This is a genomic window from Sphingobacterium sp. UBA2610 (assembly GCF_002339225.1).
Lineage (GTDB): Bacteria > Bacteroidota > Bacteroidia > Sphingobacteriales > Sphingobacteriaceae > Sphingobacterium > Sphingobacterium multivorum.
This window is the reverse complement of the sequence record NZ_DDKA01000002.1, coordinates 35,242-84,781: the sequence shown is the minus strand read 5'-3', so window position 1 is coordinate 84,781 and position 49,540 is coordinate 35,242. Positions and strand designations below refer to the sequence as shown.

The following is a 49,540-nucleotide window of genomic DNA, read 5'->3' as shown; positions in this document are numbered from 1 at the left end:
TAAACGTTTAGGACGCAAGTGTGTGTCATAAACAATTTTTAATTTCAACAATGGAAAAACGCCGTTTTTAGCGATTCAATTTCGCAGAAGGAAACGCGCTTTTAACCTTTGCTTAATGAACGGCTGTGGTAACGACTTGGTTGGATGGACTAATACCCAATTGTATGTTGGAAGTACTTCGCCGAACGTATTAAGCTCATTAATTCATTTTAAGGGAACTAACATCCTGGAGCAGCTGTTACATGAGAAAAGGCTATGGATCTCAGACCGGTACATCATCTCGAAACACAAGATATTGACAAAAGCCTCCGAATGGTCATCATAGACGGTGTATGTTCAGAGGTTGTTGTCTGTTTGAGCAGCGGTGTTATTTTGGTCGGAGCAGGTTTGTTGATGGGAGCAAGTAACTTTCAGCTGGGACTGTTGGCGGCCTTTCCAACCTTATGTAATCTTGCCCAGCTGTTGACCATTCTCGTCATGCAGATTTACCCGAATCGGAAAGTAATAACCGTATTCGCTGTATTTCTTGCAAAAATGCCTTTGGTCCTGGTTGGGCTTTTAATGTGGCGGGAAGTCGATTTCTCTTTTACGACCTTGCTCAGTTTTATGTTCATCCATTACCTTCTCAGCGCGATAGGTGGCGCAGGCTGGAATTCCTGGATTAAAGACCTCGTTCCTGAGGAACGTTTGGGTACTTATTTTTCCAAGCGCACGGGCATCATGCAATTGACGAATATTACAGTTAGCATCATTGTCGCAGCGTTAGTTGACTATTATACCAATCATGCCGTTATGCAACTACCAAAGCTCTACGGCATATACTTTTTAATCGCAGGGGCTATAGGAGCAGTTGGTGCCTTTTTTTTGGTACAGGCCAAAGAGCCCAAACAACAGATGTCTGGGGGACATTTGGGAAGTTTGTTGCTACAGCCGCTTAAAAATAAAAATTTTAAAAATTTATTGATCTTCAATGCGGCTTGGTTGTTGGCGATTAATTTAGCGATACCCTTTTTTACGGTCTTTATGTTAAAAACATTGGGGCTTTCGATGAAAATAGTCATCCTGCTTACTGTTTTCAGTCAGATAGCTAGTGTCCTGGGCCTACGCTTATGGGGAAACCTTTCGGATCGTTATAGTAACAAAAGTATTATCTACCTCACAGCACCCATTTACATTTGTTGCATTTTATTATGGATATTTGTCGGAATCTATTCGCGTGCATTGCCCAATTTACTTTTACTCCTATTTCTGCATATCATGACGGGAATCTCCACTGGAGGCATTAATCTCGCCCTCACAAACATTGGCCTGAAACTCGCTCCCAAGACAGATGCAATTGTCTATATCACTGTAAAAAATATGGTCGCTTCGTTTTTTACAGCCTTGGGACCTATTTTAGGAGGATTGTTAGTTGATTATTTTGCAACTCGCGAGCTTCAGATTAGCATCTCCTGGAAAAGTCCCAACCTCCAGACTATCGCCAAACTGATCTATCTGCATGAATGGAATTTTCTATTCCTTATTGCCGCACTTCTGGCATTTATATCGCTTCGTTGGCTTGGAAAGGTACAGGAAAATGGCGAAGTAAGTCCACAGCTTATCAAACGTATTATGAAAAAACGTTTTCGTGCCGGATTGAAAGAAAGCCTACTTGTGGGGAATATTATCACGCTTCATACCCAACTCAAGCAGATTGTTAAACGAAAAACCAATGCATCAGATAACGCAATTTCGGACGAGTAAAAAATAATGCTAAATATCAATGAATGCAAAGCCGGCTTCACTTCCATGCTGGGCCATTAAAACGGGCACTGCCACATTGTAAATCGGTATTCCAGAAGGGGACAGGGCCTTGAATTTTCCGGCATGCGCATGCCCGTGGAAGGCAGCACTTACTTTACGCCGTTGCAAAGGTTCCATTAAATGCGTTGACCCTAAAAAAGGATAAATTTGCTCGGGCTCACCTAAAACGGTTTCAGCAATGGGCGCGTAATGCATTAAGGCAACTTTTTTTATGTCTGCATGTTCTTGTTCGAGGCGCGCCAAAGCTCGATCTAAAAGCAACGATTCGTTTACAGCTTCCTGCACAAAACTTTTCATGGCATCTTCACCAAACATGGATAACATATAACGGTCAAAACCACCGCCAAAGCCCTTTACGCCAGCAAAACCAATATTTTCGATCACGATAGCTTCACCATCCAAGACCGTAATTTTACTGTCTGTCAAAATTTGGCGGATCTGCTTTTGTCGTCCTTTCTCATAGTCGTGATTTCCCAGTACGGCGATGACTGGAACCTTAATGGATTGGAGTTCAGCAACAAGTAATTCTGCTTCTTCTTCATCCCCCGTATCCGTTAGATCACCGCAAAGTAAAAGGACTTTAGCCTTTTCCGAAATCTCCTCAAATTTGGTTTTCCATTTTCCGTGCTGGTTTGCATTCATATGTATATCGCCCAATGCGGCTATGGTTGTCTTCTTGTTCATATTAAACAGTTTTTATTGTGTATGACTTATAATCCCATTCTTTAATATCAATTTCATATTGCGTTTGATCTATCAAGGGTCCCAGACAAACTTTCTCCAAACAAGGAGGCAATTCATATTGATCCGCTGCGCGTTTAATGAGCTCATCAAATAAGTCTTTTGGGAGAATATCGCGATAGTCATGCGGATAAGTAAACTGAAAGATGAGCATTTGAGCCAACAAGAGGTGCCAATGTTGATCCATTCGCATTAGTAAATGGTTCCAGTCCAAACTTTTTCCATATTTTAGCCAAATATGGTTAATATCAGCGCTGTCATGCCGCTCTCTGTTTTGTACATATAGCTTACACCATACTAGCTCTTCTGCTGGTACATAACGTACATCAGCATCAAAAAGAGTACCTTCAGGTGCTCTGTCAAACCAATCCTGCTCAACAGTGCAATTGTGATTAACACTATCGAAAATAATATCAATGAAATAGGGGTCTTTGTAAATCTTGGCGAGCCATCGCACATCTGTCAATTCGGTCTCATAACCATTAGCGGCAAGATGTTTAAGAATTTTTGGGTATTCGCTGCTTTTGCAAAAGATATCCATATCCTTAATAGGCCGTATGATCCCCGTGTAGTGAAACATGGCTAAACCACCGCCCACCATAAATTGAGCTCCGCTATCCTGGAGCAGCCGCAATGTATCCTGAAAGAAGGCGAGACAATCTTCAGGTGGATTATCTAAATGAATCATATCGTTTGCTTTTCTTAAAGACAGTCAATTAAATGCAGTAGTTTGTTGACTGTCGATGAAAACGTATTATCCGCCTGTTGAATAGGTAAAAGTACTCAATTTGAAAAATGAGGGAACAGGGAAGGCTCCTACCGATGTTCTGAGATAAAGTAGGCTATTTTGAAATAAAGAGCACATTGCTTCATGATGAAGATGGGCGTATAACAACGATCTAAACGGTATAAAAATATGGACAGTTTTTTTGGCTCTGGTGAAGACCTGACGATGATACAAATGGGGGCGCGTGCGTTTATGATGTTTATCATCGCACTTTTTTTGGTTCGATTGGGCGGAATTCGAATTCTCGGCCGAAAGTCTGGAGTAGATTTCGTCATCATTATTATGCTAGGTGCGGTATTAGCGCGGGGAATAGTTGGCGCTTCGCCATTCCTGTCAACCGTGTTTGCCGGCTTCGTGATGATTATTGTCAATAAAATCCTAGCCCAGGTATCGGCCAGGCTTCCCTATTTGGGTAATATGGTAAAAGGTAAGCCCGCTGTTTTATACAAGAACGGTAAAATCCAATGGGATCAAATGGACCGGTTGGGGGTAAGCCGTACTGATCTACTGACGAGCTTGCGGTTAGAGACAAATAGTAAGCACCTCGATGAAGTGGATATGGCTTTGATGGAGCCGAATGGGCGAATAAGTTTTATACTCAAGGAAAAGGCATGAATACTTAATAGTTAAGTTTTTATTGGAGTTATATGTACTTAATAATAAAATAAATCTTGCTATGGAAAACAAGAAAAATTATTCTTTTTTTTATCGTAATGGCCTAAGCCTGGTGTTTGCAGCGCTTTTTGTCTTTTCCCTAGGCATGCAATGTTTTACGGGTTGGAAAATACATAATGAAGAGTTGCTGGAGGCCAATCAGGCACCGCTGGATATCGTTAATTATTTGGGCACAGGACATTTTACATCCGCAACTTTTGAAAATTTTGAGAGTGAATTTCTGCAGATGGCGATGTATGTGATTCTGACGGTGGGATTACGCCAATTGGGCTCTGCTGAATCAAAAAAAATAGGGGAAAAAGTAGAGGTAGACCGTGAACCGCAGCCCGGCCCGAATACCCCTTATCCTGTTAGAAAAGGTGGCTGGCTGTTGAAATTATATAGTTCATCGCTATTCATTTGCTTTGCGCTACTTTTTTTTGGGAGTTGGGTTATGCACTTTTATGGAAGCTGGAGACAGCACAACACCGAACAGCGGCTTGAAGGTTTACCGGTAGATGACGCATGGACGTACCTCATTATGCCTCAATTTTGGTTTGAAACTTTCCAGAACTGGCAAAGTGAATTTTTGTCTGTTTTGGCCATTGTTGTATTCACCATTTTCCTACGTCAAAAAGGATCACCTGAATCAAAGCCCGTTGATGCTCCACATAGCGAAACGGGGAAGGGGTAACGAATAATAATAAAAGGTAAAAACTATGATTAAATATTTGTATTTGGCCATCGCATTCGCAGCTGTGGCAGCAACATCTTGCGATAATAGAACCAAAAGTAGCGAAAAGGAACAGAAAGTAGATACAACAGTCAACCAGAATGGTCTACCATTAGACAATATTCACCGAAGCCGTGGAAAAGATACGACTAAAAATAAGGCTGGGACCGCACAGGAAGCTGTACCATTGGACAATTTGGATCGAACTAAAGCTGAGGATTGAACAGGCAGCATTGAGTAACATGAACACGTGTTTGTCGACGTTTGACCTGTTGCGTACTTCTACGATAGGGAGATATTTTTACTTAAATGCGAACTAAAGAGAACCATTGTTTTTTTTGCACTGTTCACTTTTCGAATAATTTCATACTTAAACTCAAAACATATGAAAAAGATTAGTTTATTGATATTGGCAATCCTTGGACTATGGGGATGCGGCAATAGCAGCAATAAAGGCAATCAGGCAAACGGTAGCTATGATTCCTCCAATACACCCGATGATGGGCAGGTTGGTGTTGGTATAAATGACTCGCTTGGCCGGGACAGCACCGATTCTTTGCAGCGGCAGCCTTCTCCGGCTAAACCCGATTAAACATAAAGACAAATTTAAAACGTAAAAGATTATGGGCCCAATAATTTGCGCCATGCTAAGGCTAAGCTTGGTCATCCAGCTTAGCCTATTTTTTTATACGGTGCACGCACAAAAGGCCGATTCCGTTGAGCGATCGAAGGATTCGGTCAGTATTCTTGATTCGTTGCCGAGTAATCCACTGGCCTCGGCTAGAAACTTTTTGGAACAATGGCGTGAGCAGGTTGATCGTTATTATACTGGATTGGACAGTGTAAAGCGAGGAGTCGCCTGGCAGCGGCCGGATGATGGTCGGCTCGTGCCCAGTCAAGTACAGCAGTATATCAGCCTGGTTAAACCCGCTGTGCATGATCTACAGGGAAAAGTTACGGTGTTGCGCAAGCAAACGGTGCCCCAGGACTCCACGGCCAACTCATGGCGGGCGGTGCAAGATAGTGCCGCAACACTAGAACGTGATATTGAATCGCTCCTGTTGGACATGCAAGACCTTGGCGACAAGGCCGAGCAGCAGCAGAATGTGACTCAGGCAGCGCAAGAAGGAACCTTTTGGTATCACTGGAAAAGTATAATACAAAAGAACCTGGAGCAGGATGGACTATCGCAGCGTTACTACGATAGTGCCTGGGATGGTCGTTTCCTCCTTATCCTACTGAGCCTTATTTATTTTTATTGGCTTTATCAGATGCGCAGACGTGCCATAGGGGCCGAAGAGACATTGCCCTTACATCGCAATCAACCGTGGTGGATTCCTGTCCTCAAGTTTGCGGTCTTTTTCCTTATTCTCCTGCCACTGACTTCCCTTAGAATCCCCGTGATCGTGCTCGAATTGAGCTATCTGCTTATTTTCGGCTTTCTATATCTTTTGATTCGCTCGGAGTTATCCAATCAGCATCTGAAGATGATGCAGTATGTATTTTTTTATTATCTATTGGTACTTGCCAGCAATCTAGTGCTGGATACAGGTTGGATGTCGCGAATTATTGTCATGTTGATCAATTTATCGGGTATTTGCCTGCTTTGGCACCTCGGGCGGAAGGTCGACGGAAAAATACCTTTTGATTATCTGCGCCCCTTTTCACGATGGTTACTGCTAATTATCAGTATGGCCGCCATTATATTTAATCTGTTTGGTTTTCTAAATCTGGCCCGTACATGCAGTATCGCTGGAGCTGTAGGGCTATTGCAAGCATTCTCCCTGCATGCATTCCGCGACATGCTGTCTCATGATTTACTCAACTCTTATGAAAATTCGAAAGAAGACCGTTTTATAAATCGCTTTGATAAGCAGAAGATACTTGCCGCACTCCGTCGTATTATTGGCCTATTTGCGGGTATATTGGTCATTATTATCTGGGCCAACACCTTGCATATCACAAGTGAAATTCGTCGACTTGGGGATCGCTTGTTAAATAATACCCACACCATTGGTGGTGTTAATTATACGTATGGCGATGTGCTTTTAGCATTTGCAGTCATATGGACAGCAAATTGGATACAAAAAAATTTAAAAGACCTTCTTGATCAGCCCGACGCGAAAAAAAATCAGCGCCGAACAGCCTTATTACCACTCGTACGTGTTGTCATTTTTATTGTTGGCTTCCTCATAGGAATACGTATTCTGGGGTTGGGAGTTGACAAGCTGACCGTCATTGTCGGTGCATTAAGTGTGGGGATAGGTTTAGGCCTGCAGAATATTATCAACAATTTTGTTTCAGGTGTGATTTTGGTATTTGAACGTCCGTTTAAAGTGGGGGATTATGTGGAACTTGCTGATAAAAAAGGGCAGGTCATGCAGGTGGGTATCCGATCGAGCACCTTATTAACAGACCAAGGGGCCCAAGTTATTATACCAAATGGAGATCTCCTTTCCGGTCGCCTGGTCAACTGGACGTTTGAAGAATCGGATATCCGTCTGAATCTTCAGTTGACCATCGTTACGGCACGCAGCATCGAAGAGTGGAAAAAGTGGTTGGAAGATACCATTACTAGCTTTAAGGAGATCGACAGAAGCCTGCCCATGAAAATTTTAACAAAGGATATTACGGCGGATGCCTATGTTGTATCAATTCAGGTAGGTTTACAGAACGTGCAACAGATTGAATGGTTTAGGAGTAAGTTTCTTGAGCAAGTTAAAGCCGAAGCCGTATTTCATGATTCAAAAGTTACCTCGGCTTAAACAAAATTAGTTACTTCCCGAACGATAATAGATCCAACCTTGCAACTGTTCTAATTGATTTGATATTTTCAGATCTACGATGGTATTCATTCCGAGTTCTTGGGATAATTTTCCGAATGCATCTAGTTCATGGACTGGGTAGAATATCGCGTGTTCATTGGGCATGTCTACATTTCCCTGTAAAAAACGGTAGCCCTCGGCATGTAGATTATCGATAAAGGTGTCGGTAACAACCGCTAGGTAATGCATCATTTTATTAATCCAGGTAAGTTCATCTTTAACCCGCATTGGATAGTGTTCATGCACAAAATCGAGGATCAGTTGTTCGCCCTCCATATCCCAGCCGTCGCGAATCATCGCTAGCCCCGTGGAGCGCACTTCTTCCTGATAAAAATCCCGTCCATAGCTCATTTTTATTTCGCCTGCAATAGGGCTTTCTTCAATTTTGGCACGTAGCGCCATTTGTCTATTAAGGAGTTCGTGTATGTAGTCGAATGTCTGTTCCATGTGATGTAAGAAATAGCGAAGGACAGAGCCGTAATGGCTTTGTCCTCCGGAGTGAATGATTGGAAAAAATATGTTGTTATTTTAATGTCGGTTTTGGTACCTTATTCTTGATTGCTGGGGATGGCGCATTTGGTGTAATGGGCATGTCACTTATCGAAGGATCTGAAGGTTGCCAATTTTTAAGCTGATCAAGGTGCTTTTCGAACGCCGGAATTTTATCGGTGGCAAATTTCTTCAGGTCAGCATCTGTAATTGCTGTGCCTGCGCTTGCATCTTTGAAAAGTGAAATTGCATCTCGATGGCTCTTAACCATCAGATCAGTGTAAACGCGGTCAAAATTGGCTGTGTCGGCCTTATTGAGTTGGTCGATCATGGCTTTATAATTTTGATCGTCACTCGTACGCAGCTGCCAATTTTTATTTTTTACAATGGTCGATAGTTCATTTCCTGCAGCGGTATGGTCATCAGTGATCATCTGTGCATATTGTTTGATCGTTGGGTTTTGCGATTTAGCAAGAGCAATGCTTGCCGCCTGCAGTTCGAAATTGTTGCTGGCCGTGGCTTTGCTGGCAAAGTCCAGATCTCCAGACTGTGGCTGAGCGGGATTACTGTCTTGCGCCTGAACGACAACTATACAGGCGAGGGTGGCTAGTAATATTCCCAGGGTTTTTAAAATGATTTTCATGATACTATTATTTAAATGTTAACGATTTTTTCTGTTTCGCGTATTATTTCCCTTTCTTCTATAATTGATGACGATATAGGATGCTAAGAAAATAAAGACGATGCCAATAATGATGGATGTAAACATATGTTCTTCTTTCGTTGTGTTTTCAAGTGAACAGCGGCGAGGAAGGTAGCGTTTGAAAAGAGCCTATTTTGCGTATTTAAAGCAAAAATTGTGGTGCTTACGCAAACATATCGTACTAATTCCCTCGTGGAGGAATAGCGCGACTTCAATTATTTATATGCTCTAGCAGAGACATCTCTCACGCCTTTCCAGAAAAAAGAATGCGGCGGCGGTCAAAATCTTTCCGTTGATGTTATGTATGCATTTGCCAAGAGCTATTTTTTTAAAACATTTTTGGCTTGAAAGCTGTTTCGTTCAAAAATCAATCACTAAACGAAAGAAAGAAAACAGATAGCTATGACACAGTTGCTTTTGGTAGATGACCATACGTTAGTACGATCCGGTTTCCAATTAATATTAGAGGCGCAAGAAGATATAACTGTAATTGCGGGGATGGAGAATGGTCAAAAAGCCCTGGAATTTCTCAAGGGAGCCAAACCGGACATCATCCTGACTGATATCCATATGGAGGTAATGGATGGCATTCAGTTTATACAAGAAGTAAAAAAACATTATCCAGCCATAAAAATCATTGTTTTATCTATGGAAGACAATATCCAGATTGTTCAGGAGGTTTTAAATCTTGGCGCTGATGGCTATTTATCGAAAGATTCCAATGTAGAAGAGATTTTATTCGGAATTCAGCAGGTAAAACGTGGGCAACAATATATCAGTGCAGCATTAAGTATTGATTGGATCCGAAACTTATCAAAGTATGCACAGTTGGATATTGATCGTACAGCAATAATGGCACGATACGACATCTCTGAACGCGAACTGTCTGTATTGGAATTGATTGCGGAAGGACATACAAATGCGGAAATAGCTGATCAAATTTTTTTGAGCAAAAGGACCGTGGAGGGCCATCGGCAGCAATTAATTGAAAAAACCGGTTCGAAGAATACGGCGGGACTTGTCCGTTTTGGTTTTCAGAAAAAGTTATTGAGATAGGATAGGGTGCAATGAACCCCGACACTGGAAAAAGAGCGGGGTTCTTCTGTTTTTTTGTCCACGTTATAGGGGTGTTGCATCTAAATCAGAAGGTGTTGTCACCGGTTGCGTAGGCAGCCCTTCCGCATCATTAGCACCCTCGTTTTCATCTCTTTCATCTTCTTCTGGAAATTCATCTTCACCTGCTGAACCAATTTCCTCATCGAAACCGAAATCATCCTGTCGGGGTATTTCAGGTTCTTCTGCATCAACTGCGAAGTCTAATTCTTCATCCGTTTCCAAATCTTCCTGATCAATTTCGGGTTCCTGATCCGGTGTATTTTCCGGTAGTTCTTCTTCATGCTCTTCCGGAATATCGTTCGGTAGATTTTGGGGGCCTGATTGCGCTACAATCGCTAAAGCGAGGATGGCCATACCTGGACGGACATCCTGAACTGTACATTTTTTATTCATACTGCGTTTAATTTATAATCGTTTGTTGATGAACCACTGTTGTTGCCAGATCGTTAACTGTGTTAGTACGCATTGTCATATGATTTGTACGTTAATTATAGCGTTGTTGTTCGCTATCATTTAAATTTTTGAAAAACGTGTTTTTACTTATAAAATGTGGTATATGCGTGATTTGCAGGATTTACACAGTTCTGGCGAACGAAAAGAGTTTGAGAGCTGTTTATTTGACGAACCGCTCGTTTGAGCATAAAAACTTAGTATTATGGCAACAACAACAGCAACAGCAGAAAAAAGTAAAACAAACACAAAATCAGGTAACACAGCAACTTCAAACGCTAATTCAGAAGGAAAAAAAGTACCTGCCGAAGCGGGGGCAGCGAAGGATCTAGCCGAATTATTTGAGGATGGATTAAAGGATATTTATTGGGCAGAAAAAGCGCTGACGAAAGCACTTCCTAAGATGGAGAAAAATGCAAGTTCAGAACAATTAAAATCTGCTATTTCTAAACATCTGGCAGAAACGGAAACACATGTGGATCGCCTAGAGCAATGTTTTGAGCTTATCGGAGTGAAAGCAAAAGCCGAAAAATGCGAAGCTATGGCGGGGCTACTTGAAGAGGCGAAAAGCCTTATGAAAGAAACAGAAGCTGGATCTGTCCGCGATGCAGCAATTATTGCTGCCGCCCAAAAGGTGGAGCATTACGAAATTGCCACGTATGGCACATTGGCGGCTTTTGCGAAAGTGTTAACACATAAGGATGCCTTAAAATTACTACTTGAAACACTGGGTGAAGAAAAGAAATGTGATGAAGATCTTAGCGCGCTGGCCGATACAAATCTCAATTCAAAAGCTGAATAAGTGTACAATAGACCTAGCGTGAACACTATTAAAAAATCAAAAATTTAAGTTATGGCATTAAATACAGGAAACGAAGGTGAAATCACCAAAAAGATAGAAGATCAAACTTCTAAACTACCATCCACCGTATTTTTAGGCGCAGCATTGCTGGCGATGGGTGTATCTGCCGCATTAAAATGCATGTCGAACGATAAAAACGCCCTATTTGTAGGCCAATGGGCTGCACCGTTCCTTCTATTGGGCATCTATAACAAGATTGTGAAAACTGAAGGACATGATTAACGTGCATTTTTTGTAAAAACACATCTGTAGAATAAATATAAGAGGCTCAATTTCATTGGGCCTTTTCCAAAAACGAAAAAAGCTATGAAGTATTCAGATAATATGGGAAGAAGAGCTGCTATCGGTAAAATTGGTTCTGGAATCTTGGCATTGAGTATCATTGGAAGTCCCGATCGCTCAGCGGGCCAAACCCAAGACAGACCGGTCAATCCGGTTAAAGAATACCCAAAACCGCCGTTCAAGAGCCAGTCTCAACCCTGGCCTGGACTCTGCAGTGAAATGGAGCCCCGGCCGGATCATGGCGAGGATAGTTATAAAGGATCAGGAAGGCTCCAAGGGCGCAAAGCATTGATCACCGGGGGCGATTCGGGAATGGGACGTGCAGCAGCTATCGCTTACGCACGAGAAGGGGCCGACGTTGCCATCAACTATTTGCCCGAGGAAGAGAAAGATGCGAAGGAAGTCATCGCTTTGATAAAAGCGGCGGGCCGAAAGGCAGTCGCTATTCCGGGAGATCTCCGTAAAGAAGAGTTTTGTATTCGGCTGATTGAGGACGCCGTACTTCAACTCGGCGGTCTGGATATTTTGGTCAGCAACGCGGCGCGGCAGCAGACAAAACCATCGATATTGGATATCACCACTGCGGAATTTGATGCCACGATGAAAACCAATATTTATGCACCTTTCTGGCTTATTAAGGCAGCCTTGCCTCATCTTAAACCTGGAGCTGTAATTATCGGTACAACATCGGTACAGGCCGCAGACCCCTCGGAAGATTTGTATGACTACGCACAGACAAAAGCTGCGACCACCAACTATATTCGGTCATTGGCCAAGCAGCTTGGTCCAAAGGGCATACGGGTCAATGGCGTGGCTCCCGGTCCAATTTGGACTGCACTACAGGTGAGTGGTGGTGCTACGCAGGAAAAGCTGGTGAATTTCGGAGGTGATACCCCCATGGGACGTCCGGGGCAACCCGCCGAACTTGCTTCAATCTATGTGCAATTGGCTGCGGCAGACGCAAGTTATGCGAACGGACAAATTTATGGGGCCGCGGGCGGCGGTGGACAGCCCTAAAAATTAGCGATTACAGCATGACAAAAAAAATCCCCTTCAAGGGGATTTTTTTTGTCATCAATAAGCTGAATACTAGTCCGTCGTGTTCGGATTATTGTCTGCTGAGCGGTTGTGTTTTTCTTTTTGAACCTTTACTTTATAATCATGGTTTTCCTTTGCGGCATCTATAGAGTGTGTGCAGGTGAGATCCCTTTCTTCCAGAGCGAGCTTCGCCACGTGCGCATAAAACTTAGCGAGCTGATCCAATTCCTCTTCACTTAAGTCTTCCAGATTGACCATTCGGTTGCTGGTGCCTTCATGGGACGCTATCAGTTCATTGAGTTTCAGGTGGATTGCTTTGGAATCCTTGTTTTGGGATTTTTGAATGAGAAATACCATTAGAAAAGTAACAATGGTCGTACCTGTATTGATGACCAGTTGCCAGGTTTCAGAATAATTGAATATGGGGCCGCTCACGGCCCAGATGATCACCGTCGAAGTTGCGATAATAAATGCGGCTGAACTACCGGTGGCATGCGTTGCCCAGTTTGAGAATCGTTCAAACAAGTTTTTCTTTTTTCTCATGACACAAATTTTTTTAAGGACGTTCAACTAAGTGGATTTGTTTTCTTGTTGATAAAATCGAAGATGACTTATATGATTTGTCTCAAAGGTTTAACCTGTGTATGCACGATGGAAGTGCGTAGTGGTTGAGATAGGATATAAGCTATGGTACGCGCGATATCTTCGGCATAGAGCATTTCTAAATGATCAATTTTTTCCTGCTGCTCCTCCGGTGAAAAAGGTTGCATATCTGTTCCAACTGATCCAGGTTCAATAAGCGACACCTGGATACCCTTGGGATTGGCTTCCTTCCGTAACGATTCTGTAAATGCTTGAATACCTCCTTTCGAGCAGACATAGACAGAACTCTGCGCTTCGCGTACATCTGCACTCATTGATCCGACATTGAGGATATGTCCTGTTCCGCGGGGTTCCATCCGTAACAACGCGGCTTGGGTACAAGCCAAATAGGCCAGCACATTCGTGCGAAGGAGGTAGGCCTGATCCGAATAACTTCCGTCCTTAACCGACTGAAAGGCTATAGCCGCATTATTGATGAGAATATCCAAACGATCATATTGTTCGTCAAATGTCCTGAAGAGCATGTGTATGCCTTCTTCGGTCGCCAGATCTACTACAATCCCTTCCATCTTACCTGTGCATTCCAATTGATTAAAATCACGGAGCGTATCGTCCAACTGGTTTTGATGATGGCCGCAAATTAAAATATCGTTACCCATCGCGGCTAAAAGTAGGGCGGTCGCCCGGCCAATCCCGGTGGTGCCGCCAGTAATAATTATTTTCTTATTTTTTACCCAACTCGGTAAAATGGAGTTGACGTAATCCTTCGCATTTATTTTCATAATGTATATCGTGTTAAAGGTGCAATGAAGCACTTCGTTATTTCATGAAGGAACAGCCTATTTTATACATTGGTTTGGGGGCGCAAAGGAAGACGTACTTCTTCTTTTTTTTACGTATTTAACCGCTAAAACGAAAGTGGAATAGCATGGTTCTTATCTTGGACGTGTTGTATTTGCAATAAAGCAAAGACTGATTCTTTGAATTTAATATAATGACTATGAAGCGTGACGGAACGAACAAGAGCTTTTGGCAGGATGTTGACATTGAAAATTTTTCGACTGACCCTGCCATTTTAGATTTCCATACCATTGTTGTGGGGGCGGGTATAACTGGTGTAACATTGGCCAAGGAACTTCAGAATAGAGGCATAAAATGCCTACTGTTGGACAAGGAGAATCCAGGGTTTGGCACAACCGGAGGAACCACCGCCCATATCAATAACTTTTATGACGCTTCTTACAATGAGATTATTGAAAATTTTGGAAAGGATCCCGCTCAACTGCTTCTGAATGCGACGCTTGAGGTCTTAGATTATATAAAAGATAACATTTCCAAATATTCCATACAGTGTGCGTATTCGACATGTGACTTTTTTCTCTTTAGCGCAGAATCTGGACAGAACGAGCAGCTCGAGCAAATTTACGCGGCCCATCAGCAATTGGGATTACCTACCCATTATGTCGAAACCATACCTTTTGATATACCTTTCGAAAAAGCAATATGCATTGAGGGACAAGCACAATTTCATCCCATGAGATATATTGCGGGCATGATCGAAGCCTATCGTCGTGAGGGCGGCGAAATATTGACGGGTCGAGGAATTGAAGCCTATAGCAATGAAGATGGAAGGGTCAAATTGAAGCTGAGTGGAAAAGAGGTTTATACGGCAAAGAATATCATTTGGGCTACCCATGTGCCACCAGGCAAAAACAGATTCAATTTTTTACTGGCACCTTATCGAAGTTACGTCCTGACGTTAAAGCTTCATGGGGAACCTGAAGCATTGGGACAAGCTGCGGATCTGTATGATCCCTACCACTATTTTAGGTATCATCGATCTGATAAAGAACATTACCTTATCGTGGGTGGTTTTGATCATAAAACTGGCGACGACCAACAAACAGAGCAACATTTTGCCGACCTAAAACTTTGGGTTGATCAGCATTTCGACTATGATGAACTTACTGCAAGTTGGTCGTCGCAATATTATGATTCAGCCGATGGCTTACCCTTTATCGGCAGTATGCCAAATGAAAATAATGTGTATATAGCCACCGGTTATGGCGGTAATGGAATGACATTTGGATCAATGGCGTCACTTGTGATCCCTGACTTATTGGAAGGAAAGGAGAATCCGCTGGCTGAACTGCTGTCACCAAGCCGCATCAAACCTGGTGCGAGCGCACAGCAGGTATTATCGGAAGGTGTCAATGCTGCAAAACATTTTATCATGGACAAATTTTCGGCTGAAACGCTGAAGGAGGTCGAAAGCTTACAGCCAGCGGAAGGTAAAATTGTTCACTATAGGGACAGAAAACTGGCTATTTGTCGGGATATGGAAGGGGAGTTGCATGCTGTAAACTCAGTCTGTCCGCATATGGGGTGTACAGTAAGCTGGAACCCATCCGAAATGTCCTGGGACTGTCCTTGTCATGGTTCACGGTTCGGAATGAATGGAAAGCTTTTGAATGGTCCTGCTAGTGTAGATCTTGGTCGTGTCAATTTTGATTAGTGCAACTTTGTTTTGACGCTTTTCTAACATATCTGGGACTTATATTGGCTTGGCGTGATCCCTTTAATTGATTTGAAAATTTTATTGAAGTTTGAAAGGCTGTTGAAGCCACAGGCATAAGCAATGTGTGTGATTTGATGCTTGTTTTCGACAATCAATCTACAGGATTCACTGATGCGAACCTCATTGACAAATTGGACGAAGGTTTTCTGCGTACGGGATTTGAAATAATGGCAAAAGGAGTGTTTTGACATATTAGCGAGCTGCGCAACTTGATCCAATTGAATTTCTCCGGTATAGTTGTTAAATACGAATTTAAAGATGCTGTCAATTTTACTATTGTCAATAGGGCTATAGTTGTGGGTGTATCCAGCGCTGGAAATGTAATCAAATTCATCTGTCGATAACATCAATTCGATAATCTCTAGTAACAAAATAGTTTTTTCAAAGCCATAATCCAGCTGTATGATCTTTTTTAGCTTTACCTTCAATTGTTCCTTTGTTGCGCCACGGAATAGGAGACCGCGTTTGGAGACTGAAAAGAAGGTTTCGACTTTGTGTGTTTGAAAGAAATGCCCTAAAAGTTGGATCATTAATTTAGGTTCTATATACAAGGCTAAAGAACGGGAAGTTCTTGTCTCCGCAATAGTAGAGCCTGCGCAATTTATAGTGTTATTGTGCCAGACATGTGGCAGATCAGGTCCTACAAAAGTAAGTTCATCGGAAACAAAGTTACTCACATTGTCGCCAATAATCCGCTTTCCCTCACTTTCCACAATATAGGTCATCTGGCAGGCGCTATGAAAATGAAATTCGGTTGAGAAGAATGGGCGTTGCACATCTTTGGTCGCAAAAGTTGTGATAGCTGCACCTTCCAAAATTTTGGCGAAAACAGGTTTCATGTGTTTGGTTATTTTTAAATTAAGAACAGGCAATATAGCCTATTTTGCCTTAAAAATAAGTAAACATGTGTAAAATTGTTAATATAGTGGGAGAAATGAGCAATCTAGCAGTAGTCTCCGTCCTGCTAAGCGCGTAATTTAGTAGTACTATACAACTACGTATAATTATACAATAACGCAGAACTTATGTATCCTAAATTGTATCCTTACATCCTTGTGATCGTCTTGGTCGTACTCTGTACAACAGCCTTCCGGTCTACAGAGAGCAGTCGCTCCGTGACTCGCTATGCATCCATAACAGGATTGAAAGCCGAGAAAGTAGCGTATTATAAAAAGCTTCATGCCAAAGTTTGGCCCTCAGTACTTCGAAAGATCAAGGCATGTCATATCCGCAATTATTCTATTTTTTTGAAGGAGATAGATGGTCAATTTTTTCTTTTCAGCTATTTTGAATATGCAGGACAAAATATCAAGCTTGATATGCAAAAAACGGCTTCCGATCCAGAGACACAGCGCTGGTGGAAGGAAACGGATCCTTGTCAGCAACCCTTATCCGATGCACAGGAGAAAGGGGAGATTTGGTCTGGTATGACGGAGGTATTCCATACGGACTAAAGAAAGAAAATTAATAAACGCAGTAATAACCAATAGAATGTAACCATGAGAAAAAAAATATTATTTAGTTTGGCACTCGCTGTTTTAGGTATACATGTCGGTGCTCAAACAAAGGCTATTGTACCTGTTCCATCGGTACGGCCCAATGCATATCAGCGGGCGCAGATTGACCAAAAATATGGCATGTTCGTTCATTTTGGCATGAATACATTTCATGATCAGGAGTGGACAGACGGATCTAAACCCGCCAGCACATATGCTCCATCAGCAATTGAGGTTAAACAATGGGTTTCGACAGCAAAGGAAGCCGGGATGAAGTACATGATTTTGGTAACGAAACACCACGAGGGTTTTTGTTTATGGGATAGCAAGTATACGGATTATGATGTAGCGAACTCTTCGAACGCAACAAATGTTGTACTGGAGCTGGCTAAAGAATGCGCCAAACAGGGAATGCGCCTCGGCTTGTATTATTCTTTATGGGACCGAAAGCAGAACCCCAATGTTAAAGACAGGTCTGCAGATGCAGCCTATAATCAATATATGTTGAACCAGCTCAATGAGCTGGTGGATATGACCAAAAAGTATACGGATATCGTTGAGCTTTGGCTGGATGGAGGCTGGGAAAAAGAGAATTATCGATGGCCCACGCAGGAGATCTATAATTTAATCAAGAAAAAGGTTCCTGGATGTCAAATTGGTATAAACTGGAGCATCGGATCGCCTGAGAATACGGACAAACACATTGTTTTGCCGAAAGACCAGCAGAATTATTACCCAATACGTTATTTTCCAAGTGACTTTAGGCTAGGCGACCCATATCTTCCGGTCGATCCTGACCCTAAGCTTTTTATGGCACAGGGGAACACTTGCTATATGCCTTTTGAGACAACAGTGGTACTTGGAGAACGCTGGTTCTATAACACGACAGACAAGAAGTATAAGTCTTTGGAAGAGCTTGCGGGGATTTATAAGACCGCAACTGCGCAAGACAATATCCTGATCTTAAACGTTGGTCCCAATCGAATGGGGCGCATAAAGGATTCGGATGTTGACATTTTACGCAAATTAAAAGAGAAATTAAAGTTATAATTCAAAATAGATTAACCTAAATACTAAAAATAAGCACGTTAAGATTTTATGATAAAGACGTTTGATATTCAGGATCGAAGATTTCCTTTGGCTACAGGTGCAGGCAGTGATGCGATACACAAAGATCCGATCTATTCTTATGCAGTGACCCGATTGGCCGATGATAAGGGGCGCGTTGGGACAGGTCTGGCTTTTACACTGGGTGCAGGGAACGAGCTGGTCTGTCGTGCCGCAGCTTTTTATGCCGAACGACTGAAAGGGATTCCAATTGAGGATCTTATGGCAGATTTTGGTCAATTGTTTAATAGGTTGAGCAATGAACAGCAGTATCGTTGGTTGGGTCCACATAAAGGGGTTGTTCATTTGGCCTTAGCTTCGGTAACAAATGCCTGTTTTGATCTTTGGGCTAAAACGAGAGGAGTTCCACTTTGGAAATTGTTAACCGAGCTCAGCGCCGCAGATATTGTCAATACGCTGGATCTTTCCTATTTGGAAGATGAGTTGACAAAGGCGGAGGCCATCAGCTTACTGGAGTCAAATATGGCTACAGGTCATAAAAGAATGGGGATTATTGAAAAGGGCTATGTGGGCTATGATACGTCAGTAGGCTGGTTTAACTATTCTGATGAAAAGGTACGGGAGAATTGTAAGCGTGCTTTAGAAAACGGCTTCTCCGCAATGAAACTCAAAGTGGGCAGTGAAGATCCCTTGCGGGATATTCGTCGTGCGCATATCGTGCGTGAGGTTGCTGGTGATGAAGCTAAAGTAATGCTCGACGCGAATCAGCAATGGACGCTGCCGCAGGCGCTATCCATCTGTCAAGAGCTTAAAGAGATGAACCCGTTTTGGGTAGAGGAGCCGACACACCCGGACGACATTGTTGGTCATAAACGCTTGGCCGAACACATTGCGCCGATAAAAGTTGCCATGGGTGAGCATGTGCCGAACCGCATTTTGTTTAAAAATTATCTTCAAATGGGTGCGACGGGATTTGTACAGGTCGATGCTGTTCGCGTTGGCGGCGTAAGCGAGTTTATATCCGTGAGTCTACTTTGTCGAAAATATAATATCCCTGTTGTACCACATGTTGGGGATATGGGGCAGCTCCATCAGCACCTGGTTTTATTTAACCACATAAGCTTGGGGCATGAGGCTTTGTTTTTGGAGCATATTCCGCATCTAAAGTCTCATTTTGTACATCCAGTGGCTATAGAGAATGGCGTTTATCGTACCCCAATGGATGTGGGAAGCAGTTGTGATTTGTTATAAGTTGACATTATGTTAGGAAATTTAGATTTAGGTATCGCCATCTTTTATATACTGTTGATTTTAGTTGTCGGCGTATTGGCAGGATCGGTGCGATTTAAGAAAGTCAAGGAAACAAGTGCAGAGGGGTATTTTTTGGCTGGAAAGACACTTCGTTGGCCAGCCATTGGACTAGCGCTTTTTGCAACCAATATTTCAACAATCCATCTGGTCAGTTTGGCACAGAGCGGATTCGATACCGGGTTGCTTAATGGTAACTTTGAATGGATGGCGGCCTTTACTTTAATCTTACTGGCGCTTTTTTTTTGCCATTTTACCTCAAGTCGGGTGTTGCCACCTTGCCCGACTTTCTGGAACGGCGCTATGATCGTGCCAGCAGAGATTGGCTTACGTTTATCTCTATACTATCGGCAATTGTTATTCATATCGCTTTTTCGATGTTGGCCGGAGGGATTGTGCTGCGCACACTTTTTGGATTTAATATGTATTTAAGTATTACAGTAATCTGTGTGATAACTGGAATATATACGATTTTGGGCGGATTGCGTGCTGTTGTGGTGACGGAATCTATCCAGACAATTGTGTTGCTTGCGGGGGCTTTCATTATCAGTTTTGCGGCTTTTGACAAGATGGGCGGTTGGACGCCAATGAAAGCTGTACTGGAACAGGACAATGCCCTTGATCGTCTTTCCATGCTTCGTGGGAGTAACGATGGAAGTGGAATGCCTTGGTATGCCGTTTTGTTTGGCTATCCGATTTTGGGTATTTGGTACTGGTGTGCCGATCAGACCATTGTTCAGCGTGTTTTAGGGGCGAAAGATGAAAACCATGGACGTGTGGGTGCTCTTTTCTGTGGTTTTCTAAAAATCTTGCCTGTTTTTATTTTTGTGCTTCCAGGCCTATTTGCGTATACCTTGTTTAGAACAGGTCAATTGGATTTAAGCAGTCTCGGCGTGGACCATCAAGGGCAGGTCAATTCAAAAGGTATCTATACACTTATGATTACTCAACTTTTGCCTTCCGGATTGATCGGTGTTTTGGTCGCAGCGCTCCTGTCGGGTTTAATGAGCCAGATATCGGGTGCGCTAAATTCGATATCGACCATGGTGAGTTACGATATCTTTAGACAGCGGAAACCTGCCGCTTCCGATAGTCAGTTGATTCGTATTGGGAAAATTGCTGCAGTTATTGCCATGGGATTTTCCTTGGCTCTTTTACCACTATTGGATCGCTATGAGAGTATTTTCTACGGCATAAATGATGTGATAGCACACATTGCGCCACCAATAACCTGCGTATTTCTTTTAGGTGTGTTTTGGAAAGGGGCATCGGCAATAGCTGCAAAACTTACCTTGTGGATAGGTTCTGTTTTGGGGGTTGCCGTATTTTTACTGAACAAGCTGCTGCCTGACTCGTGGATAGGCCAGACTCCATTTATGATGATGGCTTTTTATCTGTTTTTGATCTGTATGGTACTTCAGGTATTATTATCTTATAAGTATCCCGTACAGCACACTGCGCAAAGTCGGGATTTGTACTGGAAGAATCCCATGGACCCACTTCGGGGTAAAGCCTGGTCGGGTATCGGGAGTTACCGCATTTTGTCGACATTGCTACTCGCTATTGTCGTGATTTTATATGTAATTTTCAACTGATTTTTTAATTTGTTCCAATGCTTTGGAACTTGATGCTAAATACAAGAATAATAGAACGTGAAAATCTTAGAAGATAAAATCATATTGGTTACCGGAGGAAGTGCTGGTATCGGTTTGGAATGTGTAAAAGCCTATGTCAAAGCGGGGGCAAAGGTTGCCTTTGTTGGTCTCGATCAAGCATCTGTGGATGAAACAGCTGAACTGATCGGGGCACCACATATGGGCATCTGTGCGGATGTCACGCAGGCCAGGGAAGTTGAATCAGCTATCCAAAAGACCGTTGCTGTTTTTGGGCGGCTTGATGCAATCCATAACAATGCTGGCTTGGCAAGTCCATCAAAACCTTTGCATGAAACGACGGACGATGAATGGATAAGGTTACTGGATACCAACATGAAAAGTGTTCTTTTGACTACACGGTATGGCTACCCCCATTTAAAGGAATCTGCCGGTTGTATTCTAAATACGAGTAGCTTGGTAGGGGAAATAGGCCAGGGGAACCATGCGGCATATGCTGCCACAAAAGGGGCTATCAATGCGTTGACAAAATCGATGGCCATAGACTATGCGTCTGTCGGCATACGTGTCAATTCGGTTATGCCTGCAGCTGTTATGACACCCATGCTCAACAAATGGACACTGGAGCAACCACAGCCGACACAGGTTTTTGATTTTTTGAAGGATATTCATTTGCTTGGATACTGTCCTGACGGTGATGTCATTGCTGATGCCTGTGTGTTTCTGCTGTCAAACCAAGCGCGCTTTATTACAGGGGTAAATCTACCTGTAAGTGGAGGTGCCGAGTTGGGCTACCGCAGAAATGTGTGACAGATTTTTTTATATTAACTATAATTAGCTTGCATTTGAAAAGCAATTTATCTAAGTTTGGCGCGCAGTTGTAGACTGCTTATAAATAATACATCAATCATGAGCCAGAAATTTATATATAATACCCGTTATCCTTCTGTTGAAGATCTAAAGATTAAAGCGAAGAAAAGGATTCCCAAATTTGCATTTGATTATTTGACCGGAGGAGCCAATGAAGAATTGAACCTTGCCAGAAATGAAAACGATTTTGATAATATTCTGTTGAAGCCTCAATATCTGCTTGCGAGTGAAGAAATAGACCTTTCGGTCGAACTATTCGGTCGCCGTTACAGTGCGCCGTTTGGGGTTTCGCCTATTGGACTTCAGGGATTGATGTGGCCGAATGCGCCAGAGATTCTTGCAAAAGCAGCTGCAAAAAATGATGTTCCTTATATTTTGAGTACTGTATCAACAAGTAGTATTGAACGTATTGCCGAGGTATCTGATGGGAAAGCGTGGTTCCAGCTCTATCATCCGACAGAAAACAGGTTGCGCGATGATATTATTCGACGTCTACAGGCTGTTGAATGTCCCGTATTGGTAGTTTTGGTCGATGTTCCTGCTTTTGGACTTCGTTATCGCGAGATAAAAAGCGGATTGTCTATGCCACCTAAAATGAGTATCGCCAATATCTTGCAAACTTTTGCCTGCCCGACTTGGGGGATAGAAACATTAAGACATGGAATTCCTTCTTTTGCAACATTGAAGCCTTATATGGAAAAAGGTCTTGATTTAGCTCAGCTGGGACAGTTTATGAATAGAACATTTACCGGTAAGGTAGATGTTGAGAAAATTAAAGCTATTCGCGATCTTTGGAAAGGGCCATTGGTGCTTAAAGGGATTGCCACCGACGAAGATATGCAGGCTTCTATCGCATTGGGCGTGGATGGAGTCATTGTCTCAAATCATGGTGGACGACAGCTCGACGCAAGTGAATCTTCGATCAATTCATTGATTCATTTGGCGAGCAACCCAGAATATAAAAATAAGATAAAAATCATGTTAGATGGTGGTATTCGATCGGGAGTTGACCTAGCCCGCGCCCATGCGGTTGGATCAGATTTCAATTTTATGGGAAGACCATTTATGTATGGCGTTGGCGCATTGGGCAATGAAGGTGGGGAACATACAATCAATATGTTCAAGACACATTTGTATCAGGTTATGAAGCAATTGAGTCTTTCAAAGATTGAAGATTTGCCGCAACGTCTACAAGCTGTCCTGTAACCATTGTAGCAGCTCGAGTTTTCGATCCAGCGTTGAGGTGGGAATCAGGCTCACCATAGAAAGAAGAGAATGTCTCTTATGTTTGTATGAAGCAAATGTAGGAGACATTTTTTGTTTTATAGTTTGACATAAAAGCTAGTTGGCTTTGATGTAATATGATTAAGTTTTCGATATAGCAAACGGAGATCAATCGGTGGCCAAATTCGCGATTTTAACAGTGCTTGTTCAGTGCTCGTTCAGTGCTTGTTCAGTGCTTGCTCAGTGGAGACTGAATAAACAATGACTAATTACTGTCCAAATATTGAATAAAAATTGTTTTTTCACCTAATTTGGTATGAGTATGTTTCCTTGATAATGTTTATCTTTAATATCTATAACATTATCAAGCAATTATGGCAATCGTTAAAAATGGTGTTAATGGAACTGTTTCCGGGAAAGCAGGTTCTGTTGTATTTGTGTCGACTAAAACAGGAAATTATGTACGATCTCTCCCTCGTGTTAAAAAACGGGAGCCCAGTCCTGAGCAACTGCTCAGTAGAAAACGCTTCAAAATGGTGAGGTCACATATTAGCCAGTTAAAACCGATCATCAATATGGGGTATAAAGCGTACAGCTATCCTAAACGGGCATACGATGTCGCGATGTCTTATAATTTGAAAGAAGCGCTTATCCAGGAAGAAAATGGTTTTTTGATTGACTGGCAGAAATTTATGATTGCCAAAGGAAGCCCCAATCCCATCACTTCCTACACAATGGATTTTGACAAAGAAAACCAAGTACTTCAGGTTACCTGGGAATATGACGCCTATCTGGAGGAAAAGTTCAATACCAGAACTTACGATTCCTTCTTGGTCCTGTATAATGTAGCGGATAACGGGAACGGATATTCACTTGTCATGAACGACTTCAAAGGTAGTTTACTATCTGGCAAACAACATATTGAAATGCCAAAACATAGAAAGGAAGTGACCTATCAGGTGTATATCTTTTTTATCGAGAGTTACGGTGGAGGTAATACAGACAGTCTGCATTTGGGTTCAATAACGATTTGAGTATACATAGTGCTGACACGATCGTGTATTATAATATAGCATAAAAAAGGGCTATCCACATTCGGCTAGCCCCTTTTTATCCACATTGGAAATAGTTTACCAGTCGATATTTCTATTGTCTGTTGAACCTACTTCCCATTGTTCGCTCACTTTACCGCTGTTGGCATCTTCTGGTCTGGCGTATGCCGAACCGGCGGCGATACCTTGTTCAAGTTCGATCGTCGTCATGTTTATTCGAGGGGCGATGTATGCTAATTTCTTTTCCATAATACCTTTTTTATCCTTGCTGAATTTCTATTGTTATGCTCAGCGTGTATTTAATTTTTAAGATTATTGATCTATTTATTGACTAATGGTGACTACTGACAAGGGATTTTCTTCTTTCCAGCACCTACACCTTTGATAATTGTACGTCCATCAACAAGTTGGGTCACTTTTACGGTGTTGCTTTGTGTTGCACTCCAAGGGAATGTGTTGAAGCTGTTGCCATTAACGAGTTTAAGTTCATATAGAGGACCGCCGGATGTTTTGCTACCAAACATGGTAACCTGGCCAGTTCTGCTGATGACAAGCTTGATCAATGGGGCTGCACTTGTACCTTTCATGTTGTAGACCTGATCAATTCTTTTACCAGTTTCAATATTGTTGCCTGCGTATTTGCTTCCATCAACAAACTGGATGTTTTGAGCAGAAGAGGCACCCACTTCAAATTGAATTTCTTGTTTCGCCAATTTGACACCATTTACTTCCATGTTAAATGCATTGTCCAGTTCGGTAATGTCGAAAACAAAGCCATAGTCTGCCGCTGGGGCAGTGAAATTTCTATCGATTGTCGTTCCATTGGCATAGAATTTTCCATCTTTCATAATACCCGTTTTACCTCCCGATGTAGTTGCCGGATAACTCCAGTCCAGGCCATTGCTGGTTACATTTTGTGTGCAGGTTCTGAAATTGAGTTTCAGATCGTATTTCTGTCCGGGATTGATCTTAACATTTGGAATGGTGATGTTTGTTTTAGTCTCATCATCCAGTGTTAGACTACCGAGCATCAGTGTTCCATTGCTGGTTGCCGGGTGGATCAATAAAGAGGGGTTACTGATCACGGTACGCAGGCCATTTCCTAAAGCCGGGAATTGCGTGGTCACGCCTGCGTTGTTCAAGCCATTGTAGGTTAGTGTTTGGTCTGAGAATTTCAAATTTGCACTACCATGACTAGGTTTTAATACGGCAGTCCCGATTTGAGTAATAGCTCCGGTCATACTTGGATCCATGGTCAATGTTGTGGTGATTTGGCTAAACCGGTGTTTTAATACAACATTTAAGTTATTTACACCACTTTTTAACGTTAATGTGCCCGTGTAATACATCAAATCACCACTTATATTGTCTAAGCTGGCAGTGGACAGTGTATTTTGATTGTTGATACCCGGTAATGCTGTGGTACTATTGATCGAATAGGCAATGAACGTGTAAGATTTTCCAGCGTCAAGAACGATACCTGCAGCAGTAGCTTCCTCACCATAGCTATAAATCTTTTCCGTTACGTAAGCGCCTTGGTTGTCATAGACAACAACTTTATATTTAACGTTTTTGTCCAATGGCTTCTCTTGTGTCTGGACAGCCGCTAGTTTGGGGGTGGACGAAGCGACGAGGCTTTTTGTGATCGCTGAATTGTTTGTTAGGACCACGTCGACAGAACCACCGTTTTCAAGCGGTACTGTCATTTCCTGTACATCAGGTGCATCGATTGATGTGCGTGAAGCTTTTGCAGATGCTTGCTTTTGAACAGCATTGTTGTCCGTTTCAGTGTAAGCTTCTACACCCGAAAGATTGACTTTAACGACAGTTTCTCCTGTCAATGCGGTGTTTTCTCCACTTTTGTTACAGGAGTAGAGACTAAGTGCGAAAGCACTGCAACCCAGCATGAACAGGTTAGTCAGTCGGTGATGGGGGATTAGATTCATGTTAATTGACATTTTGTTTTGTTATTGATTTTTTGATTTAGTTATTGATTTATTTGTTGTACTGTTTTTGCAGGTGTATGCCTGTTTATGTTTAAAATGTGGTATACGATTGCTTTTTTTGTTGCTATTATTTTTTATCGATGCAATTATATAAATAGCATTTTACTTAATATGACGTATTTGTATTATCTTATTTTTCTTATAGAGAAATATCTACAATACAACTATTTGCTGCTTTAAGGCTGTTTAAACATGTTTTATGCTGTTTTTCTGTAAATTACAATTCGTTTTATTTGAATAATAATTTACTTGTAATTAATATTAGTATCGAGTGATTGTTCTTTGTTGGGTTATGCGGTTTTGTGTGGATTTAAGGTTAAGAAAAGCGTTCGATAGAGGGCAACTGTTCCATTGTTTTTTAGGAAGAATAGGATGTGATGATCGCAATAGATTTCTGAGACTAAGCGGAGATTTTAATTTATTTTTTTAAATTTGTGCATTCATGAGGTTAATTGTTTTCATATTGATAGCATATATTATGGGACTTTCTTTTGTTCCCTGCAGTGATTCTACCAATCGCTGCGAGCAGACTGCTATGGAAAGACAATTAAACCAAACTCATAACCATAATGATGACGCGTCCGATGCCTGTTCGATTTTCTGCTATTGCAATTGTTGTAGTGGAAATATAACGGCTTATGCGTATCAATTTCCGCAAATAGATGGTGTCCCGGTTTCAATTTATTTTGATAATCGTAATCCTGTCCTCAATACAGCGATTGTTTCCAGTTATTTTGGGAGCATCTGGCAGCCGCCAAAGGTTAATGCTTAATTTTTCGTAAAAATTCTAGAAACAAATCTGATAGAGCATGCTATGCTGTTCTTTATTCAGCTTTGTGCTCGGAATACGCTTGTTGTATGGTATTACGACAAAAGATGAGCTATTCTAACGAGCTATTATTTAAGCATTAATCACGTATAATTGTGTTAGATCATATTATAAAATTTAGCATTAAGAACAAGATCATTATCGGTTTAATGACCTTGTTGCTTATCATTTGGGGGGCATGGAGTGCAACGAAACTGCCAATCGATGCCGTTCCCGATATTACCAATAATCAAGTCCAGATCTTTACCTCTTGTCCAACGCTTGCCGGGCAGGAAGTGGAACAATTGGTTACTTTTCCAATTGAACAAAGTATTGCAACTGTACCCAAAATTGAGGAGATCAGGAGTATTTCGCGCTTTGGACTTTCTGTCATTACTGTTGTTTTTGACGATGATGTAGATATCTATTTTGCCCGTCAGCTGATTGGTGAGCGTTTAAAAGAAGCGGTGGATCAGATTCCACAAGGTATTGGTAAACCTGAGCTGGCTCCAGTGAGTACTGGACTAGGAGAAGTATATCAATATATTATACATCCCAAAAAGGGAAGCGAAAAGAAATACAACGCAAAAGATTTGCGCACCATGCAAGATTGGATTGTTGCCCGTCAGCTCTATGGCACACCTGGAATTGCCGAGGTCAATAGTTTCGGTGGTGAGCTCAAACAATATGAAGTAGCTGTTGATCCGAATAGACTTAAGGCGATGAATATCACCATTCCAGAGCTATTTACTGCCCTGGAGAAAAACAATCAAAATACAGGTGGTGCCTATATTGATAAAAAACCGAATGCCTACTTTATTCGGGGAATTGGGCTGGCGACCTCCTTGGAAGATGTCAGAAATATTGCCATCCGAAAATCTGGAGCAATACCGATTTATGTTAAAGATGTTGCGGATGTACGTTTTGGTCATGCTGTGCGCTATGGTGCCTTGACATACAATGGTGAGGTTGATGCTGTGGGAGGTGTCGTCATGATGCTAAAGGGTGAAAACAGCAATGAGGTGGTCAACCGCGTGAAAGAAAAACTACCGACTATTCAAAAGTCGCTACCTGACGATGTGGTTATAGAGCCTTATTTGGATCGGACAGACCTCGTTGGGCGTGCGATAAGTACCGTTGAAAAAAATCTGATTGAAGGTGCCCTGATCGTCATTTTTGTCCTGGTCTTATTTCTTGGGAATTTGCGTGCGGGTCTTATCGTTGCTTCGGCAATTCCACTGGCGCTGCTATTTGCACTTGGACTGATGAACGTCTTCGGCGTAAGCGCCAATTTAATGAGTTTGGGCGCGATAGATTTCGGTTTGATTGTAGACGGAGCCGTCATTGTGGTGGAAGCTACACTACACCATTTAGGCTTACGAAAGTCTACCGAGAAATTGACCCAGGCCGAAATGGACCATGAGGTATTTGAGTCTGCTTCAAAGATTCGTACCAGTGCAGCCTTTGGTGAGATTATTATTCTTATTGTCTATATTCCAATTTTAACATTAGTGGGTGTTGAAGGGAAAATGTTTCGTCCAATGGCACAAACAGTTGGGTTTGCTATTTTCGGCGCATTGATTCTCTCGTTAACCTATATCCCCATGATGTGCGCTCTGTTCCTGCCGAAAAAACACAGCGACAAGAAAACGTTGAGCGACCGGATGATTGCGGGACTGCAACGTATTTATGAGCCTTTATTACAAAAAGCCATTCGGTTTAAATACCTAATCGTGAGTTTAACCGTTGCCATTTTTGCTTTGTCGGCCTTCTTTTTTAAGAATATGGGAGGCGAATTTATTCCACAATTGCAGGAAGGTGATTATGCATTCCATTGCATACTTCCCCAGGGAAGCTCACTTTCGCAAAGTATCGAAACCTCGATGCAGGCATCCCGGATTATCAAAGAGTTCGATGAAGTGAAGATGGTTGTCGGTAAAACAGGAGCTGCTGAGGTACCAACAGACCCTATGCCACCGGAAGCGACAGATATTATGGTGGTATTGAAGCCTCAAAAAGAGTGGAAGTCGGGCCGTTCTTATGAAGAACTGGGGAGCGCTATTCTGGAGAAACTAGAAGTAATTCCGGGTGTCTTCTTCGAAAAAAACCAACCTATTCAAATGCGTTTTAATGAACTAATGACGGGTATCCGTCAGGATGTTGCTGTAAAGATCTTCGGTGAAAACATCGATTCGCTGGCCGCTTACGCCAATGTGGTTGCCGCGCAGATTCAATCCGTTCAAGGGGCGACTTCGCCACAAGTGGAGCGTGTATCCGGCCTCCCACAAATCAATATCGTTTATGACCGCACCCGTATTGCAAATTATGGCTTGACAATTCAGGACGTCAATGACGTGGTGAGTACTGCTTTTGCCGGTCGAAGCACGGGACAGATCTATGAAAATGAACGTCGCTTTGATTTGGTCGTCCGGTTAGATACAACGCATCGAAACAGCATTGATGATGTGCGTAACCTGATGATTCCTACAGATACGGGTACGCAGATTCCGCTTTCTCAGGTCGCTGCCATTGATTATAAATTGGGGCCGGCCCAGATCAGCCGCGAAGCGGGTAAACGAAGAATTGTGATTGGATTTAATGTGGCCGGGCGTGATGTTCAAACCGTCGTAAAAGATATCCAACAACAATTGGCTGCAAATGTAAAACTTCCTGCAGGGTATTATTTCACCTATGGGGGGCAGTTTGAGAATTTACAGAAGGCGAGCTCACGCTTGTTGATTGCTGTGCCAGTTTCCTTATTGCTTATTTTTATGCTGTTGTATTTCACGTTTCATTCCTTTAAGCAGGCGACGCTTATTTTTACTGCAATTCCAATGAGTGCTATAGGGGGTGTATTTGCGTTGATGTTGCGCGGCATGCCTTTCAGTATTAGTGCCGGTATCGGTTTTATTGCCTTGTTTGGCGTAGCCGTACTCAATGGTATCGTTTTAATTGGGACATTCAATCAGTTGAAAAAAGAGGGTGTCGATGATATTTTTCAACGCGTTAAAGAAGGTACGTTGACTCGTCTGCGTCCAGTACTCATGACTGCGACCGTGGCTTCACTGGGCTTTTTACCGATGGCAATAAGTACAAGTGCCGGCGCTGAAGTTCAGAAACCTTTGGCAACGGTTGTTATTGGCGGATTGGTAACGGCAACTTTCCTGACCTTGTTTGTGCTACCCTTATTGTATATAATTTTTAATTCTAAATTGAATATGAAACGAAGTAGAGGTGCTAAGACCATCGTCACAATACTTGCTTCCCTATTTATGGCTTTGGGATCTCAGGTGTTTGGACAGGAGCGCATTTCTGTCACAGAAGCTGTAGAAACTGCGCTGAAGAACAATCGTCAGTTTCAGATCAACCAGGCTGAAATCGTGGGCGCTGGTTTCAATGTTAAGACGGCGACTGAAATTCCCAAGACCGGGATTTTTGCAGAAAATGAAGATTACCGTCCTACGGATAAGGCCGGCTTATTGAAAATTGGTATAACGCAAAGTATTGCCTGGCCTGGACTCTACACTGCGCGTAAGGCGTATTTTAAAGAACAACTAAAATATGCGAACCTAAATACAGATGTATTGAAAACTGCGATTACCAAAGACGTGAGGACAGCCTATTTTCAGCTCTGGTATCTTCAGGATCGCCAAAAACTGTACATGGAGTTGGATAGTATCTATACCGCCATGTTCAAAGCAACTGAACTTCGCTTTAGAACAGGTGACGTAGCTGCGCTGGATAAGATCGCGGCTGAAGCAAAGCTGAAAGAGTTGCAGGCACAACTTGTTCAAAACAAAAAGGATATCATTATTCAGCAACAGCAATTGATGATGTTGTTAGACCGTAATGAGTGGATGCTCCCATTGGATCAATCCTTGGAGAAGATTGTCGTGGACGCAAGTCCATCAGATGAAACGGCGCATCCTTTACTGGTTTTACAGCAGCAAAATGTAAATATCGCTTCATCAAACATCAGTGTTCAGAAAAATACCAATAAGCCTGAGTTCTCGGGTCGATTTTTCTCCCAACGTGTTTGGGGAGCCAAAGATCCATTATCGGGATTCTCGGTCTCCGCATCCTTCCCGGTCTTTAGCTTGGGCGCCTATAAAAGTAAAGTGAAGGTTGCCAACGCTGAAATGGAAGTTCAACAGCGTAAGTTGGAATATGATACGCAGGTATTCCAGACAAATAAAGGGAATGCACTTGCTGAAATTGACAAGAATAGTGCATTGCTGCAATTTTATGAGTCTTCGGGGTTAAAACAAGCTGATGCAATTATTAAAGCAGCTAGTTTGGGTTATAGAACGGGGGAGATCAATTTTGCTGAATTAAGCCAATTTTTAAGTCAGGCCATTGGCATTCGCCAGAATTATTTAGAAGTCCTCAATCAGTATAATCAATCAGCAATTCAATATAATTACTTCAATAACAAATAAGGCAACAATGAAAGTTTTCATAAAGATATTTATCGTATGTGTAGCCGTTACTGTTTTTTACGGTTGCGGTTCTAATGAGTCGGAGCGTAAAGGTCAACCGGAAGAAAAGGAAGTACCCAAAGCCGAAGCGGAGCATGAGGAAGGGCCGGTTACGGTGGCGGCATTGAGTGCTGCACAAATAAAGGCTGTGGGAATCGTTTTTGGAGGGATTGAAGAGAAGGAACTAACAGCTACCATTAAGGCCAATGGACTTTTGAGTGTACCCAATAACAATAAAGCGAATGCGACGGCGCTTTATGGTGGTGTTGTAAAGACATTGAATGTGCAGCTGGGGGACAATGTGCGTAAGGGGCAGGTGATCGCTACGATTACCAACCCCCAGTTTGTACAATTGCAGGAGGAATATGTATCCCTGGCAAGTAAGATTACCTTGGCCGAACAAGAAATGGCAAGGCAACAGGAACTCAATGAAGGCAATGCAGGCGCACGGAAAAATCTGCAGGCCGCAACAGCAGACTTCAACAGTTTAAGGGCCCGAAAGGCTTCTTTGCAACAACAGATCCAATTGATGGGTATTAACCCCAATAGCGTGAATCTGTCCAATATGCGAACTTCACTGGCCGTAACAAGCCCTATCAATGGAACAGTTAGTAATGTTTTTGCGAAAATAGGGAGTTATGTGGATGTCTCTTCTCCGGTGATCGAGATTGTTGACAATAGTCTGTTGCATTTGGATCTGCAGGTATTTGAAAAGGATCTACCTTTGGTTAAAGTCGGACAGCTCATCAACTTTCAGCTGACCAACAATCCGGATAAGACCTATACCGCTAAAGTTTTTACAATTGGATCTTCATTTGAAAATGACAGCAAGACCATCGCTGTACACAGTACGGTTGTGGGCAGCAAAGTGGGGTTGATTGATGGGATGAACATTACGGGTATGATCGGTGTCAAAAATGTGCGGACTCCGGCTGTTCCGAATGACGCAATCGTGGAGGCTGACGGCAAGTATTATATTTTTGTGGAGACCAACAAGAAACCGGAAGAGCATGAGGAGGGGCATGACGATCACGGGCATGCACACGATGAAGGTGAAGCAAAACATGCACATAAAAATGAGCAAGAAGCCGGGCAGCATGGAGAAGAACAGGCTAAAAACATCAATTTTGAAAAAATTGAGATTCAAAAAGGCGTATCTGCTTTGGGATATACTGCGATTACCCCGGTTACAGAAGTGCCTGCTGGAACAAAAATTGTTGTGAAGGGTGCTTTTTTTATCAATGCCAAAATGAGCAATACAGGTGGGCACGAACATTAATTGACCGTATTTGTTAACATAATCAAAGCAAGTGATGGAACATAAACATCGTTATGATGCACAAGGCAGGCAGCTTTGTTGTACACAGACAGAAAAAATATATAATCAGGCTGGAGCTGAGGATCTTATTGGGAAAGCTCCGGCTTCCAGCCAAGGTCATGACCATAGCCATGATGAGGACGGTCACGATCACTCGACGGCAGGGGCCAGTCAGATGCAGTTATTTCTACCTGCGCTAATTTCTTTTATCTTACTCATTGCTGCTATAGCCATGGATAATTGGATTGCACAATCCTGGTTTAAGGATTGGGTCCGTACAGGCTGGTACATATTAGCTTATCTACCGGTTGGGTTTCCTGTTATCAGGGATGCTTTAAAGAGTATAGCCAAAGGGGAAATCTTTTCGGAGTTTTTGTTAATGAGTATTGCTACCATAGGCGCTTTTGGGATCAAAGAATACCCCGAGGCTGTAGCGGTAATGTTGTTTTACGCCGTAGGAGAGGTGTTTCAGACCTTGGCGGTAAGTAGGGCTAAAAGTAATATTAAGGCTCTACTGGATCAGCGTCCGGATGAGGTGACCATTTTGGAGAATGGAAAGAGCAAAGTGATCAAAGCTGCCGATGCAGGTATTGGAGCAATAATTCAGCTGAAACCTGGTGAAAAGCTTGGGCTTGATGGTGAATTGTTGTCTGAGCAAGGTGCATTTAATACAGCTGCGCTGACTGGCGAGAGCAAGCCAGATACAAAGATGAAGGGTGATGTTGTACTGGCTGGAATGATTAATATGAACACCGTGAGCCTAATTCAAGTGACAACAGCATATCAGGACAGCAAGTTGAGCAAAATCCTCGAGCTCGTACAGAACGCAACGGCTCAAAAAGCACCCACAGAGCTGTTTATTCGCAAATTTGCTAAGATTTATACCCCAATTGTCGTGTTTTTGGCCATTGGAATTTGTCTCCTGCCTTACTTGTTTGTGGATCAATATGTATTTAGCGAATGGTTGTATAGGGCTCTCGTGTTTTTAGTGATCTCTTGCCCCTGTGCACTCGTCATTTCAATTCCTTTGGGGTATTTTGGTGGAATTGGTGCTGCAAGTAGAAATGGTATACTTTTTAAAGGCAGTAATTTTTTGGATGCGATGGCAGCTATCCGCCATGTCGTGATGGATAAAACCGGAACAATGACTGCCGGCGTTTTTAAAGTGCAGGAAATTAAGCTACAGGCCGGTTACGACGAAGCAAGGATTTTAAAGCTCGTCAATAAAATAGAGAGCCACAGTAGCCATCCAGTTGCAACAGCGATTAGAGAATATGTCGGTCCGATCGATGAGTCTGTCGATCTCAATACCATAGAAGAAATCCCTGGACATGGACTAAAAGCTATGGCTGATGGCAAAGTGTTGCTGGTGGGCAACTTTAAATTGCTGGACAAATTTAATGTAGTCTATGATATCGATCCCAATAGTATCGTATATACGACCATCGCGATCGCTTTAGATGGTAAATTTGTAGGATTCATGACCATTGCTGATAGCATCAAAGCGGATGCTGCGCTTACCATACAGCTACTGCATAAACTCGGTGTAAAAGCCACAATGCTGAGCGGGGACAAGACGACTGTTGTCGCCTATGTTGCCAAGGAACTTGGAATAGATCAGGCCTATGGCGATCTGCTGCCGGAAGATAAAGTGAATAAAGTCAGGGAAATAAAGGGACTAAACGAATCTGTTGCTTTTGTGGGGGATGGCGTTAATGATGCTCCGGTTGTCGCACTGAGCGATGTTGGAATAGCGATGGGGGGACTGGGCAGTGATGCGACGATCGAGACGGCAGATGTCGTGATACAAGATGATAAACCTTCGAAAATTCCAATGGCGATTCGCATTGGAAAAGAGACGAAAAAAGTCGTTTATCAGAATATAGGCCTTGCCTTCATAGTTAAGGGGATCGTGTTGATTCTTGGCGCTGGGGGATTGGCAACGATGTGGGAGGCAGTCTTTGCCGATGTTGGCGTATCGTTGATTGCGATATTGAATGCCATAAGAATTCAGAAAATGAAATTTTGACATTTAGCATCAAGTTGCACCCGCCCTTTTCATTGGATGAAATGAAGGGTGGGTGTATGCCTATTTTTATTAGCCATCATCTAAAACACTAAATATATTAGTATATTTGGGCGTGATTTTTATGTAATGACGAAAGAGCAAATTGCCGGATTGCTTGAAGGAGTACCTTCAGCAGTCGGCGTATATTATATTTATGATAAGCATGATGCGCTAATTTATGTGGGCAAGAGTATCGATATTAGAAATAGGTTATTGCAGCATTTTAGAAGTACAGATTTTAAGGAACGTAAAATCCAAGGAGCAGCCTGCAGAGTTGGATTTGAACTGACCGGTCATGAATTACTTGCGTTATTGTATGAATCTGACCTGATCAAAAAACACCAACCCTACTACAATCGAGCGCAGCGTCGAACTTACTATGGATTTGGCCTTTATCTGGCTGTGAATCCGTCAGGTTATCAAGTCTTGCAGGTTGAGACACTTGATCCCGAACGTGAAGAGTTAATGACTTTTTCGAGTTACCAGGAGGGGCGGGAGCAATTATTTCATATAGTGGAAGCTTATCAGCTGTGTCAAAAAATAAACAAGTTACAGACGTATACGAAACATTGTTTTCAGTATATGTTGAAGACCTGCAAGGGGGCTTGTATTGCGCAGGAGCTTCCAGAAGACTATAATCGAAGAGTGCAGGAATTTGTCGTCTCTTCGGAGCTTCCGCTGGGCGAAATATTTTTGGAATTTTTAGGGCGTAATCCCAATGAAAAGGGCCTTGTTTACTTGTTGGACGGTCGGTATAAAGGATTTGGCTACTGCAATAAGCGTGTTTCTAGCGAAAAGAAAAAGCGAGAAGCCATCGTCTTCAAGGCCGAGAACAGAGATGTTAGACGTATTTTGAGACGCTATTTCAAACTCAACCCTGTTTAAATTTTTAACAACACTGATTTACTGGCTTGATACACCAGTAAATCAGTGTTTCACCTTTGGTAAAAACTTTTTGTCGTTCTCATCGGAATCTTTATAGTAGGCTCGCGCTTCGTCCAGTTTATGATGCATTTCTTCACGTACGTTGTGGTATCCTTGTACATGGTATACATTCTGCATTTCCTGTGGATCTTTTTCTAGATCGTATAATTCCCACTCATCTTTGTCATAATAGAAATGGATCAGTTTGTACCTTTCGGTACGAATTCCATAATGTCGTTTTACCATGTGAATGGAAGGATACTCATAATAGGTGTAATATACGGCATCGCGCCATTGCTTTTCTTTTCCATTGAGTAGGCCACGAAAAGATTTTCCCTGCATATCTTTCGGGATTGCAAGTCCTGCATAATCTAGGATTGTTGGGGCAAAATCGAGATTCTGGACAAGTGCTTTTGAGGATTGGCCAGCTTTAATTTCTGCTGGATAGCGGATCAATAAGGGAGTTCGAAGCGATTCCTCATACATAAAACGTTTATCAAACCAACCATGTTCACCTAGATAGAATCCTTGGTCTGAGGTATAAATGACAATGGTATTTTCGTCAAGTCTATTATCTTTCAGAAATTCCAATAGGCGTCCAACACCATCGTCTACCGCTGCAACGGTACCCAGGTAATCTTGCATATAGCGTTGATATCGCCAGCGCATCAGGTCTTCTTTGGACATGCTGGGATATTTTATCTTAAAATCTGCCATAATTGGGTTGTATATTGAATCCCATGTTGCACGTTGTGCTGCGGTCATTCTTCCTAAGTTTCCATTAAAGGCAGCTTTATCCCAAGATAGATATTCTTTTAGTCCCAATTCATCCATTAGCGTAGGCGGTATCTTATTGTCACCAGCCCAGTTCATGTGTTTAAGGATATTCATTTCCGCGGTTTTTGCGGCGGTTCCTCTTCCTTCGTAGGTGTCGAATAGATTGTCCGGTTCTTTATAGGTTTTTGATGTATATTGTTGAATATGCCGTAAAGCAGGTAGCCATTCTCGGTGTGGCGCTTTTTGATGATAAAGCACACAGAATGGTTTACTAGTATCTCTTTTAGCGATCCAATCTAAGGTCATATCGGTGGTGAGATCCGATACATAGCCTGGCATTTGTTGTTTCACACCATTGATAATGAAGTTAGGATTATAATATTCGCCCTGGTCGATAAGTACCGCGGAGTAGTTGAATCCTTGTGGCAATCCATCCATGTGGATTTTACCAATTAATGCTGTTTGGTACCCATTTTTTTGAAGAATCTTGGCAAAGTTGTCCTGATTCCAGTCGAATTTTGCCTCATTATCAATTTTCCCATTCATATAACTGTGCTTTCCCGTTAAAAGTACAGCCCGACTGGGCGCACATAATGAATTTGTCACGGTCGCACGTGTGAAAATGGCACCTTCCTTTGCTAATCTGTCAATATTGGGTGTTTCATTTAATCCGTAACCATAAGCGCTGATCGCTTGATAACCATGGTCATCACTCATGATATATACAATATTTGGATGCTTTTTTGTCTGCTCTTTTTGTGCCAATGCCCAAAAAGGTACACATGCGTACAAGGTGAACGTAAGAATATAATGATGCAATTTCATGGTTAAGGTTTGTATGTGTTGCGACGATCGTTTTTACCACAAGCTAATATAGCTGTTTTCATTGAGACAAAGATGATGCTATTAGTTTAATGATACCTTTTACTATTTAAATGATTTGTTTATTTTATTATTCTGATAGAAATTTGCAGTATTGATAATTTTACTTATATATGAAGAAGAGTTTATCAGCACTTGCACTAGGGGGATTAGGGATAGGTATTACCGAATTTAGTATGATGGGGATGTTACCGGACGTTGCCCAAAGCCTGCAAGTTTCAATTCCGGAAGCTGGTTATCTCATTACCGCTTATGCTTTGGGTGTTGTTATTGGTGCTCCACTATTGGTAGTTGCTATGAATCGGTTGTCGCCCCTTAAAACCCTGATTACCCTCATGGGATTATTTACCCTGTTTAATGGATTATCTGTGATTGCTCCAGACTACGGTCTTTTGCTGGTGTCGCGTTTTATTTCAGGATTGCCGCATGGTGCTTTCTTCGGTGTAGGGTCTGTCATTGCTAGTCGATTGGCCGATCCTGGGAAAGAAGCGCAGGCGGTAGCGACGATGTATTCGGGATTGACCGTTGCCAATTTATTTGGGGTTCCATTGGGTACCTATATAGGGCATCATTTTTCATGGCGTTATACTTTCTTATTGATTGTTGTCGTCGGTATTTTGACCATGTTAGCCTTAAAGTTGTGGATGCCTAAAATGAAAGCAGCACCTAAAAATAATCCCTGGAAGGACTTTGGCATTTTTCGCAATGTGAATGTCTGGTTTATGGTTTTATTATTTTCAGTGGCCCCAGGGGCGTTGTTTGCCTGGATAAGTTATATTGCTCCGCTGATGACTGAAGTGTCTGGGATTGCTGATAAATACCTGCCGTATATTATGGTGTTGGCTGGATTGGGTATGTTTGTGGGGAATTTGATCGGCGGGAAGTTGACGGATACTTTTTCGCCAACAAAGGTGGTCGTAGCCGTATTGGTGGTTCAGATTTTATGTATGCTGGCTATTTATGGCCTGTCCGACAACGTTGGGATATCCTTGGTGATGACTTTTTTAACCGGAGTCACTACTTTTGCGCTTGTACCTTCGTTAACCCTATTATTGCTTAATTCGGTAAAGAGTGATGCTGAAATGTTGGTTGCTTCTCTGGGGCCTGCATGTTTTAATATTGCGAATGCGTTGGGTGCTTTTTTAGGTGGTGTGCCTATTAATCAAGGCTATGGTTACACTTCTCCAGCTTTGGTTGGTGCGGTAATGGCGGCATTAGGGATAGTCATTTCTTTATGTTACATCCAACGAAGCAAAAAGCAGCCGACTATGGATAACAAAGAAGTTCTTGAGGATGCCGTTGGTCAACTTTCATAACCCTTCATGTCGTCTTGAAATTTGTTGTCGGTCCTAAGAAAATAGCGAATAGAATTGATGTTAACCAATATTTCCACCAATTCTATTGAAGATAGACTTAAATTGAACATCGATATTTTCCCCCAGGTACATGCGCTTGGCCCGGCGTTTTATAGGATTTCGTTGGTTCAATAGGAAGGAAACTGTGGTTGTATTCTCTTGAGGTAGTACAATTTTGGAATTTTGCCTTAAATAGAGTTTTAACAAAGCCATTCCGGCGGATTGTTTATTGGCGACAATAAGACCTTCTCCCAAAGTGGGAAGATAATAGCCGCGGACAGTTTCGTTCTCCACATAGACAAAGCCAGCCGTGAAATGTGGTTCTATTTCGAACCGTCTATTTTCGGCAGCAGTTTTCTGGTCGAGTGCCAAAAGTTGCTCGCTATAACGGGATTGATAGTGCTGTATGCTGTGGTCCGGTTCTTCAAGCTGAGTGATCTGTATATCCTCAAAGAAAAGATAGGAAGAAGATTCCTTAAAGCCGAGTTTTGTGTAAACTGGTGCGCCCATATCCGTTGCAATGAGTTGGATGCTCTTGCATTTTTTGCTATTTGCTATACGAATAAGTTCTTGGGTGATGTGTTTCCCATAGCCTTTTCCTCTTTCATCGGCAGAAACGATAATATGTCCCAACCAGGCTACGTTACTATGGATAATGGTCGTACCTATGGCGACAATTTTCTGATCGACCAGGAGTTTTATGGGAAAACAAAAAGGGCTTTCTATATAGTGTTGTATTTTGATCGTGATATTGCCCCATCCTTCCGGACTTAGCGTTGTAATTATGGGAAGATCGGAAAACTGAATAGGATCAAAATTCATGTAGCCTCTATTTTATTGCGGTTTTATTGTACTTGTTTTTATATTCAAGGGGGGATAGTCCCGTAAACCGGCGGAATATTTCACGAAAAGCCTTTACGTCAGTATACCCAATAGCGTACATTACTTCATTTACCGTTTTCCGCGAGCTTTCCAATTCCTTTTTTGCCGATTCCACTTTTATCCGTTGAAGATATTCCACAGGTGTATTACCTGTCGCTTTAATAAATCTACGGTCGAAATTCCGGCGTCCGACGGTGAATTTTTCAGATAACTTCTCCATGGAGATTTTTTCTGAGAAGTTATTCTCGAGATAGTCCTGTGCACGCATGACCATTTCATCGCCATGTGACTTTTGACCATTAAAGATCATAAAATCGGATTGCGTTTGTCTGGCAATATCAATTTGAAATATTTTGGAGCAATAAATCGCTGTCTGTCTGTCGTAAAACTTTTCAACCAGGTAAAGGAGGAGGTTGAGGAAGGAATAACCGCCACCATTGGTATAGATTCCCTGCTCATCGGTAATAATTTGTTCAGTTTTTAAGTTGACTTTGGGGAAGAGCTTATGGAAGTTTGCTGCTGATTTCCAATGGATAGAGCAGCTTTTGTTATCTAAAAGTCCCGTGGATGCGAGCAGATATGCACCGGTACACATGCTTGCTACATTTGCTCCTTTGGCATGATGGTGTAATATCCATTCTGAAAGAACGCTATTCCCAGCTTCTATTACAGTAAAATTGGAAATGACAGCGGGTACAATAATGAGGTCTGTTTTTTGAATTGCAGTGATATCTTTCTGTGGCATGACCGTTAATAATCCATTGACAAAGTTACTCTGTTTAGAAACTCCTGCTAATTCTATAATAAATATAGGCTCCCTGTTCAGTTGATCGTAATAGCGGTTCGCTTCGATGAATACATGGTATGTTCCAATAATGCACGATATGGTATTAGGGCCTGTCTGACTGTTTGGAACTAAGATCGTTAGGTGTTTCATGTTGAAAGTTTATAAGATTGAATAAACGATAGTACGCTTATTTGATACTATTCAAATATACCGAAACGACTTGTCTAAATCAACCGCTGAGAATGTCTATTTTACACCCCTTTTTGTGTTTTGAACTCCACTATATTTGATCTATAAATTTAAATTAATACGACAGGATGGTACGAATGATCGCAATATATAAGACCCCTACGAATAGGGAGTTTTTTGACAAACACTATTTTGAGACCCATATTCCCTTGGCAAAAACGCTTCCTGGACTTATTCGTTATGAAGTGGCCAAAGGTGGAATTATGTCCACGACTGGACACAAAGATGTGTATTGTATTGGAACTTTATATTTTGAAAGTTTAGCAGCGATTAAAATAGCATTTGCGTCTGAAGAAGGAAAGGCGTGTGCAGTTGACCGAAGAATCTTGGCACCTCATGATCATGATGTTCAGATTTACATATTTGATTCGATTGAGGTATAGGAAGATAAGAAGTATGAGTTAATGGTTAAAAATACGAAGAATGATGAAAAAGGAAGATTTTAAAATGAGTATTACCGTTGATGCAGGTGCTCAACGCGTATTTGAAGCAATCAATAATGTCCGTGGATGGTGGTCTCAAAATATTGAAGGGCCAACTGCTGCTTTGCATGATGAGTTTATATATCATTATCAGGATGTACATCGTTGTCGAATACGAATAGAAACGATGGAAACAGATCGTAAAGTAGCCTGGCGGGTCCTCGAAAACTATTTTAAATTTACCCAGGATGAACGGGAATGGACTAATAGTTCCATTATCTTCGATATTGTTGAAGATGTAGGTACAACTACATTACATTTCACCCATCGTGGGCTTAATTCCCAGATGGAATGTTACAAGGTATGTCATGATGCCTGGACATATTACATAGCGGACAGCCTAAGACAATTGATTTTAACGGGGATGGGACAGCCTACTCCAAAGGAGGAAATAGCGCTGGACGCTATGGAAGAGAATCGCATACCACATGATCCTGGGACAAAAAGTATCTACCATAGATTGTTAATTGAAACTCCGGTAGAGACTGTTTACAAGGCGCTTACAACGGCGGAAGGACTAGCAGGCTGGTGGACACCAGATACGAAGGCAAAGCCAGAGATTGGTGCGATCCTGCGCTTTGGATTTGGTCCCAGCTATTTTAAAAATATGGAAGTTATTGCGCTGAAGCCTTATTCCAGGGTCGAGTGGCGCTGTGTCAAGGCATTTGAGGAATGGATTGGAACGACACTGACCTTTGAACTTGAACCTCAGCAAAAGGGATGTATGCTGCTGTTTCACCATGATGGCTGGACAAATTATAGTGCGGAATTCGCTTCCTGTAGTTTTGATTGGGCACTATTTTTCAGGAGTTTAAAATTTTTCTGTGAAAAAGGAAAGGGTTTTCCTTATCCCGAATTTAATGTATAAAATTCGGGAAGGGGCATAGTGTATTTTTGGTATAAAATGAGACTATCGCAATAGCTTGGCAATCGCATGCAGATAGTCTTTATTTTTAGAAAAATCATTATGTCCCTCCTTTGCCAACCGAATCAATTTATCCTGTTTTTTAAAGAATCTACTCAGTTTAATGGAAGAGTCAAAATAGACGGCTTTATCCTGGTCTCCGTGGAAGATGATCGTTCTACATTTTACTTTTTGTAATGCCGAAGCATTGTCGAAATGAAAGGGGAGCCCGCTTGTATCGAGCTCAGGAGCGATATGTTGCGTCCAATCTTCAAAACTATAGTAAGGTGCCTGAAGAATAAGTATTTTTGGGGCGTTATGCGAAGCAATAGTTGAAGCCAGTGCTGTACCCATCGATTGACCAATTATGATGATATGATCTTCCGGATAATGTTGTTTCAGGTTATCATAGACTATTTGCAGGTCACTATAAAGTAGTTCTTCATTGGTTACTTTACCTTCACTTTTTCCGTAACCTCGGTAGTCTAACATAAAAAGATCATAGCCGTTATCAGTATAGATATTCGCAATTTTACCCCAAGTGTCTACCGCCCCATTACTGCCATGCAAATAGAAAATTAGTCCTTTGCTCTTGTCTGCCTTAAACAAGATCCCATGGAGTTTAACATGATCTGCTGTTGTGATAAATTTTTCTTCATATTTGCCCTGAAAATGGAAGGTTGAATCTTGGAGCTTTTTGCTTGGAAATAGTTGTTCCTCAAGGATCTCATTCCAGTTTGGTTTCACTTTAGCCTTACTATTGGCTTGCGCATGTACTACGAGGTATGAAAAGATGAATAGCAGGAGTAATAGCATTGGACGTGACCAAATGTGACGATAGAATTTTGTTAATGCGGTGGTATTGTTTACGTGCATAAATATACTTGGTCTATGATTTTTATTTAAGTTACACATTTCTGTGGCATCCAGAAAATGTGGGAATTCATAGTTTTAGCGGTATCTTTCTTATAAACTTAATCTAGGTTAAGTTTACGCCTTAATCTAGGTTGTTGGAAGCAGACTTCTTCTTGTCGTACCTTTGAGATAGCAATTTAAAATGAAGTGATCATTTAGGCTTCAACTTAAATTCATCAAGAACGATAAAAAAGGAGATTATAACATGAAAAAATCAATTGAAAGAATTTTCCAACGTCCAGCTCAACCTGGCATGGTAGGAGATGGATTTCGTGTATTTAATATGATACCAGGGAATGGGATTTCCCAAAAGAGGATGAGTCCATTTCTTTTACTGGATTTCAATGCAGCATTTGATTTTGGACCTTCGGATCATATTAGAGGCGTGGATGTACATCCGCATAAAGGATTTGAAACCGTGACTATCGCCTACAAAGGTAGTGTAGCCCATCATGACAGTTCGGGGAATAGCGGTGTTATTCGTCCGGGTGATGTACAATGGATGACTGCCGGCGCTGGCATATTGCATAAAGAGTACCATGAAGAGGAATTTTCAAAGAAAGGCGGATTATTTGAAATGGTTCAGCTCTGGGTTAATTTACCAGCGAAAGATAAATCAACAGCGGCGCACTATCAGGCAATTACTGCCGATCAGATGGGGAAAGTCGTGTTGCCCGATGCGGCAGGGGTAGTCAATGTCATCGCGGGGAAATTTCAGGATATGGTTGGACCAGCGAGCACCTATACCCCTGTCAATCTGTTTGACATCAAATTGGAAGAACAGCATGAAACGAACTTTTTGGTTCCACAAAATCATAATACAGCGATGCTCGTTGTGAATGGCGAGGTTGTAGTCAACGGTGAACTTGCTAAGGAGCATAGCTTTGTCTTATTTGGTCATGATGGTGAAGAGATTTCGATAAGGGCAAATAAGAATGCAGTTTTACTTGTGTTAAGTGGTGAACCCATTGATGAACCTATCGTGAGTTATGGCCCATTTGTAATGAATACACAGGCGGAGATTTACCAAGCCTTTGAAGATTTTCAAGCTGGCAAGTTTGGCGTACTTGAATAAATGAAATAAATTTCCATACATGGCTTATATCCTTAATATGTAGGCCATGTATGGAAATCAAAATGTCCGTTAACTTGCATTTCTTGGGATTGTCGTGCTCAACGACTAAGAAAAGTTTTTTGGTCGTCTATCATAGCCGACATGCACGATGAGGACCAGTAGTGTACAACAAAAGCCGGTCAATACCACGCCATTCCATTGAAAGTATTTCCAAGCCAGGGAAGCCAAGTAACTACCCAATGATCCACCGGCAAAGTAACTAAACATATAGACTGTATTTAGTCGGTTGGTTGCCCCTAGATTTAAGGAAAAAAAGCAGATTGATTGCTGATATGCATGGATTGTAAACCCAGGTCGATTAAGATTACACCTGTTATTAATCCGATATAGCTATTCCCTCCGATGTAGAATAAAATCCAGCTCAATAGCAGGATAAATATGGAACCAAGAATAATGGTATACGTAGAAACACGCGTTGCAATCCGGCCGACCACTGATGCTGCCAGCGCGCCAACAGCCCCTATTAATCCGAAGGATCCCGCTACGGCAGAGCCTGCGTAGAAAGGAGCTTCCTGTAAATGAAATACTAATGTAATCCAAAAAGCACTGAATCCAGCAAAGCCTAAAGCCCCTCTGAGTGCAGATAGCCGTAATACCGGTTGAGTTTTTGTCAGATGGACCAAGGAGTGCATTAATTGGAGATAAGTACCTTGAAATGTCGGTTTTACATCAGGTAGTGCGAAAGCTAATAATAACATGAATAAAACCATTAATGCTATAGCTATATAATAGATTGCTTGCCATCCCCAGATATCGCCAATAAATCCAGCTGCGACACGGGAAAGCAGAATACCCAATAGTAAGCCACTCATGACCATTCCGATTGATGAATTGCGTTTTTCGGGAGCAGCTAGTTCGGCCGTGAGGGGAACGAGCATTTGAGGAACGACAGAGCTGAATCCAACCATAAAGCTTGCGATATAGAGCAACTCGAGGGTGGGAGCTAAGACCATAGCCAATAAGGAGACTACGATCAGCAGAAATATGGTTAATATTAATTTCTTTCTTTTTATCATATCTCCCAAAGGGACGATAAAGAGCAGCCCGGTTGCAAAACCGATCTGTGTGAGCATAGCAATCATGCTAATTGTAGCTTCACTAACGTGAAAGTCTTTTGCCATCAATCCCAAAAGCGGCTGATTATAATAGTTGTTGCCGACCACTATTCCCGTTGTCAAGGTAATAAGCCATAAAAGGGGCTTCGTAAGTACAGGTGTATGCCGCTTTGAGTCTACGTGAAACTCTATGTTTTGATTTGTTATGTCTGTTGTATGTATCATTTTGAATTTTATTTCCTTGGCTGCAAATTTACAGCGATCAGTAATGGAGGAATTGAAGAATTCGATCCATGAATTGAAGAATTGAAGTTTGATTAACCTAAATTGATCCAGAAGTTCGATAATTATGTACTGGATTAGCTATTGTGTTGCTGTTTTTTGACTTAAGTCATGGTTTTTCAGTTGCGAGGCGATTAGTTTTGGGACTTAAATTTTTTATCAAATGACAGAACTCGAGCATATTATTTGGATTTCTATTATTTTAATTGTGATCACATCAGTTAGGAGCCGTTTAAAACTAGCACTCCCCATTTTATTGGTTATCGTGGGACTTATATTGAGTTTGGCACAGTGCTTTCCGGTATTGGCGATTAATCCCGATATAATTTTTAATATAGTTTTGCCGCCAATTTTGTTTGATGCAGCCTGGAATACATCTATTCCGGATTTCAAACGGCAATTTTCTAAGATTTCTTTATTGGCAGTCGGACTGGTATTGATTACAACGACTGTTATTGCAGTTGTTGTTCATTCGATCATTCCAGGATTTAACTGGGCGATTTCCTTTGCGTTAGGGGCAATTATTTCGCCACCGGACGCGATAGCAGCGACGAGCATTGCGAAGGATCTTCCCCTATCGAGAAAATTAATCACGCTTCTTGAGGGGGAAAGTCTGCTTAATGATGCATCCGCATTAATTGCATTTAAGTGTGCGATTATAGCATTGGTAAGTGGTGGTTTTTCATTTTGGAATGCTGGATTACAGTTTGTGATAATGGGAATAAGTGGAGTGGCAATAGGTTTGTCGATCGGTTATGGGTTTGTAAAATTACATCGCTTTCTCCATGGCAATAGTAATGTCGAAACCTTTGCTGTGTTGTTGTTACCATTTGCGACATATAGCCTTGCTGAACATTTAGCCGCTTCAGGGGTCCTGGCTGTCGTCAGTTTAGGTATGTATATCTCCTGGAATTCCTTTTCCTTATTTAGCTCAGCAAGCCGTTTACAGATGAGCCATTTTTGGGATGTCATTATTTTTATTCTAAATGGACTCGTTTTTTTGATTTTAGGCATGCAGCTTCCCCACATTGTTGAAGCAATACCTCGTTCAGAAATAATCGTTCTGACTTTGTACGGCTTCTTGATCTTCTGTCTGTTAATTCTGATACGCTTAATTGTGACCTACTTTTTTCCGCTGTTTTCTTGTCGGGAAGATAAAGAGGATGCAGCTTTTCAATGGCGATTTCGAAAGGAGTATATTATTTTGTCTTGGTCGGGTATGCGCGGGGTTGTTTCACTTGCTACCGCATTTGCATTGCCTTTATATGCAAACAATGGTTCGCTCATTGCACAGCGAAATACCGTTCTCTTTCTTTCCTTTGTTGTCATTATTTTCACGTTAGTTATTCAAGGAATTAGTTTGCCTCAACTTATTAAGCGTATTACTCCCAAGCCGAACAAACAGGATAAGGGGAAAGAACTAAACGATTTATTGATTGAGCGTTCGTTAAGCTATTTGGAAAGTCTGGAAATCGACAGACCATTAGTGCAAGAAGTCGTACAAAAGATGCAAGTAAAGTTGCAAAATCAAAGGGAAGAACCTAACGACATGAAGAGATCTATCAAAGACATTATCTGTAGGGATGAGTGGCGAGCATGCTATTTTGACATCGAACTATCTATGATTCAAGTGCAGCGAAAAGAACTTGTGAGAAGCTATCAAAAGGGGATTTATCCCTTGGAAGATGTTAGGAAAAAGGAATTTGAACTTGATTTATGGACAGCAAATATTTATCAAGAAATGAAATTGTAGGTGTTTGCTGTTTTTGACTTAAGTCAATGTTTATTGTTTTTCATGGATAGATCTTTGTCATCAAATAAGCCAGCCTCAGTTATTCGGAAAGAGGCAGGATAATATAGAATGATATGAAAAATTTGTTAACAATGTTTGGGGATGATCCCATAGCAAGAGTAGAAAGGCATTAAAGGATTTACAGGCCGGTAAAGGGGTTCTTCTTATCGATAATGAAGATCGAGAGAATGAGGGGGATCTTATTTTCTCTGCCCAAAACATGAGCATACCGGATATGGTACAAATGATCCGGTATTGTAGTGGTGTTGTCTGTCTTTGTCTCACCCATGAGAAAGCGAATGAATTAGACTTACCTTATATGGTGTCAGCTAATTCAAGTCCTTACCAAACGCCATTTACAGTATCTATCGATGCAAAGATAGGGGCAACTACGGGGCTCTCGGCTTCCGATCGAATTGCCACAATAAGAGCGGCCTGTGCGCAGGATGCCAAACCGGGGGACCTTGTTCGCCCAGGTCATATCTTTCCCTTGCGGGCGCACGCGAACGGAGTATTGGGTCGCGATGGTCATACAGAAGGCAGTATCGATTTGATGCTTATGGCGGGTTTAGAACCGATGGCTGTCTTATGTGAATTGATGAATGAGGATGGGACAATGGCGCGTTTGAATGAGGTCTCAGCATTCGGACTGAAACATAATCTTACCGTATTATCTATTGAGGATATTGTTACCTATAGAAAGCTAAATAGTAATCATCGAAAAACAGTATATGAATCAGACAAACACTAAAAAAATAAGATCGTTATTCCGCGTTGGCCGAAAAGAGTACCTTACACCACATCTTATCAGGGTAATATTTGATTTAACCGATGAGCAGCTCGGGTTATTGGCCGAAGTCAGTTCGGGTTCAAATAACAAGCTTTTCGTTCCGTTACAGCACAATGCGCAAGAAGTAGTCGTCAGAACTTACACCAATCGTAAAATAGATCTTTCTAACAGAGAATTGCATATCGATTTTGTTGTTCATGGTGATAGCGGTCCGGCATCTGCATGGGCAATCAAGGCGGAAAAGGGCGATCAATTGGAAATTGGCATGAAGGAGAGCAAAAGAAAATTGGTTCCCCAGGTAGACTGTTACCTGCTGGTTGGAGACACAACAGCTTTACCGGTTATTGCTGCAATATTAGAAGAGCTTCCAGCGACGGCTAGAGCAAAAGTAATTATTGAGATTCCGGCAAAAGAAGACGAGCTTGTATTGTCCTCAGCCTGCAGTGCACTCATACAATGGTGTTATAATCAGACACCAGAACAAGGGAGTAATCGCGCTGAATATGTTAAAAAAGCCGACTTTAGGGCGGATGATCAAACGAGTTATATCTTTATTGCTGCGGAGTATGCCATTGTGAAAGAATTACGTCATTACTTTCGGGAGGAAAAAGGGAGAACTTCACAAGACCTATATGCCTGCGCATACTGGAGAGTGGGGCATGCAGAAAGTGAACTTATGAATTTAAATGAGCCGATCTAGTTCTTGAATTAGTTACTGTTAATCCAATTTTATTAGTTTTGCTGGAAATTAATTTAGAACAGCAATTAAAATGGATGAGCTATTGATATCCTATATCACGAGTAAAATTACGGTAACAGAAGATGAATTACATCTAATACGCTCATATTTTAAGCCTTTAAAGCTAAAGAAAAATGAGTTTTTGTTGGCCAATGGTGAAATAAGCCAACGCTCATTTTTCGTGACCAAGGGGTGTTTACGTATTTTTTTTATTAATGAGTCTGGACAAGAAGCAACACGCTACTTTGCCTTTGAGAATCAGTTTGCAACCGCATTAGTCAGTTTTATTACAGGAGAAGAGTCCGAAGAATTCATTCAGGCTTTGGAACCTACTGAAATCTACTATATAAGTCATAAGGATTTTTATCATTTGTTGGACCTTATTCCACAGTGGGAGAAGTTCTACCGTCTCTATTTGGAAATTGCCTATGTAACAAATACAAAGCGTCTGATGTCATTTTTAATGCAAGATGCCCTTGAAAAATATCGTTTATTGTTGGATGAAAATCCAATGGTTGTCAGAAGGCTATCCAATAGAATAGTTGCTTCCTATCTGAATATTTCACAGGAGACATTGAGCCGTTTAAAGTCAAAGCTCTAAAACTCAACTGGCCTAT

Annotated in this window: 46 protein-coding genes and 1 pseudogene; 31 read left to right on the top strand and 16 right to left on the bottom strand. The window is 41.8% G+C overall.

The features are described from left to right. The first annotated feature begins 255 nt into the window (after window positions 1-255). Window positions 256-1,743 carry an MFS transporter gene (locus B4Z47_RS02750; RefSeq protein ID WP_115048614.1) on the top strand — a complete coding sequence of 496 codons (1,488 nt, stop codon included), beginning with the start codon at window positions 256-258 and terminating at the stop codon, window positions 1,741-1,743. Between the two features lie 9 nt (window positions 1,744-1,752). Here the strand turns inward: B4Z47_RS02750 and B4Z47_RS02745 are convergent, their stop codons facing one another. Together B4Z47_RS02745 and B4Z47_RS02740 are read right to left on the bottom strand one after the other, a co-directional pair. Next, complete coding sequence (locus tag B4Z47_RS02745) at window positions 1,753-2,487, bottom strand: metallophosphoesterase family protein (protein WP_070564402.1); 735 nt, start codon at window positions 2,485-2,487, stop codon at window positions 1,753-1,755. 1 nt (window position 2,488) lies between these two features. Next, on the bottom strand, window positions 2,489-3,232 hold the full coding sequence (locus tag B4Z47_RS02740) for a nucleotidyltransferase domain-containing protein (RefSeq protein ID WP_070564399.1): 744 nt from the start codon (window positions 3,230-3,232) through the stop codon (window positions 2,489-2,491). Between the two features lie 228 nt (window positions 3,233-3,460). Here B4Z47_RS02740 and B4Z47_RS02735 point away from each other — a divergent pair, with 228 nt between their 5' ends. The 5 genes from B4Z47_RS02735 (at window position 3,461) to B4Z47_RS02715 (ending at window position 7,483) form a co-directional block, all read left to right on the top strand. Next, the gene (locus B4Z47_RS02735) at window positions 3,461-3,946 is read left to right on the top strand and encodes a DUF421 domain-containing protein (RefSeq protein WP_112374749.1); all 486 of its coding nucleotides are present in this window, start codon (window positions 3,461-3,463) and stop codon (window positions 3,944-3,946) included. Window positions 3,947-4,007: 61 nt separating this feature from the next. Then, window positions 4,008-4,679 carry a DUF6766 family protein gene (locus B4Z47_RS02730; RefSeq protein WP_286726724.1) on the top strand — a complete coding sequence of 224 codons (672 nt, stop codon included), beginning with the start codon at window positions 4,008-4,010 and terminating at the stop codon, window positions 4,677-4,679. Window positions 4,680-4,704: 25 nt separating this feature from the next. Continuing rightward, window positions 4,705-4,941 carry a hypothetical protein gene (locus tag B4Z47_RS02725; protein WP_070564390.1) on the top strand — a complete coding sequence of 79 codons (237 nt, stop codon included), beginning with the start codon at window positions 4,705-4,707 and terminating at the stop codon, window positions 4,939-4,941. Between the two features lie 162 nt (window positions 4,942-5,103). Continuing rightward, the gene (locus B4Z47_RS02720; protein ID WP_046676320.1) at window positions 5,104-5,310 is read left to right on the top strand and encodes a hypothetical protein; all 207 of its coding nucleotides are present in this window, start codon (window positions 5,104-5,106) and stop codon (window positions 5,308-5,310) included. A 31-nt stretch (window positions 5,311-5,341) separates the two neighbouring features. Further along, the gene (locus B4Z47_RS02715; RefSeq protein WP_112374750.1) at window positions 5,342-7,483 is read left to right on the top strand and encodes a mechanosensitive ion channel family protein; all 2,142 of its coding nucleotides are present in this window, start codon (window positions 5,342-5,344) and stop codon (window positions 7,481-7,483) included. Window positions 7,484-7,489: 6 nt separating this feature from the next. Here the strand turns inward: B4Z47_RS02715 and B4Z47_RS02710 are convergent, their stop codons facing one another. Together B4Z47_RS02710 and B4Z47_RS02705 are read right to left on the bottom strand one after the other, a co-directional pair. Continuing rightward, the gene (locus B4Z47_RS02710) at window positions 7,490-7,990 is read right to left on the bottom strand and encodes a hypothetical protein (RefSeq protein ID WP_115048618.1); all 501 of its coding nucleotides are present in this window, start codon (window positions 7,988-7,990) and stop codon (window positions 7,490-7,492) included. Between the two features lie 76 nt (window positions 7,991-8,066). Continuing rightward, window positions 8,067-8,675, bottom strand: a complete 609-nt coding sequence (locus tag B4Z47_RS02705; RefSeq protein ID WP_070564381.1) for a DUF4142 domain-containing protein — start codon at window positions 8,673-8,675, stop codon at window positions 8,067-8,069. 462 nt (window positions 8,676-9,137) lie between these two features. On the opposite strand from B4Z47_RS02705, the gene B4Z47_RS02700 reads away from it, so the two are divergent. Next, entirely contained in the window at window positions 9,138-9,791 is a 654-nt protein-coding gene (locus tag B4Z47_RS02700) for a response regulator transcription factor (protein ID WP_115048620.1), read from the top strand. 63 nt (window positions 9,792-9,854) lie between these two features. Here the strand turns inward: B4Z47_RS02700 and B4Z47_RS02695 are convergent, their stop codons facing one another. After that, a complete protein-coding gene (locus B4Z47_RS02695) occupies window positions 9,855-10,244 on the bottom strand; it encodes a hypothetical protein (protein WP_112374752.1) in 390 nt (129 codons plus the stop codon). Between the two features lie 262 nt (window positions 10,245-10,506). On the opposite strand from B4Z47_RS02695, the gene B4Z47_RS02690 reads away from it, so the two are divergent. The 3 genes from B4Z47_RS02690 (at window position 10,507) to B4Z47_RS02680 (ending at window position 12,462) form a co-directional block, all read left to right on the top strand. Then, window positions 10,507-11,103 (top strand): ferritin-like domain-containing protein, encoded by a 597-nt coding sequence (locus tag B4Z47_RS02690; RefSeq protein ID WP_115048622.1) that lies wholly within the window; start codon window positions 10,507-10,509, stop codon window positions 11,101-11,103. Between the two features lie 51 nt (window positions 11,104-11,154). Next, the gene (locus B4Z47_RS02685) at window positions 11,155-11,385 is read left to right on the top strand and encodes a hypothetical protein (protein ID WP_046676326.1); all 231 of its coding nucleotides are present in this window, start codon (window positions 11,155-11,157) and stop codon (window positions 11,383-11,385) included. Window positions 11,386-11,469: 84 nt separating this feature from the next. Then, complete coding sequence (locus B4Z47_RS02680; protein WP_115048624.1) at window positions 11,470-12,462, top strand: SDR family oxidoreductase; 993 nt, start codon at window positions 11,470-11,472, stop codon at window positions 12,460-12,462. 72 nt (window positions 12,463-12,534) lie between these two features. On the opposite strand, the gene B4Z47_RS02675 is transcribed toward B4Z47_RS02680, so the two are convergent. Together B4Z47_RS02675 and B4Z47_RS02670 are read right to left on the bottom strand one after the other, a co-directional pair. Then, complete coding sequence (locus B4Z47_RS02675) at window positions 12,535-13,026, bottom strand: low affinity iron permease family protein (RefSeq protein ID WP_115048626.1); 492 nt, start codon at window positions 13,024-13,026, stop codon at window positions 12,535-12,537. Between the two features lie 68 nt (window positions 13,027-13,094). After that, window positions 13,095-13,868, bottom strand: a complete 774-nt coding sequence (locus tag B4Z47_RS02670; protein WP_115048628.1) for an SDR family oxidoreductase — start codon at window positions 13,866-13,868, stop codon at window positions 13,095-13,097. Between the two features lie 212 nt (window positions 13,869-14,080). On the opposite strand from B4Z47_RS02670, the gene B4Z47_RS02665 reads away from it, so the two are divergent. After that, window positions 14,081-15,601, top strand: coding sequence for an FAD-dependent oxidoreductase (locus B4Z47_RS02665; protein WP_083295867.1), 1,521 nt, complete (start codon window positions 14,081-14,083; stop codon window positions 15,599-15,601). Window positions 15,602-15,624: 23 nt separating this feature from the next. Here the strand turns inward: B4Z47_RS02665 and B4Z47_RS02660 are convergent, their stop codons facing one another. Further along, window positions 15,625-16,503 carry an AraC family transcriptional regulator gene (locus tag B4Z47_RS02660; RefSeq protein WP_115048631.1) on the bottom strand — a complete coding sequence of 293 codons (879 nt, stop codon included), beginning with the start codon at window positions 16,501-16,503 and terminating at the stop codon, window positions 15,625-15,627. Between the two features lie 186 nt (window positions 16,504-16,689). On the opposite strand from B4Z47_RS02660, the gene B4Z47_RS02655 reads away from it, so the two are divergent. The 7 genes and pseudogenes from B4Z47_RS02655 to B4Z47_RS02620 all read left to right on the top strand — a co-directional run bounded on the left by B4Z47_RS02655 (window position 16,690) and on the right by B4Z47_RS02620 (window position 24,277). Continuing rightward, a complete protein-coding gene (locus B4Z47_RS02655; RefSeq protein WP_201303530.1) occupies window positions 16,690-17,118 on the top strand; it encodes an L-rhamnose mutarotase in 429 nt (142 codons plus the stop codon). A gap of 45 nt (window positions 17,119-17,163) precedes the next feature. Next, entirely contained in the window at window positions 17,164-18,210 is a 1,047-nt protein-coding gene (locus B4Z47_RS02650) for an alpha-L-fucosidase (RefSeq protein WP_115048633.1), read from the top strand. Between the two features lie 48 nt (window positions 18,211-18,258). Further along, window positions 18,259-19,479 carry an enolase C-terminal domain-like protein gene (locus B4Z47_RS02645; RefSeq protein WP_115048634.1) on the top strand — a complete coding sequence of 407 codons (1,221 nt, stop codon included), beginning with the start codon at window positions 18,259-18,261 and terminating at the stop codon, window positions 19,477-19,479. A 9-nt stretch (window positions 19,480-19,488) separates the two neighbouring features. Further along, window positions 19,489-21,131 (top strand): annotated as a pseudogene (locus B4Z47_RS02635) (sodium:solute symporter). Between the two features lie 57 nt (window positions 21,132-21,188). Further along, a complete protein-coding gene (locus tag B4Z47_RS02630) occupies window positions 21,189-21,959 on the top strand; it encodes an SDR family NAD(P)-dependent oxidoreductase (protein WP_070564353.1) in 771 nt (256 codons plus the stop codon). A 99-nt stretch (window positions 21,960-22,058) separates the two neighbouring features. Further along, window positions 22,059-23,225, top strand: coding sequence for an alpha-hydroxy acid oxidase (locus tag B4Z47_RS02625; RefSeq protein ID WP_070564350.1), 1,167 nt, complete (start codon window positions 22,059-22,061; stop codon window positions 23,223-23,225). A gap of 392 nt (window positions 23,226-23,617) precedes the next feature. Next, the gene (locus B4Z47_RS02620) at window positions 23,618-24,277 is read left to right on the top strand and encodes a DUF6266 family protein (RefSeq protein WP_070564348.1); all 660 of its coding nucleotides are present in this window, start codon (window positions 23,618-23,620) and stop codon (window positions 24,275-24,277) included. Between the two features lie 96 nt (window positions 24,278-24,373). Here the strand turns inward: B4Z47_RS02620 and B4Z47_RS02615 are convergent, their stop codons facing one another. Next, window positions 24,374-24,505 (bottom strand): hypothetical protein, encoded by a 132-nt coding sequence (locus tag B4Z47_RS02615; RefSeq protein ID WP_256603458.1) that lies wholly within the window; start codon window positions 24,503-24,505, stop codon window positions 24,374-24,376. Window positions 24,506-24,636: 131 nt separating this feature from the next. Then, window positions 24,637-26,241, bottom strand: coding sequence for a fimbrillin family protein (locus tag B4Z47_RS02610; protein ID WP_139144942.1), 1,605 nt, complete (start codon window positions 26,239-26,241; stop codon window positions 24,637-24,639). 502 nt (window positions 26,242-26,743) lie between these two features. On the opposite strand from B4Z47_RS02610, the gene B4Z47_RS24655 reads away from it, so the two are divergent. The 5 genes from B4Z47_RS24655 to B4Z47_RS02590 all read left to right on the top strand — a co-directional run bounded on the left by B4Z47_RS24655 (window position 26,744) and on the right by B4Z47_RS02590 (window position 35,858). Beyond that, window positions 26,744-27,073 carry a DUF6660 family protein gene (locus tag B4Z47_RS24655; RefSeq protein WP_313240106.1) on the top strand — a complete coding sequence of 110 codons (330 nt, stop codon included), beginning with the start codon at window positions 26,744-26,746 and terminating at the stop codon, window positions 27,071-27,073. 152 nt (window positions 27,074-27,225) lie between these two features. Further along, a complete protein-coding gene (locus tag B4Z47_RS02605) occupies window positions 27,226-31,548 on the top strand; it encodes a CusA/CzcA family heavy metal efflux RND transporter (RefSeq protein ID WP_115048640.1) in 4,323 nt (1,440 codons plus the stop codon). A 7-nt stretch (window positions 31,549-31,555) separates the two neighbouring features. Continuing rightward, window positions 31,556-32,866, top strand: a complete 1,311-nt coding sequence (locus B4Z47_RS02600) for an efflux RND transporter periplasmic adaptor subunit (protein WP_070564339.1) — start codon at window positions 31,556-31,558, stop codon at window positions 32,864-32,866. 34 nt (window positions 32,867-32,900) lie between these two features. Further along, window positions 32,901-34,934, top strand: a complete 2,034-nt coding sequence (locus tag B4Z47_RS02595; protein WP_112374762.1) for a heavy metal translocating P-type ATPase — start codon at window positions 32,901-32,903, stop codon at window positions 34,932-34,934. 126 nt (window positions 34,935-35,060) lie between these two features. Beyond that, on the top strand, window positions 35,061-35,858 hold the full coding sequence (locus tag B4Z47_RS02590; RefSeq protein WP_070564333.1) for a GIY-YIG nuclease family protein: 798 nt from the start codon (window positions 35,061-35,063) through the stop codon (window positions 35,856-35,858). A 42-nt stretch (window positions 35,859-35,900) separates the two neighbouring features. Here the strand turns inward: B4Z47_RS02590 and B4Z47_RS02585 are convergent, their stop codons facing one another. Then, a complete protein-coding gene (locus tag B4Z47_RS02585; RefSeq protein WP_070564330.1) occupies window positions 35,901-37,499 on the bottom strand; it encodes a sulfatase family protein in 1,599 nt (532 codons plus the stop codon). Window positions 37,500-37,669: 170 nt separating this feature from the next. On the opposite strand from B4Z47_RS02585, the gene B4Z47_RS02580 reads away from it, so the two are divergent. Further along, window positions 37,670-38,872 carry an MFS transporter gene (locus tag B4Z47_RS02580; protein ID WP_112374765.1) on the top strand — a complete coding sequence of 401 codons (1,203 nt, stop codon included), beginning with the start codon at window positions 37,670-37,672 and terminating at the stop codon, window positions 38,870-38,872. 60 nt (window positions 38,873-38,932) lie between these two features. Here the strand turns inward: B4Z47_RS02580 and B4Z47_RS02575 are convergent, their stop codons facing one another. Beyond that, window positions 38,933-39,733, bottom strand: coding sequence for a GNAT family N-acetyltransferase (locus B4Z47_RS02575; protein ID WP_070564323.1), 801 nt, complete (start codon window positions 39,731-39,733; stop codon window positions 38,933-38,935). 7 nt (window positions 39,734-39,740) lie between these two features. Next, on the bottom strand, window positions 39,741-40,730 hold the full coding sequence (locus B4Z47_RS02570; RefSeq protein WP_115048644.1) for a GlxA family transcriptional regulator: 990 nt from the start codon (window positions 40,728-40,730) through the stop codon (window positions 39,741-39,743). Window positions 40,731-40,897: 167 nt separating this feature from the next. On the opposite strand from B4Z47_RS02570, the gene B4Z47_RS02565 reads away from it, so the two are divergent. Continuing rightward, window positions 40,898-41,212 (top strand): EthD family reductase, encoded by a 315-nt coding sequence (locus tag B4Z47_RS02565; RefSeq protein WP_115048646.1) that lies wholly within the window; start codon window positions 40,898-40,900, stop codon window positions 41,210-41,212. A gap of 40 nt (window positions 41,213-41,252) precedes the next feature. After that, window positions 41,253-42,179 (top strand): SRPBCC family protein, encoded by a 927-nt coding sequence (locus tag B4Z47_RS02560; RefSeq protein ID WP_236560191.1) that lies wholly within the window; start codon window positions 41,253-41,255, stop codon window positions 42,177-42,179. Between the two features lie 42 nt (window positions 42,180-42,221). Here B4Z47_RS02560 and B4Z47_RS02555 read toward each other — a convergent pair whose 3' ends face one another. Next, window positions 42,222-43,091 (bottom strand): alpha/beta hydrolase, encoded by an 870-nt coding sequence (locus tag B4Z47_RS02555; protein ID WP_159332938.1) that lies wholly within the window; start codon window positions 43,089-43,091, stop codon window positions 42,222-42,224. A 244-nt stretch (window positions 43,092-43,335) separates the two neighbouring features. Here B4Z47_RS02555 and B4Z47_RS02550 point away from each other — a divergent pair, with 244 nt between their 5' ends. After that, a complete protein-coding gene (locus tag B4Z47_RS02550; protein WP_070564311.1) occupies window positions 43,336-44,205 on the top strand; it encodes a pirin family protein in 870 nt (289 codons plus the stop codon). Between the two features lie 105 nt (window positions 44,206-44,310). Here B4Z47_RS02550 and B4Z47_RS02545 read toward each other — a convergent pair whose 3' ends face one another. Continuing rightward, on the bottom strand, window positions 44,311-44,472 hold the full coding sequence (locus B4Z47_RS02545; protein ID WP_236560192.1) for a hypothetical protein: 162 nt from the start codon (window positions 44,470-44,472) through the stop codon (window positions 44,311-44,313). Between the two features lie 35 nt (window positions 44,473-44,507). Beyond that, complete coding sequence (locus B4Z47_RS02540) at window positions 44,508-45,545, bottom strand: MFS transporter (RefSeq protein WP_236560193.1); 1,038 nt, start codon at window positions 45,543-45,545, stop codon at window positions 44,508-44,510. Between the two features lie 220 nt (window positions 45,546-45,765). Between B4Z47_RS02540 and B4Z47_RS02535 the strand changes: the two genes are divergently transcribed. The 4 genes from B4Z47_RS02535 (at window position 45,766) to B4Z47_RS02520 (ending at window position 49,524) form a co-directional block, all read left to right on the top strand. Further along, the gene (locus B4Z47_RS02535; protein ID WP_112374769.1) at window positions 45,766-47,355 is read left to right on the top strand and encodes a Na+/H+ antiporter; all 1,590 of its coding nucleotides are present in this window, start codon (window positions 45,766-45,768) and stop codon (window positions 47,353-47,355) included. A 205-nt stretch (window positions 47,356-47,560) separates the two neighbouring features. Continuing rightward, on the top strand, window positions 47,561-48,145 hold the full coding sequence (gene ribB, locus B4Z47_RS02530; protein ID WP_083295864.1) for a 3,4-dihydroxy-2-butanone-4-phosphate synthase: 585 nt from the start codon (window positions 47,561-47,563) through the stop codon (window positions 48,143-48,145). Then, window positions 48,126-48,884: a siderophore-interacting protein gene (locus B4Z47_RS02525; protein WP_115048648.1), complete on the top strand. Its 759-nt coding sequence runs from the start codon at window positions 48,126-48,128 to the stop codon at window positions 48,882-48,884. The genes ribB and B4Z47_RS02525 overlap by 20 nt, the downstream gene beginning before the upstream one ends. A 70-nt stretch (window positions 48,885-48,954) precedes the next feature. Continuing rightward, window positions 48,955-49,524, top strand: a complete 570-nt coding sequence (locus B4Z47_RS02520) for a Crp/Fnr family transcriptional regulator (protein ID WP_070564302.1) — start codon at window positions 48,955-48,957, stop codon at window positions 49,522-49,524. Window positions 49,525-49,540: the final 16 nt, after the last annotated feature.

Coding starts and splice junctions, on each gene's coding strand:
- B4Z47_RS02675 (WP_115048626.1), bottom strand. CDS start 13,026: ATGAGAAAAAAGAAAAACTTGTTTGAACGATTCTCAAACTGGGCAACG.
- B4Z47_RS02670 (WP_115048628.1), bottom strand. CDS start 13,868: ATGAAAATAAATGCGAAGGATTACGTCAACTCCATTTTACCGAGTTGG.
- B4Z47_RS02555 (WP_159332938.1), bottom strand. CDS start 43,091: ATGCACGTAAACAATACCACCGCATTAACAAAATTCTATCGTCACATT.
- B4Z47_RS02560 (WP_236560191.1), top strand. CDS start 41,253: ATGATGAAAAAGGAAGATTTTAAAATGAGTATTACCGTTGATGCAGGT.
- B4Z47_RS02535 (WP_112374769.1), top strand. CDS start 45,766: ATGACAGAACTCGAGCATATTATTTGGATTTCTATTATTTTAATTGTG.
- B4Z47_RS02690 (WP_115048622.1), top strand. CDS start 10,507: ATGGCAACAACAACAGCAACAGCAGAAAAAAGTAAAACAAACACAAAA.
- B4Z47_RS02735 (WP_112374749.1), top strand. CDS start 3,461: ATGGACAGTTTTTTTGGCTCTGGTGAAGACCTGACGATGATACAAATG.
- B4Z47_RS02740 (WP_070564399.1), bottom strand. CDS start 3,232: ATGATTCATTTAGATAATCCACCTGAAGATTGTCTCGCCTTCTTTCAG.
- B4Z47_RS02685 (WP_046676326.1), top strand. CDS start 11,155: ATGGCATTAAATACAGGAAACGAAGGTGAAATCACCAAAAAGATAGAA.
- B4Z47_RS02540 (WP_236560193.1), bottom strand. CDS start 45,545: ATGATACATACAACAGACATAACAAATCAAAACATAGAGTTTCACGTA.
- B4Z47_RS02585 (WP_070564330.1), bottom strand. CDS start 37,499: ATGAAATTGCATCATTATATTCTTACGTTCACCTTGTACGCATGTGTA.
- B4Z47_RS02620 (WP_070564348.1), top strand. CDS start 23,618: ATGGCAATCGTTAAAAATGGTGTTAATGGAACTGTTTCCGGGAAAGCA.
- B4Z47_RS02520 (WP_070564302.1), top strand. CDS start 48,955: ATGGATGAGCTATTGATATCCTATATCACGAGTAAAATTACGGTAACA.
- B4Z47_RS02665 (WP_083295867.1), top strand. CDS start 14,081: ATGACTATGAAGCGTGACGGAACGAACAAGAGCTTTTGGCAGGATGTT.
- B4Z47_RS02595 (WP_112374762.1), top strand. CDS start 32,901: ATGGAACATAAACATCGTTATGATGCACAAGGCAGGCAGCTTTGTTGT.
- B4Z47_RS02700 (WP_115048620.1), top strand. CDS start 9,138: ATGACACAGTTGCTTTTGGTAGATGACCATACGTTAGTACGATCCGGT.
- B4Z47_RS02720 (WP_046676320.1), top strand. CDS start 5,104: ATGAAAAAGATTAGTTTATTGATATTGGCAATCCTTGGACTATGGGGA.
- B4Z47_RS02600 (WP_070564339.1), top strand. CDS start 31,556: ATGAAAGTTTTCATAAAGATATTTATCGTATGTGTAGCCGTTACTGTT.
- B4Z47_RS02615 (WP_256603458.1), bottom strand. CDS start 24,505: ATGACGACGATCGAACTTGAACAAGGTATCGCCGCCGGTTCGGCATAC.
- B4Z47_RS24655 (WP_313240106.1), top strand. CDS start 26,744: ATGAGGTTAATTGTTTTCATATTGATAGCATATATTATGGGACTTTCT.
- B4Z47_RS02725 (WP_070564390.1), top strand. CDS start 4,705: ATGATTAAATATTTGTATTTGGCCATCGCATTCGCAGCTGTGGCAGCA.
- B4Z47_RS02650 (WP_115048633.1), top strand. CDS start 17,164: ATGAGAAAAAAAATATTATTTAGTTTGGCACTCGCTGTTTTAGGTATA.
- B4Z47_RS02570 (WP_115048644.1), bottom strand. CDS start 40,730: ATGAAACACCTAACGATCTTAGTTCCAAACAGTCAGACAGGCCCTAAT.
- B4Z47_RS02730 (WP_286726724.1), top strand. CDS start 4,008: ATGGAAAACAAGAAAAATTATTCTTTTTTTTATCGTAATGGCCTAAGC.
- B4Z47_RS02750 (WP_115048614.1), top strand. CDS start 256: ATGGATCTCAGACCGGTACATCATCTCGAAACACAAGATATTGACAAA.
- B4Z47_RS02575 (WP_070564323.1), bottom strand. CDS start 39,733: ATGAATTTTGATCCTATTCAGTTTTCCGATCTTCCCATAATTACAACG.
- B4Z47_RS02745 (WP_070564402.1), bottom strand. CDS start 2,487: ATGAACAAGAAGACAACCATAGCCGCATTGGGCGATATACATATGAAT.
- B4Z47_RS02525 (WP_115048648.1), top strand. CDS start 48,126: ATGAATCAGACAAACACTAAAAAAATAAGATCGTTATTCCGCGTTGGC.
- B4Z47_RS02715 (WP_112374750.1), top strand. CDS start 5,342: ATGGGCCCAATAATTTGCGCCATGCTAAGGCTAAGCTTGGTCATCCAG.
- B4Z47_RS02610 (WP_139144942.1), bottom strand. CDS start 26,241: ATGAATCTAATCCCCCATCACCGACTGACTAACCTGTTCATGCTGGGT.
- B4Z47_RS02705 (WP_070564381.1), bottom strand. CDS start 8,675: ATGAAAATCATTTTAAAAACCCTGGGAATATTACTAGCCACCCTCGCC.
- B4Z47_RS02625 (WP_070564350.1), top strand. CDS start 22,059: ATGAGCCAGAAATTTATATATAATACCCGTTATCCTTCTGTTGAAGAT.
- B4Z47_RS02545 (WP_236560192.1), bottom strand. CDS start 44,472: ATGTTTAGTTACTTTGCCGGTGGATCATTGGGTAGTTACTTGGCTTCC.
- B4Z47_RS02550 (WP_070564311.1), top strand. CDS start 43,336: ATGAAAAAATCAATTGAAAGAATTTTCCAACGTCCAGCTCAACCTGGC.
- B4Z47_RS02680 (WP_115048624.1), top strand. CDS start 11,470: ATGAAGTATTCAGATAATATGGGAAGAAGAGCTGCTATCGGTAAAATT.
- B4Z47_RS02580 (WP_112374765.1), top strand. CDS start 37,670: ATGAAGAAGAGTTTATCAGCACTTGCACTAGGGGGATTAGGGATAGGT.
- B4Z47_RS02590 (WP_070564333.1), top strand. CDS start 35,061: ATGACGAAAGAGCAAATTGCCGGATTGCTTGAAGGAGTACCTTCAGCA.
- B4Z47_RS02645 (WP_115048634.1), top strand. CDS start 18,259: ATGATAAAGACGTTTGATATTCAGGATCGAAGATTTCCTTTGGCTACA.
- B4Z47_RS02695 (WP_112374752.1), bottom strand. CDS start 10,244: ATGAATAAAAAATGTACAGTTCAGGATGTCCGTCCAGGTATGGCCATC.
- B4Z47_RS02655 (WP_201303530.1), top strand. CDS start 16,690: ATGTATCCTAAATTGTATCCTTACATCCTTGTGATCGTCTTGGTCGTA.
- B4Z47_RS02660 (WP_115048631.1), bottom strand. CDS start 16,503: ATGAAACCTGTTTTCGCCAAAATTTTGGAAGGTGCAGCTATCACAACT.
- B4Z47_RS02710 (WP_115048618.1), bottom strand. CDS start 7,990: ATGGAACAGACATTCGACTACATACACGAACTCCTTAATAGACAAATG.
- B4Z47_RS02565 (WP_115048646.1), top strand. CDS start 40,898: ATGGTACGAATGATCGCAATATATAAGACCCCTACGAATAGGGAGTTT.